Annotated in this window: 48 protein-coding genes (2 of these 48 only partly in view); 13 read left to right on the forward strand and 35 right to left on the reverse strand. The window is 70.3% G+C overall.

Annotated elements, in window-relative coordinates; translation table 11 throughout:
• From ACX114_RS13860 to aspD, 6 genes are all read right to left on the reverse strand, one after another.
• Positions 1-862: the beginning of a helicase HerA-like domain-containing protein gene (locus ACX114_RS13860; protein ID WP_459298318.1), read on the reverse strand. 1235 nt of this gene lie to the left of the window's left edge; only the first 862 of its 2097 coding nucleotides appear in the window; its start codon is at positions 860-862; the stop codon falls past the left edge of the window.
• Between the two features lie 19 nt (positions 863-881).
• On the reverse strand, positions 882-2069 hold the full coding sequence (locus tag ACX114_RS13865; RefSeq protein ID WP_459298320.1) for a hypothetical protein: 1188 nt from the start codon (positions 2067-2069) through the stop codon (positions 882-884).
• 2 nt (positions 2070-2071) lie between these two features.
• Positions 2072-2800 (reverse strand): ImmA/IrrE family metallo-endopeptidase, encoded by a 729-nt coding sequence (locus ACX114_RS13870; protein WP_459298322.1) that lies wholly within the window; start codon positions 2798-2800, stop codon positions 2072-2074.
• Positions 2797-3177 (reverse strand): hypothetical protein, encoded by a 381-nt coding sequence (locus tag ACX114_RS13875; protein ID WP_459298324.1) that lies wholly within the window; start codon positions 3175-3177, stop codon positions 2797-2799. The genes ACX114_RS13870 and ACX114_RS13875 overlap by 4 nt, the downstream gene beginning before the upstream one ends.
• Complete coding sequence (locus tag ACX114_RS13880; protein ID WP_459298326.1) at positions 3164-3691, reverse strand: RNA polymerase sigma factor; 528 nt, start codon at positions 3689-3691, stop codon at positions 3164-3166. The genes ACX114_RS13875 and ACX114_RS13880 overlap by 14 nt, the downstream gene beginning before the upstream one ends.
• Before the next feature lie 314 nt (positions 3692-4005).
• Positions 4006-5670: an aspartate 4-decarboxylase gene (gene aspD / locus ACX114_RS13885; protein ID WP_459298328.1), complete on the reverse strand. Its 1665-nt coding sequence runs from the start codon at positions 5668-5670 to the stop codon at positions 4006-4008.
• 207 nt (positions 5671-5877) lie between these two features.
• Here aspD and ACX114_RS13890 point away from each other — a divergent pair, with 207 nt between their 5' ends.
• The gene (locus ACX114_RS13890; protein WP_459298329.1) at positions 5878-6672 is read left to right on the forward strand and encodes a GNAT family N-acetyltransferase; all 795 of its coding nucleotides are present in this window, start codon (positions 5878-5880) and stop codon (positions 6670-6672) included.
• A gap of 87 nt (positions 6673-6759) precedes the next feature.
• Positions 6760-7449 carry an iron-containing redox enzyme family protein gene (locus ACX114_RS13895; RefSeq protein ID WP_459298331.1) on the forward strand — a complete coding sequence of 230 codons (690 nt, stop codon included), beginning with the start codon at positions 6760-6762 and terminating at the stop codon, positions 7447-7449.
• Between the two features lie 18 nt (positions 7450-7467).
• Here ACX114_RS13895 and ACX114_RS13900 read toward each other — a convergent pair whose 3' ends face one another.
• From ACX114_RS13900 to ACX114_RS13945, 10 genes are all read right to left on the reverse strand, one after another.
• Entirely contained in the window at positions 7468-8496 is a 1029-nt protein-coding gene (locus tag ACX114_RS13900; RefSeq protein WP_459298333.1) for a helix-turn-helix transcriptional regulator, read from the reverse strand.
• Between the two features lie 149 nt (positions 8497-8645).
• Positions 8646-9095: a hypothetical protein gene (locus tag ACX114_RS13905; RefSeq protein WP_459298335.1), complete on the reverse strand. Its 450-nt coding sequence runs from the start codon at positions 9093-9095 to the stop codon at positions 8646-8648.
• Between the two features lie 122 nt (positions 9096-9217).
• On the reverse strand, positions 9218-10057 hold the full coding sequence (locus tag ACX114_RS13910; RefSeq protein WP_459298337.1) for an alpha/beta fold hydrolase: 840 nt from the start codon (positions 10055-10057) through the stop codon (positions 9218-9220).
• On the reverse strand, positions 10057-10833 hold the full coding sequence (locus tag ACX114_RS13915; protein WP_459298339.1) for an alpha/beta fold hydrolase: 777 nt from the start codon (positions 10831-10833) through the stop codon (positions 10057-10059). The genes ACX114_RS13910 and ACX114_RS13915 overlap by 1 nt, the downstream gene beginning before the upstream one ends.
• Positions 10834-10860: 27 nt before the next feature.
• Complete coding sequence (locus tag ACX114_RS13920) at positions 10861-17316, reverse strand: amino acid adenylation domain-containing protein (RefSeq protein WP_459298341.1); 6456 nt, start codon at positions 17314-17316, stop codon at positions 10861-10863.
• Complete coding sequence (locus ACX114_RS13925; RefSeq protein ID WP_459298343.1) at positions 17313-24101, reverse strand: amino acid adenylation domain-containing protein; 6789 nt, start codon at positions 24099-24101, stop codon at positions 17313-17315. Before ACX114_RS13925 ends, ACX114_RS13920 begins: the two co-directional genes overlap by 4 nt.
• A 174-nt stretch (positions 24102-24275) precedes the next feature.
• The gene (locus ACX114_RS13930; protein WP_459298345.1) at positions 24276-25154 is read right to left on the reverse strand and encodes an alpha/beta hydrolase; all 879 of its coding nucleotides are present in this window, start codon (positions 25152-25154) and stop codon (positions 24276-24278) included.
• Positions 25151-26899, reverse strand: coding sequence for a DUF885 domain-containing protein (locus tag ACX114_RS13935; protein ID WP_459298347.1), 1749 nt, complete (start codon positions 26897-26899; stop codon positions 25151-25153). Before ACX114_RS13935 ends, ACX114_RS13930 begins: the two co-directional genes overlap by 4 nt.
• A gap of 27 nt (positions 26900-26926) precedes the next feature.
• Positions 26927-27514 carry an NYN domain-containing protein gene (locus ACX114_RS13940; RefSeq protein WP_459298349.1) on the reverse strand — a complete coding sequence of 196 codons (588 nt, stop codon included), beginning with the start codon at positions 27512-27514 and terminating at the stop codon, positions 26927-26929.
• A 39-nt stretch (positions 27515-27553) separates the two neighbouring features.
• Complete coding sequence (locus ACX114_RS13945; protein WP_459298351.1) at positions 27554-28441, reverse strand: LysR family transcriptional regulator; 888 nt, start codon at positions 28439-28441, stop codon at positions 27554-27556.
• 113 nt (positions 28442-28554) lie between these two features.
• Between ACX114_RS13945 and ACX114_RS13950 the strand changes: the two genes are divergently transcribed.
• The gene (locus ACX114_RS13950; protein ID WP_459298353.1) at positions 28555-29487 is read left to right on the forward strand and encodes an MBL fold metallo-hydrolase; all 933 of its coding nucleotides are present in this window, start codon (positions 28555-28557) and stop codon (positions 29485-29487) included.
• Here ACX114_RS13950 and ACX114_RS13955 read toward each other — a convergent pair.
• Complete coding sequence (locus tag ACX114_RS13955) at positions 29420-30433, reverse strand: GlxA family transcriptional regulator (RefSeq protein WP_459298355.1); 1014 nt, start codon at positions 30431-30433, stop codon at positions 29420-29422. The two genes, ACX114_RS13950 and ACX114_RS13955, sit on opposite strands and share 68 nt — an antisense overlap.
• Before the next feature lie 148 nt (positions 30434-30581).
• Between ACX114_RS13955 and ACX114_RS13960 the strand changes: the two genes are divergently transcribed.
• The gene (locus tag ACX114_RS13960; RefSeq protein WP_459298357.1) at positions 30582-30950 is read left to right on the forward strand and encodes a hypothetical protein; all 369 of its coding nucleotides are present in this window, start codon (positions 30582-30584) and stop codon (positions 30948-30950) included.
• The gene (locus ACX114_RS13965; RefSeq protein WP_459298359.1) at positions 30947-31285 is read left to right on the forward strand and encodes a DUF3817 domain-containing protein; all 339 of its coding nucleotides are present in this window, start codon (positions 30947-30949) and stop codon (positions 31283-31285) included. The genes ACX114_RS13960 and ACX114_RS13965 overlap by 4 nt, the downstream gene beginning before the upstream one ends.
• Here the strand turns inward: ACX114_RS13965 and ACX114_RS13970 are convergent.
• Complete coding sequence (locus ACX114_RS13970; protein WP_459298361.1) at positions 31254-32636, reverse strand: hypothetical protein; 1383 nt, start codon at positions 32634-32636, stop codon at positions 31254-31256. The genes ACX114_RS13965 and ACX114_RS13970 overlap by 32 nt on opposite strands.
• An 88-nt stretch (positions 32637-32724) precedes the next feature.
• Positions 32725-33132 (reverse strand): MarR family winged helix-turn-helix transcriptional regulator, encoded by a 408-nt coding sequence (locus tag ACX114_RS13975; RefSeq protein ID WP_459298363.1) that lies wholly within the window; start codon positions 33130-33132, stop codon positions 32725-32727.
• A gap of 94 nt (positions 33133-33226) precedes the next feature.
• Between ACX114_RS13975 and ACX114_RS13980 the strand changes: the two genes are divergently transcribed.
• Complete coding sequence (locus ACX114_RS13980) at positions 33227-34312, forward strand: aldo/keto reductase (RefSeq protein ID WP_459298365.1); 1086 nt, start codon at positions 33227-33229, stop codon at positions 34310-34312.
• A 6-nt stretch (positions 34313-34318) separates the two neighbouring features.
• Here the strand turns inward: ACX114_RS13980 and ACX114_RS13985 are convergent, their stop codons facing one another.
• On the reverse strand, positions 34319-35239 hold the full coding sequence (locus ACX114_RS13985) for a LysR family transcriptional regulator (RefSeq protein ID WP_459298367.1): 921 nt from the start codon (positions 35237-35239) through the stop codon (positions 34319-34321).
• Positions 35240-35332: 93 nt separating this feature from the next.
• Between ACX114_RS13985 and ACX114_RS13990 the strand changes: the two genes are divergently transcribed.
• Entirely contained in the window at positions 35333-36217 is an 885-nt protein-coding gene (locus ACX114_RS13990; RefSeq protein ID WP_459298369.1) for an NAD-dependent epimerase/dehydratase family protein, read from the forward strand.
• A 65-nt stretch (positions 36218-36282) separates the two neighbouring features.
• Here the strand turns inward: ACX114_RS13990 and ACX114_RS13995 are convergent, their stop codons facing one another.
• On the reverse strand, positions 36283-37818 hold the full coding sequence (locus ACX114_RS13995; protein ID WP_459298371.1) for a DUF1501 domain-containing protein: 1536 nt from the start codon (positions 37816-37818) through the stop codon (positions 36283-36285).
• A gap of 5 nt (positions 37819-37823) precedes the next feature.
• Positions 37824-39506 carry a DUF1800 domain-containing protein gene (locus ACX114_RS14000; protein WP_459298373.1) on the reverse strand — a complete coding sequence of 561 codons (1683 nt, stop codon included), beginning with the start codon at positions 39504-39506 and terminating at the stop codon, positions 37824-37826.
• 204 nt (positions 39507-39710) lie between these two features.
• On the opposite strand from ACX114_RS14000, the gene ACX114_RS14005 reads away from it, so the two are divergent.
• The gene (locus ACX114_RS14005; protein ID WP_459298375.1) at positions 39711-41108 is read left to right on the forward strand and encodes a hypothetical protein; all 1398 of its coding nucleotides are present in this window, start codon (positions 39711-39713) and stop codon (positions 41106-41108) included.
• A 37-nt stretch (positions 41109-41145) separates the two neighbouring features.
• The gene (locus tag ACX114_RS14010) at positions 41146-41766 is read left to right on the forward strand and encodes a hypothetical protein (protein ID WP_459298377.1); all 621 of its coding nucleotides are present in this window, start codon (positions 41146-41148) and stop codon (positions 41764-41766) included.
• Here ACX114_RS14010 and ACX114_RS14015 read toward each other — a convergent pair.
• Together ACX114_RS14015 and ACX114_RS14020 are read right to left on the reverse strand one after the other, a co-directional pair.
• On the reverse strand, positions 41747-42175 hold the full coding sequence (locus tag ACX114_RS14015; RefSeq protein WP_459298379.1) for a hypothetical protein: 429 nt from the start codon (positions 42173-42175) through the stop codon (positions 41747-41749). The genes ACX114_RS14010 and ACX114_RS14015 overlap by 20 nt on opposite strands.
• Entirely contained in the window at positions 42172-42396 is a 225-nt protein-coding gene (locus ACX114_RS14020) for a hypothetical protein (RefSeq protein WP_459298381.1), read from the reverse strand. Before ACX114_RS14020 ends, ACX114_RS14015 begins: the two co-directional genes overlap by 4 nt.
• Here ACX114_RS14020 and ACX114_RS14025 point away from each other — a divergent pair.
• Positions 42395-43129 (forward strand): hypothetical protein, encoded by a 735-nt coding sequence (locus ACX114_RS14025; protein ID WP_459298383.1) that lies wholly within the window; start codon positions 42395-42397, stop codon positions 43127-43129. The genes ACX114_RS14020 and ACX114_RS14025 overlap by 2 nt on opposite strands.
• A 16-nt stretch (positions 43130-43145) precedes the next feature.
• On the opposite strand, the gene ACX114_RS14030 is transcribed toward ACX114_RS14025, so the two are convergent.
• The 6 genes from ACX114_RS14030 to ACX114_RS14055 all read right to left on the reverse strand — a co-directional run bounded on the left by ACX114_RS14030 (position 43146) and on the right by ACX114_RS14055 (position 48576).
• Positions 43146-43346: a hypothetical protein gene (locus ACX114_RS14030; protein ID WP_121778017.1), complete on the reverse strand. Its 201-nt coding sequence runs from the start codon at positions 43344-43346 to the stop codon at positions 43146-43148.
• Entirely contained in the window at positions 43343-44200 is an 858-nt protein-coding gene (locus tag ACX114_RS14035; protein ID WP_459298385.1) for a hypothetical protein, read from the reverse strand. Before ACX114_RS14035 ends, ACX114_RS14030 begins: the two co-directional genes overlap by 4 nt.
• Positions 44197-45246, reverse strand: coding sequence for a pilus assembly protein (locus ACX114_RS14040; RefSeq protein WP_459298387.1), 1050 nt, complete (start codon positions 45244-45246; stop codon positions 44197-44199). Before ACX114_RS14040 ends, ACX114_RS14035 begins: the two co-directional genes overlap by 4 nt.
• Before the next feature lie 49 nt (positions 45247-45295).
• A complete protein-coding gene (locus ACX114_RS14045) occupies positions 45296-46921 on the reverse strand; it encodes a pilus assembly protein (RefSeq protein WP_459298389.1) in 1626 nt (541 codons plus the stop codon).
• A 36-nt stretch (positions 46922-46957) separates the two neighbouring features.
• Entirely contained in the window at positions 46958-47779 is an 822-nt protein-coding gene (locus ACX114_RS14050; RefSeq protein ID WP_459298391.1) for a TadE family protein, read from the reverse strand.
• Positions 47780-47952: 173 nt separating this feature from the next.
• Positions 47953-48576 carry a TetR/AcrR family transcriptional regulator gene (locus ACX114_RS14055; RefSeq protein WP_459298393.1) on the reverse strand — a complete coding sequence of 208 codons (624 nt, stop codon included), beginning with the start codon at positions 48574-48576 and terminating at the stop codon, positions 47953-47955.
• Between the two features lie 109 nt (positions 48577-48685).
• On the opposite strand from ACX114_RS14055, the gene ACX114_RS14060 reads away from it, so the two are divergent.
• On the forward strand, positions 48686-49672 hold the full coding sequence (locus ACX114_RS14060; RefSeq protein ID WP_459298395.1) for an NAD-dependent epimerase/dehydratase family protein: 987 nt from the start codon (positions 48686-48688) through the stop codon (positions 49670-49672).
• A 10-nt stretch (positions 49673-49682) separates the two neighbouring features.
• Here the strand turns inward: ACX114_RS14060 and ACX114_RS14065 are convergent, their stop codons facing one another.
• The 3 genes from ACX114_RS14065 to ACX114_RS14075 form a co-directional block, all read right to left on the reverse strand.
• Positions 49683-51572, reverse strand: coding sequence for a chloride channel protein (locus tag ACX114_RS14065; RefSeq protein ID WP_459298397.1), 1890 nt, complete (start codon positions 51570-51572; stop codon positions 49683-49685).
• Positions 51559-52110: a MarR family winged helix-turn-helix transcriptional regulator gene (locus ACX114_RS14070; protein ID WP_459298399.1), complete on the reverse strand. Its 552-nt coding sequence runs from the start codon at positions 52108-52110 to the stop codon at positions 51559-51561. The genes ACX114_RS14065 and ACX114_RS14070 overlap by 14 nt, the downstream gene beginning before the upstream one ends.
• 205 nt (positions 52111-52315) lie before the next feature.
• Positions 52316-53248, reverse strand: a complete 933-nt coding sequence (locus ACX114_RS14075; RefSeq protein ID WP_459298401.1) for a LysR substrate-binding domain-containing protein — start codon at positions 53246-53248, stop codon at positions 52316-52318.
• A gap of 123 nt (positions 53249-53371) precedes the next feature.
• Here ACX114_RS14075 and ACX114_RS14080 point away from each other — a divergent pair, with 123 nt between their 5' ends.
• Positions 53372-54286 carry a DMT family transporter gene (locus ACX114_RS14080; protein ID WP_459298403.1) on the forward strand — a complete coding sequence of 305 codons (915 nt, stop codon included), beginning with the start codon at positions 53372-53374 and terminating at the stop codon, positions 54284-54286.
• A 4-nt stretch (positions 54287-54290) separates the two neighbouring features.
• Here ACX114_RS14080 and ACX114_RS14085 read toward each other — a convergent pair whose 3' ends face one another.
• The gene (locus ACX114_RS14085) at positions 54291-55100 is read right to left on the reverse strand and encodes a class I SAM-dependent methyltransferase (protein ID WP_459298405.1); all 810 of its coding nucleotides are present in this window, start codon (positions 55098-55100) and stop codon (positions 54291-54293) included.
• Between the two features lie 68 nt (positions 55101-55168).
• On the opposite strand from ACX114_RS14085, the gene ACX114_RS14090 reads away from it, so the two are divergent.
• A complete protein-coding gene (locus ACX114_RS14090) occupies positions 55169-56551 on the forward strand; it encodes a HEAT repeat domain-containing protein (protein WP_459298407.1) in 1383 nt (460 codons plus the stop codon).
• 8 nt (positions 56552-56559) lie between these two features.
• Here ACX114_RS14090 and ACX114_RS14095 read toward each other — a convergent pair whose 3' ends face one another.
• Positions 56560-56837, reverse strand: the 3' portion of a protein-coding gene (locus tag ACX114_RS14095) for an ureidoglycolate lyase (RefSeq protein ID WP_459298408.1). The gene runs 250 nt beyond the window's last position; only the last 278 of its 528 coding nucleotides appear in the window; the start codon falls outside the window, past its right edge — the gene reads right to left on this strand; the stop codon is at positions 56560-56562.

A 56837-nucleotide genomic window follows, 5' to 3' on the forward strand; every position in this document is an offset into this window, starting at 1 on the left:
CGAAGACGATGGTCGCGATGCCGGAGAGCTGCGCCCGGTGGATGAGCGTCGCGACCGTCGTGGACTTGCCGCCACCCGTGGTGCCAATGATGCCCGTGTGGCGGGGGAGGATGGCCTTGTCCTGGGCATTCAGCCGCGCCTCCATGTTGTCATACCCCACGACCCGGCCCAGGCTCATCGCCCCGCCCACGCCCAGCACCTTCGCGCTCTCCTCCTCGCTCAGCACGAAGACCGGGCTCTGGGGCCGGGGCCGGAAGCGGGGCGGTTGCAGCACGCCGCCGACCTCCTGTCCCAGCAGCTCCACCTCGGCGCGGCCGTGGTACTCGAACGTGTACGTCAGCTTCTTGCCGTGCGTGATGACACCCACGGCCATGGTGGAGTTCGCGGGGACGGCGTTGGGCTCCGCGAACGGTCCCCGGACCACGACCCCCAGGTAGTCACGCTTGTCCTCGCGCGACTTCACCCGCACGAGCGTCTGGGAGGCCAGCCGGGGCAGGTCGTCGCGGGTCATCAACACCGTGAGCACGTTGTCGTCGCTGCTCGACGTGTCGAAGTGCGTGAAGCCCACCGCGTTCGCCAGCTCCGGGTCGGGTTGGTACAGCCCGGCCCGGTTGCTGATGTCGGCCAACTCGTTGAGCGTCCTGGGCGGCGTCTGACTGATGAGCGGCCTTTTCGGCCCCTGCTGCGGCGCGGGCCTGCCGTCCGCGGAGACAGGCGCGGCGGCGGGCTTCGCGGGGCCTTGCGCGGAGGGGGCCGCGGGATTGCCAGCCTGCCGGGGTGGAAGAGGCTGCTGTGCGGGGTTCGAAGCGCCGTTGAGCGACGCGGGACCTGCGGGATGCGGTGTCTTGCCGTTGTTCGACATGGTGTGTGTCTTTCCCCCGTTACCGACGTGATTCGCGCTCGAGCAGATACTGGAGGTGGGCTCCCGCCTGCGCGTAGGCGTCCTGCACCAGGCCCTCGAAACCGTCCTCGCCGAAGACGCTGCGGCACGTGAGCTCCGCGACGTCCAGGAGGAGGGGATAGCTCTTCTCCAGACGCAGGACGCTGTCCGCCATGGCCACGCGGGCGGCCATGTGGACGTGCTCTCGGTGCGCGTAGAACAGACGCGGAGCCGTGCGGCCCGAGACCCGGAAGACGCCCAGGAGCACGTCCTTGCCGTGGTTCTGCACGAACTTCTGGGCCAGCGGCAGTCGGGGGTCGGTGGCCTTCCACGCGTGAAGCAGTTGTTCGCTCTGCCGCTCCAGCGTCTCGAAGACGATGTACTCGCCCGCGTCGAGCGCCAGGCCCAGCGTCAGCAGCCCCCGCTCCATCTGCGCGTTGGAGACGAACACGAACTTCTGCTGGTCCCGGACGAGGCGCTCCAGCACGTCCAGCGAGGCCTTCAACAGGCTGAGGTGGCCCGAGCCGGTCAGCAGCTCATGCGCGAAGGGATTGCCCTGCCCGATGCGCCACTCCGCCGTCACCTTGTCCACCAGGATGGCCCGCTCGGCGTAGGTGCGGATGCCCCGCTGGGCCAGCCGGGAGAGGATCTCCCGGTGGCTGACGGTCTTCGAGTTGTGGCGGTTCGCGATGTAGTCGATGGCTTCCTTGAGCGGATTGGTGTCCTTCGCCGCCAGGTCCTTGCGGAACAGGCGCTGGGAGAAGGTCCCCGCGCTTCCCTGGTATCCCACCGCCGCGACACCAATCTGGGTGATGCCCAAAGGCAGACTCTCATGGGACACCGACGTGCCGAGCACGGCGACGACATTGCCGGGAAACAGCAGGCCTTCGTGGATGGTGGCCAGTTCCTTGCCGTAGGCCCGGAACACGCCCGACTCCGGAGGGGCGCGCTTGCGTCCCGCGAGCCGTGGCAGCAGCTCCGTGCGGATGACCTGCCGCATGCGGTCTTCCTTCTGGACCGACGTGGAGACCTCCCGCTGGAACCGGGTCATGATCTCCTTCGGATCCACGCCCGGGCTCCACGTGTCCAGGTTCAGCGTCTGCGCCAGATCCTCGCCAAAGGTGGACCGGAACTCCTGGTCACCCAGGAGGTTGGACTCGTCGTCATCGGGGAGAGTCTCGTCAGCCATTGTCACCTTTCGTCATCACCGAAGAAGTCGATCACGGAGAACTCCGGATGCCGGCGGCGCTTGCGCAGCATCCGGGCGTAGGTCCGCGCGGCGGCCGTCGGCAGACCGAACACGGTCTCCAGGCGCCGGGGGCCCTCAGTCGCGGATACTTCATTCAGCTGTGCGCGCGCTGCTGCCATGGGCGCGAGGAGCTCCAGGGCCAGGTGGTCCGCCCGTTGTTCCGCCAGCAGCACGGCCCCCGAGTCCACGTCTCCCCCTTCGCCGCGGTCCATCAGGTGCACCTGGAGGCCCAGGGGCACGTCGCTGAACCGCGAGCCCATGTACTCATCCACCCGGGGCGCCCGTTCGCCGTCGAGCACGGGGAGGATGTCCTCGCCGAAGAAGTCCAGGGCCCGGGCCCTGGGCAGGAGGTGGTCGAGCACGTAGTGCGCCACCTCGTGGGCCACGGTGAAGCGTTGCTCCGCCTCGGAGTCGTCGCTGTCGAAGAACAGCGTGGCGGCTCCCGCCCTGGCCACCATGCATCCGTAGAGTCGCCGGTCGGCGCCGCTCAGTTCGTCCGACAAGCCGTGTTGGGCGAACCATTGGCGCACGCCCTCCACCGTCAGTCCCGGCAGTCCCACCAGGTCGAGCGGATGCCGCCGTGGGGCCTCCGTCGCGATGTCGCGGGGAAACCCCGGTGGGAAGGAGAGCCGGCTCTGGGTGACGGCCTCCACCAGCCATTGCTCGGTCATGGATCGAGCTCGTCCTCGAGCGGGGCTTCATCGTCGCGGTCGCGGGCCGCCAGTTGGATGGGCCCCTGGGCCTTGCCTTGGGCGGGCTTGCGCAGGGTCCGCAGGACCTGGACGCGCCGGAGCACCAGCACGAGCTTCTGGAAGTCGACCTCGAAGCGGGCCGCGATGGCGCGAGTCTGTTCCTCGAAGGCCGGCCCCTCCGGCGTCATGCAGAGGGACAACCACTGGAACACTTCCGGCGTGCACCCCAGCCGCTGGACCAGCGAGTCCTCCGACAGCTTCTCCATCTCACGGTAGGCAGTGAAGACGTGGCCGAGCATTCCCGCCTCGCCGGTGCTGCGCTCCGCTGCCCGCTTCAACCAATCAGGATTCGTCATCGTGTCCCTCCTCGAAGAGGCGCTTCAGCGCCTTCATGAGGCGGTCCTGGTTTCGCTTCACCTCTCGCCGGCGTTCGAGCTGGGGCAGGTGCATCAACCCCAGCACCTCCGCCAGGCGGTCCGTGGACCGCTCTCCGGTGAGCATCAGTCGCAGACAGGCCTGGTCCCTTTCGGAAAAGCCTGCCTGGTCGAACTTCTTCAAAATCAGGTCCACCTCCGCGCGGGTCTCCATGTCCTTGTTCGGTTCCCTGGACCAAACTGCGACAGCACCCCCGAAATCCCTGTTTCGGAGTGTCCTGGCGCTGGAGGAGCGGAAGCGATCCTGGGCTCTACGCAGGGCAATGCGTCCCAGATAGGTGCTCAGGCTGCTCTTGTGTGGGTCGTACTTCAGGGGCTTCTGGAGGTACGCGTACACCGCGTCGATGGCCGAGTCGTTGGCATCGTCATCGTTACAGCCCGGGTTCCTTTTCAATGCCTGGATCAGTGGATCCATGAACGTCAGGAAGACGTCCACGGACGCCGTCCGGTCCCCGCTCAAGATCCGTTCGTGAAGATCTCGTCCATTCATCCCCCACACCTCACTGACATGCGCACGCCCGCTTTCAGGTTGGCTCCGGTCCGTACGGACTTTCGCTACAGGCCTGTAGAGTTCGACGACAGAGCGTCTCCATCCGAGCCGGCAGGTTGGCGAGGTCTAGGATCGGTGTCTGTACCTCGGAGGTGGTACTGCCTTTGGGAACAGGGTCTCGCGTGATCCCCCGGGATCGAAAAAGACCCTGGTCTCCGTGCAGGGAGACCAGGGTCCGTTTCATCCCGTTGCGCCGTGTTTCAATGCATCGCGCCAGAGGGCGTTCCGCCGGCCTTCTTCCATGCATCAATGGCGCGAAGCACTTCATCCCGGAGGTCCCGGCCAATCCGTGGATACGCGTCATCCTCCAGGTTCGCCAATGACACACGGGCCGACCAGGGAGGTCCGTCGAAGCCGCTTCCATTGAGCAGCACCACGCCGTAGCGCCGGGCCAGCGTGAAGACGATCTCCAGCGGGTCGTGGTGGTCCTCGATGAAGCGGACGAAGTCCTCGCCAATGTGCTCGCGGCACCAGGCCTCCAGATCGAGCGTCTGGTAGTAGGCCGTGCGCAGCGGGTCCTCATGCAGCGGAATGCCCATGCCTTCGAACAAATCCCGGAGCCGGTCCTGGCAGATGCGCTGGCAGTACTTCTTGTAGGCCCCGTCCTTGTCCAACAACGCGAACAGTGAGAACAACGTCATCTGGAGTTGCTGCGGCAACGACAGGCCCGCCGTGTGGTTCAACGCCACGGCCCGGCTGTCCGCCACCATCCGGTCAATGAACTTCAGCCGCCCCGGGTGCAGCGAGATGGCGCCATACCGAGCCTCCATCAGCGCACGCTCCGACGCGGGCTGCTTCGCCAGCGCCTCATCCAGGATGTTGTCCTCGTGGAGCGCCACCACGCCCAGCCGCCAGCCCGTGCAGCCGAAGTGCTTGGAGTACGAGTACACCAGCAGCGTGTTGCGCGGCAGGTCCGCGGCCAGTGAGCGGAAGCCGTTGACGAACGTGCCGTAGACATCATCGGTGATGATCAACAGGTCCGGCCGGCGCTTGCGCACCAGCTCCACCAGCTTGTGGACGGACTCCTTCCGCATCGCCACCGCGCCCGGGTTGGACGGGTTGACGACGAAGAACGCCTTGACGCGCGGGTCCTCCAGCTTGCGCAGCTCCGCGTCCGGGTACTGCCAGGTGTGACGGCCGTCTTTCGTGGTGGCGCTCTGCAGGATGTCCACCGTGCGCAGGCTGAACTCCTCCAGGCGCGGAATCTCCAGGTAGGGCGTGAAGATGGGGGCGCCCAGCGCGATGGTGTCTCCCTTGCGCAAGAGGCCGTTCACCATCAGCGAGTGGAAGAGGTAGGTCATCGCGGCGGTGCCGCCCTCCACCGCGAACAGGTCGAAGCGGCCGGAGGGTGGCCGTCCCGTGAACAGCTCCTGCGCCAGGTACTCCTGCACGATGCGCTCACCGTGGGCGAGCATCCGGTCGGGCACCGGGTAGTTGTCTCCAATGACGGCGTCCGTGAGCTCCCAGACGAACCGGTCCGGGTTGAAGCCCAGCGTGTGCACTCCGTACGTCAGCGCGCCGCGCAACAGCTCCACGGCGGGCTCGTCATCGCTCGCCTCCAGGAAGTCCTGCAGGCGCCGGGCGATGCCCGGGGACCGGGGCATGCCCGCGAGCCCCACCTCGGGGACGTCCCACGCCCGCCGGCTCTCCGCGAGCGCGAACTGCCCCAGGAGGAAGAAGGCCTCGCGTGGCGTGGTGGCAATCCAGTTGGGATTGCCCCGGCCCGCGTTGAGCATCACGGCCTCGCGGGTCTTCACGGCCTCGTCCGCGACCTGAAGGAGCTCGTCCTTCAGCTCGAAGGGGCTGAGCTTGTGGAGCTTGCGTTCGGAAGGGGCTCCCGGGGCCTCGGGCGTCTGCTCGGTCATGGTGTCCTCCTCCTGCGTCTGTCCAAGGTGAGCCACTCCCGGGAACCCAGGCCATGCGCCACGGGGTGGGGCGGGCGGAGGTGGCGGGCGGTTGGCCGGGTTCAGTGAAAAAAGACAACCCGCGAGCGCACTCGGCCGAGCAGCGACGAATGAAAGGTCGGGGCCGGACACACAAGTCCGGCAAGCACCGTGGAAACGAGACCCGCCATGTCTTCATTGAGTTGCCGTGTCGCCACTGCGCAGCGCGAACTGGATGACGCGCTCCGCGTCCGTTACCGGGTTTTTGGCGAGGAGATGCGGATGCTGGGGCCCAAGCGGCCCCGGGCTCCGCGCGAAGCGGACTGCTTCGACACGCTCCGCACCACCGCCCACGTCGTCGTCTACGCGGGCGAGGAGGCGGTGGCCACCGCGCGGCTGCTGACGCCCAACGCGGAGGTGGCGGCCTTCGCGGACACGGCCGTGGGCCTGGACATCGAGAAGAAGCTCGACCTGTCGGAGCTCGTCGCGCCGGGCCGCGTGTTCGCGGAGACCACGCGCTACTGCGTCACCCGGAGCTACCGGAACTCCGCCGTGCTGCGCCTCCAGGCCGGCCTGTATCGCGAGAGCCGCCGGCGCGGCGTCACCCACTGGATCGCCGCGGCCAACATGGAGACGGATTCACAGGAGGAGGCGGACCTCTATTACCTGGCCGCCGCGCGCCGGGGCTGGCTGAGCAACGGCTTCCGCGTGCGGACCCGGGAGTTTCCCCCGCCGCCCATGGAGCCCCTGGCCGCCCGGCTCACCCCGGAGGAGCGCGCCCAGGCCCGTGAGGGTGGGCTCGACGACCTGCGCATGCCGCCCGTGCTGTCGCTGTTCGCGGACAAGATGGGCGCGCGTTTCATCGCGCCGCCGCACTTCGATCCCGCCTTCAACCGCTTCACCGTGCCGCTCGTCGCCGCGCTGGATGCCATTCCGCGGCGGACGCTGAACCTCTTCGACTCACTGGACGCCGACGCCGCCTGACCCAAGGCCGGCGCGCTCCCCGCTTCCCCCTTCACCCTCAACGCAACACCCACCGGGTCTTCCAAGGGCCCCTGTCAGGAGACGTGTATGTGCAAGCAGCCCAAGCATGAGCAGACGGCGAAGACGGACTGGCTGGATTCCCTGCGGCACGAGGCGCGGATGCTCGTGCATGACCTGGACACGACGCCGGGCGTCCGGCGCCTCTTCGAAGGGCGCATCCGCCAGGACGACTACGTCCACTACCTCATCCAGTCGTACCAGTACGTGCGGTGGAGCGAGGGTTTCTTCACCGAGTCCGGCGAGCGCGTGCACCGCGAGGGCCGCAGCCCCGCGCTCGCGGAGCTGCTGTTCCAGAAGGCGCGCGAGGAGAAGGGCCATGAGCAGTGGTTGCTCAAGGACCTGAAGGCGCTGGGCTGGACGGAGGAGCGCGTGGAGCGCGCGCCCATCTGCCCCGCCGTGCGCGCCTACGTGGAGTGGAACCGCTTCACCACGCAGTCGGGCGTTCCCACCGCGTTCCTGGGCACGGCCTACGTGCTGGAGTACCTGTCCGTGAACAGGGCCCCGGGCTCCGTGGACCGGCTCATCGCGGAGAGCGGCATCCCCAACATCCACAAGGCCGTCCTCTTCCTGCGCGGCCACGGCGCCGCGGACGGGGACCACGTGGCGGACCTGGAGACGGAGCTGCGCAAGCTCACGTCCCCGGAGGAGCAGGCCGCGCTGCTCCTCTCCGCCCGCACCACGCGCACCCTGTTCCCGAAGTTCTTCCGGGACCCGTGAGCGCGCGCCCGGACCTCCTCACGCCGGCTTCCGCCGACAGGCGGCCTGGTAGAGGAGGTCCGTACGGCTCTCGATGCCCAGCTTGGGGAAGATGTTGCGCAGGTGCGTCTTCACCGTGTTGAGCGTCAGGCCCAGGTCCTCGGCGATGAGCTCGTTGCTCCAGTTGCTGAGGACCCCCTGGACCACTTCCACCTCCCGCCGGGAGAGCTTCTGTCGCCAGGGCTCCGGCAGCGGGATGGCCCGTGAGCACTCCTGCAGCACCAGCGCCCAGGGCTGGTGGCCGCGCTGCTCGGGCAGCTCCACGAACGTCACCTTCAGGTCGTGCTTCGCCCCGGAGCACGTCCACGTGTCCATGCCCGAGGGCCGCTTCGTTCCCAGGGCCTGGAGTCGCGTCAGGTGGTCGCGCAGCTCCCGGGGCAGCCGCGAGTCATCCGCCTTCAGCTCCTCCGGGTACCAGCGCCGCAGGAGCTCCGTCGCCCCCGGGGTCCTCAGCTTCTCGTGCTCCGGGGGCTCCATCACGACACACTCGGCGCCCTGCTGGCGGAAGAGCGCGTCCAGCAGATCTCCCCGCGTCGCCTCGTGCCCGAACAGCCGGCAGTTGCGCACCGTGTTCGCCAGATAGGGGGCCAGGTCCTCCAGCAGGGCCTGCTCCCGTTCGGAGAAGGGCAGGGCGTGCTCCCGGTACAGCGTGAAGCCGCCGTGCCAGCCCTCGCTCAACTCCAGGAGCACCGCCAGCACGTGCTCCAGGGGCAGTCCCATCTCCCGGCAGCGCAGGTACAGGAGGTTGCGCTTCAATTCCTTGCGCGACACCAGGTCCGTGGCCAGCTCCGGGTAGTGCGCGAAGAGGATGCCCGGGGCTCCCAACCCCATCCACTCGTAGTCCCCGGGCCGCTCCGGCCTGGAGACACACAGCGCCGCGTAGTCACAGGGCAGGAGTCGGGTGAGGACTCCCTGCGCGCGCGCCAGGACCTCCGTCAAATCCAATGAGCTGGAGAGTGCCTGGGTCAGCTCGAGCACGAGCCCCTGTTCGTGCGCGGTAAGGTTCATCCCACGGGCCTCCTTCCAACCGGTCCATGCAAGGACTTAGCGGTCGGAAGGCCCGCGGGTCTGTCCCCCACAAGGGGTATGGACGGGCTTCGCTTGCACGAAGCCCGTCCACGTCTGTCATTGCGGTGTCTGTCGAAGCGGGGCGGACGCTAGTTGCCCGCGCTGCCTTCCACCGGCGGGGTGCCCGTGGTGGGGCTGGCGGAGCTGCCCATCTTCTTGTTCTGGTCCCAGGCCGGCGGCGTCACTTCCATCTGCGCCCCCTTGTTGCCCGGGGTGCCCGAGTTCGGGGCGCCCGGCTTCGCGGCGGCCGAGTGGTCGCTGGTGCTGTTGCTCCCCTGCTCGGTGGAGCCGGAGCCGCCCACGCCCTCATCGACGCGGTCCGCGTCCACGGCGTTGTCATCGACCTCGTCCGCCGACTGGAGGTCCTCGGAGGCGGCGCCCGAGCCGCCCGTGGCCTTGTCCCAGCGCTGGGCGCTGTCCTGGGGCGCGTCCGTGGACGGCTCCTGCATGGGCGGGGTCTCGTGGTCGGTGTGGCTCTGCGCGAACGCCTGACCGGAGAAGGCGAGTGTTGCCAGTGCTGCCATCAGGGGGAGCTTCATGGGTGGCTCTCCTTCGAAGAACGTGTGTGCTTCGAAGGTGGCGACCGTTGGGTGGGAAACAAGCGCTTGACGCACACCCGGCCCACTGCCGTGTCCCCGCCTGCCGTGCGGGCAGGCGGCCGTCAGCCCGCCAGCGCGCGCGGAGGCACCGTGCCCACGGCCCAGGCGGTGAGCTTGCGCATCAGCTCCGCGCGGTCCTCCGGCACGGAGAAGAGGTGGTCCGCGCGCGGGTAGAAGGCGTAGGTGACGCGGCCCTCCAGCTTCAGCGGCGAGAGCATCTCGTAGAACTGGCCCTCGTGGTTGAAGGACAGCCCCATGCCTCCGGAGAACACGAAGCACAGGCTGACACCCCGCTCCAGCAGGTGCTTGTAGTCCTGCACCAGCTGCGAGCGCTCCGGGTACTCGCGCGTGTAGACCTCGTCGGCCTCGCCGGCCTCGCGAAGCTGGGCGGGCAGCTTGCGCTTGCGCAGGAAGCGCGTCCACCGGCGGGGGCTCAGGTAGCGCAGCTGGAAGCGCAGGTGGTAGCCCAGCGTGCGGTACGTGTACCCGTCGATGAAGGCCGCGCCCACCACGCGCGGATCCGCCACCGTCACCGCGTGCGCGCTGTCCACGCCGGAGCACAGGCCCATCAGCACGAAGCGCTTCTGGCCCTTCTTCTGCTCCAGGTAGTCGAGCGCCGCGCGCGTCTCCTCGCGGGCGCGCTGGAACTCGTCGGCGCCACCCTCACGGCGGGGGCGGCTGTCGCCCAGGCCGGACAAGTCGAAGCGCAGCGTGCTGAAGCCGCGCCCCGCCAGCTGGCGCGCCAGCTCCACCCACAGCCGGTACGGTCCCACGTGGTGGTTGAGGCCCACGTTGGACAGCACCACCGTGGGCGCCTCCGGCAGGACCTTCGCCGGATCCGGCTCCGTGAGGATGCCCACGAGGCTCTGCTCGGGGCCGAAGGTACAGATGCGCTCGCGCATCACGCGGCCTCCTTCAGGAGCGTGGTGATGGTCTGCAGGATGCGGTTGGACAGGAGCGCGGACTCCTGGCCACCCGCGCCCTCCTCGGGCACCAGGTGGTGCTGGAAGGGCAGGCCCGTCTTCTCCAGGCGCTCCTGGAGCCGCTGGTACTCGGGCTTCTGCGCGCTGGCCACCAGGTGTGTGCGCGTGGACGGCCACGCGGGCAGCGCGGCCAGGTCCAGCGCGAGGATGTCGTCGCGCAGGGCGCGCGGGAACGGGAAGCCGAGCAGCTCCTCGCGCACCTCCAGCGGGCTCTCGGGCCGGGGGAAGAGGGTGCGGGTGTCCCGCCGTGCCTGGAGCAGCTCCAGCTCCTGGAGCCAGGCCTCGCCCTCCACCAGGGGCTCCCAGAGCACGAGCGCGGCGGTGGACAGCCCTTCCGCCGCGGCGCGCACCGCGAGCGCCGCGCCCAGCCGCAGGCCCACGAGCGCCACGCGCTGCACGCCCGTCAGGTCCTGCAATTCATTGACGGCGTTGCGGATGTCCTGGACCCACGTGGCCACGCGGCCCTCGTGGACCTCGCCGGCCGAGTCGCCGGTGCCGTAGTAGTCGAAGCGGAAGACGTGGAAGCCCTCGCGCGCGAGCATCCCGGCCAGCTTCCGGAAGGCCCAGTGCGTCAACATGTACTCCTGCGCGGCGGGATAGCAGAGCACCACCCCGGTGGAGCGCTCGGCGCCCTGCGCGGGGTGGTGCATGCCAAAGAGCTGTCGTTCGGAGGTGCCGAAGAAGCAGGGCGTCACGGTCTGACCATTCTCCTCAAGGGCCGCTCAGTCCGAGCGCCCCGGCAGTTTCCCCTTCAGCTTATTGAACAAGCGTTGCGCCAGGGGAACAGAAGTCTCCGGGGTGGCAGTCTTTGTCTGCGTGACGGGCTGCGTCCTGACGGGGGGCGTGGGAGCCGCCGCCACGGGCCCGAGCTGCGAGGCCACCTGCTCCAGCGTGTTGAGCAGGAGCGTGCGCGGGTGCAGCTCCTGGTTCAGCTCCTTCTTGACGCGCATCACGACCTGGAACGACAGGAGCGAGTGCCCGCCGATGTTGAAGAAGTTGTCGTGCACGCCCACCTGCGCGATGCCGAGCACCTCCCGCCAGATGCGCGCCAGGTGCTGCTCCGTCGGCGTGCGCGGCGCGACGAAGGCGTCCTCGGTGGGACGCGCGGTGCCCGCCGGAGGCGGCAGGGCCTTGCGGTCCACCTTGCCGTTCGGCGTGAGCGGCAGCGACTCCAGCTCCACGAAGTGCTGCGGCACCATGTACTGCGGCAACTGGGAACGCAGGTGCTTGCGCAGCTCCGTGTCCGTGTAGGCCTGTCCCGGCTTCGTCACCAGGTACGCGACGAGGCGGCGGTCACCGGGGCGATCCTCGCGGACGAGGGCCACGGCCTGGGCCAGGGACGGATGCGAAGCGAGCGCCGCCTCGACTTCACCCAGCTCGATGCGGAAGCCGCGCAGCTTCACCTGCGAGTCATTGCGGCCCAGGTACTCGACGGTGCCGTCGGCCAGCCAGCGGGCCAGGTCCCCCGTGCGGTACATGCGCTCGCCCGCGCGGAAGGGGTTGGGCAGGAAGCGCTCCTGCGTCAACTCCGGGCGGTGGAGGTAGCCCAGCGTCACGCCGTCGCCGCCGATGTACAGCTCGCCCGCGACGCCCACCGGCACGGGGGCCAGGTGCGCATCGAGGAGATAGAGCTGGGTGTTGGCGATGGGGCGGCCGATGCGGATGGAGGAGAGGGGCGGCTGCACGCGCCAGGTGGTGGACCAGACGGTGGTCTCCGTGGGGCCGTACATGTTCCACAGGCTGCCGACGCGGGCGAGCAGCGCCTCGGCCAGCTCACGCGGAAGGGCTTCGCCACCGACGAGGGCCTTGAAGCCAGGGCGCGACTGCCAGCCGGCCTCCAGCAGCAGGCGCCAGGTGGAAGGCGTGGCCTGCATGACGGTGATGGCGTTGGACTCCAGCGCGGCCTTGAGCAGCGCACCATCGGAAGCGGTGTCACGCGAGGCGAGCACCACCTGCGCACCAGTGGTGAGCGGCAGCAGCAGCTCCAGCACCGCGATGTCGAAGGAGAGCGTGGTGACGGCCAGCAGCACGTCCTGGGCGGAGAGGCTGGGGGCCTCCTGCATGGTGCCCAGGAAGTTCACCACCGCGCGGTGCGGGACGCGCACGCCCTTGGGCTTGCCCGTCGAACCCGAGGTGTAGATGACGTACGCCACGGCCTCGGGCGTGACGCCAGGAACCTCGGGGGCCGTGTCCGCCTGCGACGTGGTGTCCTCGACGAGGAGGGCCTTCGCCGTGGTGGAGGGCAGGGTGCTCTGGATCGCGCGCTGGGTGAGCACGAGCGAGAGCTTCGCGTCCTCGACCATGAAGGCCAGACGCTCGGGCGGGAAGCCGGGGTCGAGCGGGACGTAGCCAGCGCCCGCTTCGAGGATGCCCAGGAGGCCCACCACCATGTCCGGACCGCGCTCGGTGAAGAGGCCGACGAGGCTCCCGGCGGTGACGCCTTCCTGCTTCAGCGCGTTCGCCACCTGGTGGGCGCGCTGGATCAGCTGCTGGTACGTGAGCGTCACCGCGCCGGAGCGCAGCGCCACCGCGTCGGGCGTGGCCTGGGCCTGCGCGGCCACGAGCGTGTGGACGAAGGCGCCGCGGTCGAACGGCTTCTCGGTGGCGTTCCAGTCCACCAGCACGCGCTGCTTCTCCGTTTCGGGAAGCAGCGGCATGCGGGACACCGGCACCTCCGCGTCGGACACCGCGGCGCGCAGCAGCGTGCGGATCTGCTCGAGCATGCGGACGACGGTGTCCCGCTCGAACAGGTCGGTGTTGTAGTCCATGCCGCCGACGATGCCGTTCGCCGTCTCCTTCACCCAGAAGCTCAGGTCCAGCGGCGTCGCGTGCGCGTGCACGTGCACCTGGCCATAGGTGAGATCCCCCAGGCTGGAGCCGCGGTTGCGCACGTCCTGGAAGGTGAAGAACGTCTGGAACAGCGGCGTGCGGCTCAGGTCGCGCTGCACGCCCAGTTGCTGCATCAGCAGCTCGATGGGCATGTCCTGGTGGCCGAAGGCCTCCATGCACGTGGTGCGCACGCGCTCCAGCAACTGGCGGAACGTCTGCTCCGGCGCCAGCTGCGTGCGCAGCACGAGCGTGTTGACGAAGAAGCCCAGCAGGTCCTCGACCTCCGGATGCGAGCGGCCCCGGATGGGCGTGCCCACGACCAGGTCCTCCTGGCCGCTGTAGCGGTGCAGCAGCGTCTTGAACGCCGTGAGCAGCACCATGTACAGCGTCGCGTTGGACTCCCGGCCCAGCTTCGTGAGGGCGTCCACCTCCGCGCCGGTGAGGACGAAGGGCTCCGTGCCGCCCTTGAGGCTCATCTGCGCGGGGCGCGGCTTGTCCGTGGGCAGCTCCAGCGCAGGCAGGTTCCCGGAGAGCTTCCCCTTCCAGTAGCGCGCCTGCCGCTCCAGCTCCTCGCCCTGGAGCCAGTTGCGGTGCCACTCGGTGAAGTCCGCGTACTGGATGGGCAGGGTGGGGAGCTTGGGCTCCTGACCCTTGGTGAGCGCGGAGTAGATGATGTCCAACTCGCGCAGGAACACGTCGAACGACCACCCATCCCAGATGAGGTGATGGGGCATGAAGAAGAGGACGTGCTCGTTGGCGCCCAGCCGGAACAGCGTCAGCCGGAACAGCGGCGCGGCGGTGATGGGGATGGACTCGTCCGCCAGCGCCTGGAGGCGGCGCAGCAGGTCCTCTTCGCGCGTGTTCGCGGGGACGGACTCCAGGTCCACCGGTTCCAGCTCCACCGTCAGGGACGGGGCCACGTGCTGCACCGGCGTGCCCTCGTCCCACCGCACGAAGGTGCGCAGGGACGACTGGCGCTCCAGCAGCTTGTTGAAGCTGAATCGCAGCGCACCCACGTCCAGCGCGCCGTGGAGGCGGAACGCGGAGGGCAGGTTGTAGACAGCCGTGCCCGGGTTGAGCTGCTCCAGGAACCACAGCCGCTGCTGCATGAGGGACAGCGGCGCGGGCGCGGTGCCAGCGCGGGCGGAAATGCGCTGCGCGGGGCTCGCCGCCCCGTCGTCGCCGCGCACCAGCCGGGCCAGCTTCTCCACGGTGGGCGCCTCGAACATGCGGCGCAGCGTGAGGCTGACGTCCAGGTCCCGGCTCGCGCGCGTGAGGGCCTGCGATGCCAGCAGTGAGTGGCCGCCCAGACGGAAGAAGTCCGCCGTGACGCTCACCCGGCGCAGCCCCAGAACGTCCGCGAAGATGGCCGCGAGCTTCTGCTCCGTCTCGTCGCGAGGAGCGACGTAGGCGTCCTCCTGCGACTCCACTTGCGGCGAAGGCAGGGCCTTGCGGTCCACCTTGCCGTTCGGCGTGAGCGGCAGCGCGGGCAGGGCCACGAAGTGCTGCGGAACCATGTACTCCGGCAGCCCCTGCTTGAGGTGCGCGCGCAGGGCTTCATCCGCCGGAATCGCCTGACCGGGCCGCGCGATGAGATACGCGACAAGGCGGCGGTCACCGGGGCGGTCCTCGCGGACGAGGGCCACGGCCTGGGCGAGGGACGGATGCGAGGCCAGCGCCGCCTCGACTTCACCCAGCTCGATGCGGAAGCCGCGCAGCTTCACTTGCGAGTCATTGCGGCCCAGGTACTCGACGGTGCCGTCGGCCAGCCAGCGGGCCAGGTCCCCCGTGCGGTACATGCGCTCGCCGGCACGGAAGGGGTTGGGCAGGAAGCGCTCCTGCGTCAACTCCGGGCGGTGGAGGTAGCCCAGCGTCACGCCGTCGCCGCCGATGTACAGCTCGCCCGCGACGCCCACCGGCACGGGGGCCAGGTGCGCATCGAGGAGATAGAGCTGGGTGTTGGCGATGGGGCGGCCGATGCGGATGGAGGAGAGGGGCGGCTGCACGCGCCACGTAGTGGACCAGACGGTGGTCTCCGTGGGTCCGTACATGTTCCACAGGCTGCCGACGCGGGCGAGGAGCGCTTCGGCCAGCTCGCGAGGAAGGGCCTCGCCACCAACAAGGGCCTTGAAGCCGGGGCGCGGCTGCCAGCCGGCCTCCAGCAGCAGGCGCCAGGTGGAAGGCGTGGCCTGCATGACGGTGACGGCGTTGGAGTCCAGCGCGGCCTTGAGCAGCGCACCGTCGGAGGCGGTGTCGCGCGAGGCGAGCACCACCTGGGCACCGGTGGTGAGGGGCAGCAGCAGCTCCAGCACGGCGATGTCGAAGGAGAGCGTGGTGACGGCCAGCAGCACGTCCTGGGCACAGAGGCTGGGGGCCTCCTGCATGGTGCCCAGGAAGTTCACCACCGCGCGGTGCGGGACGCGCACGCCCTTGGGCTTGCCCGTCGAACCCGACGTGTAGATGACGTACGCCACGGCTTCGGGCGTGACGTCCTGCGCAGGGAGCGCGGACTCGGGCTGCGAAGCCGTGTCCTCGATGAGCAGGGGCTTCACGCTCGTGGACGGCAGGGACGCCACCAGCGACTGCTGCGTGAGGATGGTGGAGAGCTTCGCGTCCTCGACCATGAAGGCCAGACGCTCGGGCGGGAAGCCGGGGTCGAGCGGGACGTAGCCAGCACCCGCTTCGAGGATGCCCAGCAGGCCCACCACCATGTCCGCGCCGCGATTCGTGAAGAGGCCGACGAGGCTTCCCGCCGCGACGCCCTCCTGCTTCAGCGCGTTCGCCACCTGGTGGGCGCGCTGGATGAGTTGCTGGTACGTGAGCGTCACGTCCCCCGCGCGCAAAGCCACCGCGTCGGGCGTGGCCTGTGCTTGAGCGGCCACGAGCGTGTGGACGAAGGCGCCGCGGTCGAACGGCTTCTCCGTGGCGTTCCAGTCCACCAGCACGCGCTGCTTCTCAGCTGCGGGCAAGAGCGGCAGGCGCGACACGGGCGCTTCCGCGTCGGCGACCACGCCCCGCAGCAATTCTTCGTAACATGACATCCAGCGGCGAACCGTGGAGCCATCGAAGAGGTCGGTGTTGTACTGGCACTCCAGCACCACGCGGCCATGGGCCTCGGCCGCGTTGATGAAGAGGTCGAAGTTCTCGTAGTGGCGCGGGTTGCTCCCCAGGGTGCAGGTGAGGCCCTGGAACTCCAACTGCTCGCCCGTGACGGCCTGGTCCACGTTGAACAGCACGTTGACCAGCGGCAGGCGGCTCGGGTCACGAGGCAGCGCCAGCTGCTTGAGCAGCGTGCCGAACGTGTACTCCTGGTGCTCGTAGGCATCGAGCATCGTGGTGCGCAGCTGCTTGAGCACCTGCGTGAAGGGCGCCTCCGCGGCGACGTTGCTGCGCAGGGGCAGCGAGTTCACGCAGTGGCCCACCAGGTCCTTCAGCCCGGCCACGGACTGGCCCGCGGCGGGGATGGCCACCACCACGTCCTCCAGCCCCGTCAGCCGGTGCAGCAGCGCCTTGAAGCCCGCCAGCAGCGTGGTGAAGAAGCTGCCGCCGTGCTTCGCGCCCACGCGCTTGAGCTGCTCCACGAGCGCGGGCTCCAGGACGTAGTCCTCACGCCGGGAGCTGTACGTCTTGGACGGCGGACGGCGCCGGTCCAGCGGCAGCTCCAGCACCGGCAGCGAGCCGGAGAACTGCTTCAGCCAGTAGCGCTCGTGCTCGGCGTACTCCGGCGTCGTGGCCAGCTGGGCCTGCGCGCGGGCGTAGTCGCTGAACGTGGGCGCGGGCGACAGCGTGTGCGGGGTGCGCCGCACGTGCGCCGAATAGAACGTCGCCAGGTCCCGCAGCATCACCGCCATGGACCAGCCGTCACACACGATGTGGTGCGCGGTCAGCGTCAGCAGGTGCTCCTCCGCGGACAGCCGCGCCAGGCGCGGACGCAAGAGCGGCCCGGCCTCCAGGGGCAGCGGCGTCTCCACCTCCTGGGCCACGAGCTCGCGGACGCGGGCGTCGCGCTCGGAGGGCGGCAGCGCGTCCAGCGCGAGGACCTCCAGCGGGAAGGGCGTGGAGGCGGCCACGCACAGCGTGAGGCCATCCGCGCTGAACGTGGTGCGCAGCGCTTCGTGCCGCTCGCTCAGGTCCTGGAGCGCGGCGCGCAGGCACTCGACGTTGAGCGGGCCGTGCAGCCGCACGGACATGGACTCGTTGAAGGCGCACGACGCGTCCGGGCCCATCTGCACGCCGGTCCACACCTCGCGCTGGGGCTCGGTGGACGGCGCGGTGAGCAGCAGCGCGGGCCCGGCGAACGGATCGAAGTCGTCGGGCAGGTCCTGAATCGGGGTCGCGGGGGTCTTCATCGGGTCTCGCTCAGCTTGACGAACTTGCCGGGCACCGTGGGGTGCGGGACGAACCAGGCGGGGTTGCCCTGCGGATCACGCCCCAGGCGGGCGCCGGGGACGGGCGGCTGGTTGGAATCAAAGGCGGCGGGGGCCTGCGGCTGGGGACGGGCCGTGCCGGGCAGGAAGCCCGCGTCCTGCAGCTCCGTGACGCTGTCCTGGAACGCGGTGATGAGGCGCTGCACGTCCGCGTCCGAGTGCGCCGTGGTGAAGAAGCAGGGGAAGCCATCCCAGATGTGGATGCCCTTGTCGCGCAGCAGGCAGAACAGCAGGTCCGCGTTGGCGACGTCCGACGTGACGAACGTCTTCCACAGCGACCCGAAGTGCTTGATGCGCAGCGGGGCGCCCACCTCGTCGAAGAACGCGTTGAGCGTGCTGGCGAGCTTGTCCGCCTTGGCGCTCACGCTGCGCTGGAGCTCCGGGCCCGCGGCCTTCATGTGCTCCAGCGCGGCCTTCGCGGCGACGAGCGCCAGCGGGTGGCGCACGAAGGTGCCCGCGAAGTACGTCACGCCCACCGTGGGCACGGAGTCGTCGCCGAACTGCCAGTGGCCGCCGTCCAGCGCGTCCATGAACGGGCGCTTGCCCGCGATGACGCCAATGGGCATGCCGCCGCCCACGACCTTGCCGTAGGTGGCCACGTCCGCCTGCACGCCGAAGATGGCCTGGGCGCCGCCCGGGTGCATGCGGAAGCCGGTGATGACCTCGTCGAAGATGTAGACGGAGCCGGACTTCTGGGTGAGGTCGCGCAGCTGGTGCAGGAACTCGCGCGGCTGGAAGTCCGGGCGGCGGCTCTGCACGGGCTCCACCATGATGGCGGCCAGCGAGTCCGCGCGGGCGCGCAGGATTTCGAGCGACTCCGGCGTGCCGTAGTCCAGCACCAGCACGTCCTGCACCGCGCCCGCCATGATGCCCGGGGCGGCCGGCACGGTGCGCAGGCTCTTGGTGCCGCGCACCAGCACCTCGTCGAAGATGCCGTGGTAGCTGCCGGTGAAGATGGCGATGGTGCTGCGGCCGGTGACGGTGCGGGCGATGCGCATCGCGCCCATCACCGCCTCGGAGCCGGTGTTGCAGAGCGCCGCGCGGTCCGCGCCGGTGAACTCACAGACGAGCTTCGCGACCTCGCCGGCCAGCGGGTGCATGGGCCCCAGCTCGTAGCCGTCGTTCACCTGCTGGTGCACGGCCTGGGTGATGAAGTCCGGCGCGTGGCCGAACATCACGGAGCCGAAGCCGTTGAGCGCGTCCAGGTACTCGTTGCCGTCCACGTCCCAGAGCTTGGAGCCCTTGGAGCGGTTCACGGTCAGCGGGTAGATGAGCTCCTTGAGCAGCGGGCGGAAGCCCGTCACCACGCGCGGATCCGACAGCTGGGCGCGGTTCTCCTGGGCGTAGCGCTTGGAGCCCTGCGTCTTCGTGTTGTAGCGGCGGGTGAAGTCCTCCAGGAACGTCTGCTGGCGGAGCGTGAGCGTGTCCTTCGGAGCCAGGCTGATGCGCGCGATGGCGCCGAAGGCCTTCTTCACGTCGTACTTCACCGGGCCCTTGAGGTCGGCCTCCTCCGGCGCGGCGGCCGGAGCAGGAGCGGCGGCCTGCGGCTGCGCGGCGGGAGCCTGCTCCGCCTGGGCCTGCACGGGCTGCGGCTGCGCGGTGGGCGCCGGGGCGAAGGCCTGCGGGGCCACGGCCTGCGCGGGCTGGCCGGACAACAGCGCGAGCTGCTGGGTCATCAGCCACAGCTGCTGCGCGACGACCGCCTGGAGGCTGCCGGCGGGTGCGGCCATCGCCTGGGCCTGGAACGCGGCACCGGCGGCGGCGAACTGCGCAGGCGCGCCCTGGGCGGGGAAGGCACCGACGGCAGGCGCGGCCTGCGCGGGGAACGCGGCGCCCGCGGACGGGGCGACCTGCGGCTGTCCGAGGATGTTCGCGGTGAGCTGCGCGGCCGGCGCGGCGGCCACCGGGGCAGGCGCGGCCTCCGCCGGCATGCGGCCGTCGAGGAACGCGGCGAGCTGTCCCAGCGACGGGACCTCTTCCAGGAGCTGCCGGAACGTCACCTTCACGCCGAACTGCTTCTGCACCGCGAGCGCCGCCTGCGTGAGCACCAGCGAGTCGAGCCCCAGCTCCAGGAAGCTCGCGCCCGGATCCGCGTCGGCCAGCTCCAGGCCGCTCAGCTCCTCGAAGAGGTTGCGCAGGGTGGGGACGAGACGCTCGGCACGGGGAACGGGGGCGGGACTCACGGAGGCTCCGGTGAAGAGGGTGGGGGCGGGCACGGGCGCCCGCTCAAGGTCGATCCAGTGGCGCTGCCGCTGGAAGGGATACGTGGGAAGGGTGACGCGCTGGCGCTGTTCGTCGGCGTGGAAGGCCCGCCAGTCCAGGGCCACGCCCCGGCGCCAGAGCTGGCCCGCGGCGGTCAAGAGGGCGGTCCAGTCCGCGGCATCCCCGGTGGACTCGCCCAGGGAGGCGAACACCCGCGAGCGCTGGTCGGCCGTGGCCTGCTGCCGCGCCAGCGTGGCGAGCGTCACGCGCGGCCCCACCTCCAACAGCAGGTGGTCGCCCTTGTCCCAGAGCGTGCGCAGCGCGGGAGAGAAGCGGACCGTGTCGCGCAGGTGCCGCGCCCAGTACTCAGGGGACGTCGCCTCGGAGGCCTTCAGCCACGTGCCCGTCGCGGTGGAGACGATGGGGATGCGCGGCTCGGACAGGCGCACGCCCTTCAGCGTCTCCAGGAAGGGCGCCACCGCGGCGTCCATCATCGGCGAGTGGAACGCGTGCGACGTCTGGAGCATCCGGCACGCGGTGCCCTCCGCCTCCAGCGCGGCCTGGAGCCGCTGCACGGCCTCCGTGGGCCCGGACACCACGCACAGGCGCGGTCCGTTGTCCGAAGCGATGGCCAGCCCGTCCGTCAGCCGGGGCGTCACCGCCTCCGCGGACAGGCGCACCGACAGCATGCTGCCCGGCGCCTGGGCCTGCATCAGTTGGCCGCGCTTCGCCACCAGGTGCAGCGCGTCCTCCAGAGTGAAGACACCCGCGAGGCACGCGGCGACGAACTCGCCCACGCTGTGGCCCACGAGCGCGCCCGGCCGCACACCCCAGCTCCACCAGAGCTGCGCGAGCGCGTACTCCACCGTGAACAGCGCCGCCTGCGCGAACGACGTCTGGCGCAGCGCCTCCGCGGCCTCGGGAGACTCCGGGTCCTTGGGGAAGAGCACCTCGCGCAGGTCGCGCCCGAGCAGCGGCTTGAGCACCTCCGCGCACGCATCCACCGTGGCGCGGAAGGCCGGCGCGTGGCGGTACAGCCCGTGCGCCATGTCCGGGTGCTGCGAGCCCTGTCCCGGGAAGAGGAACGCGACCGGCGGCGTGGACTCCAGCCCGGAGGCCTCCGGCTCGGCGGCCGTCAGCGCCCGAATCGCTTCCTCATGCGTGCCCGCCACCACGGCGCGGCGGAACGGGAACGCCTTGCGCCCCGTGGCCAGCGTGTGCGCCACGTCCGCGAGTGAATCCTCCGGATGCGCCTGGAGGTGCGCGGCCAGCCGCAGCGCCGCCTGCGTCACGGCCGCGGGCGTCTTCGCCGACAGCGTGAGGAGCTGTCGCGGCTTCGACGGACCGGAGGCCGGACGCTCCGGAGCCTCCTCCACCACGACGTGCGCGTTGGTGCCGCCCACGCCGAACGAGCTCACCCCCGCGCGCAGGGGGCCCGTGCCCTCCGGCCACGCGGAGCGCTTCGCCTGCACGAAGAAGGGGCTGCGCGGGAAGTCGATCTTGGGGTTGGGCGTCTGGAAGTGCAGCGTCGGCGGCAGCTCGCGGTGCTTCAGCGAGAGCACCGTCTTCAACAGGCCCGCCACGCCCGCCGCGGCGGTGAGGTGGCCGAAGTTGCTCTTCACCGAGCCGATGGCGCAGAAGCCCGTGTCGGACGTGTGCGCGCGGAACGCCTGCGACAGCGCCTCGACCTCGATGGGGTCGCCCAGCGGCGTCGCCGTGCCGTGCGCCTCCACGTAGCGGATGGTGCGAGGGTCGATGCCCGCGTTCGCGTGCGCCGTCGCGATGGCGGTGGCCTGGCCCTCCACGCCCGGCGCCGCGAAGCTCACCTTGGCCGCGCCGTCGTTGTTGATGCCCACGCCGCGCAGGACGGCGTGGATGACGTCACCGTCCGCCTGCGCGTCCGACAGGCGCTTGAGCACCACCGCGCCCAGGCCGTCGCTGAAGAGGGTGCCGGTGGCCTGCGCGTCGAAGGGGCGGCAGTGCCCGTCCTGGGAGAGCATGCCGCCCTCCTGGTACAGGTGGCCGGACTTCTGCGGCACCGTCACGGACGCGCCGCCCGCGAGCGCCACGTCGCACTGGTGCGTCTGGAGCGCCCAGAAGGCCTGCGCCACCGCGACCAGCGACGTGGAGCACGCGGTGTTGAGCGACAGCGCGGGGCCGCGCAGGTCCAGCTTGTGCGCGACGCGGGTGGCCACGTAGTCCTTCTCGTTGGCCACCATCGCCTGGAAGGCGCCCACCCGGCCCACGATGTCCTGCCGGGGCAGCACGTGCAGCGGCTGGTAGCTGTTGTTGTGCGTGCCCGCGAAGACACCGATGAGGCCGGGGTAGGTCTCCGGCACGCAGCCGGCGGACTCCAGCGCCTCCCACGCCGTCTCCAGGAACAGGCGCTGCTGCGGATCCATCACCTGCGCCTCCTTCGGCGTGATGCCGAAGAAGGCCGCGTCGAACAGCTCCACGCCGTCCAGGATGCCGCGCGCCCGCACGTACTCGGGGGCGTCGCGCTCGACGGCGGGCACGGACGGGTCCACCTCCTCGCGCGTGAAGGTGGCGACGGACTCCACGCCGCCCACCAGGTTCTTCCAGAACGTCTCGAGGTCGGGCGCGCCCGGGAAGCGGCCCGCCATGCCGATGATGGCCACCGGCTCCGCGCCGCCCCCCGCCTGCCGCCGCTTCGACTGCCGCGACTCCACCTGCTGACGCAGCGACGGCTTCGACGCATCCCCCGTCAGCACGGCTGCCAGTTGCGCCACCGTGGGGGACTGGAACAGCTGGACGATGGGGATCTCCAGCCCGTGCGCCTGCCGCAGCCGCGCCACGCACTGGAGCGCGAGCAGCGAGTTGCCACCCAGCTCGAAGAAGCTGTCGTGCACGCCCACCCGGTCGATGCGCAACAGCTGCGCCCACGCGTCCGCGAGCGTGCGCTCCAGCGGCGAGCGCGGCGCGACGAACGCCTGCTGCAGCTCCGGCCGCGTGGGCAGCGGGGCGGGCAGGCCGCGGCGGTCAATCTTCCCGCTGGGCGTGCGCGGCAGCGCGTCCATCACCACGAACGCGGAGGGCACCATGTAGTCCGGCACCCGCGTGGACAGGTGGCGCCGCAGCGCTCCGGCCGCGTGCTCCAGCGTTCCGTCCGGGACGATGTATGCGACCAGCCGCTTGTCGCCGGGCACGTCCTCGCGCGCCACCACCGCCACCTGCTTCACCGCCGGGTGGCTGCCCAGCGCGACCTCAATCTCGCCCAGCTCGATGCGGTAGCCGCGCACCTTCACCTGGCCGTCGATGCGGCCCAGGAACTCCACGTTGCCGTCCGGCAGCACGCGCGCCAGGTCGCCCGTCTTGTACGCGCGCTCGCTGGTGCCGGGCTTGAGCGGGTGCGGCACGAAGCGCTCCGCCGTCAGCGCCTCGCGGTGCAGGTAGCCCTTCGCCAGGCACACGCCCGCGAGGAACAGCTCGCCGGACTCGCCCTGCGGCACGGGCTTCTTCTGCTCGTCCAGCACCAGCAGCTCGCAGCCGTCCACCGCCTTGCCAATGGGCGGCAGCGCGGGCCACGTGTCGGGCGAGCCCCGGAGCACGTAGCTGGAGACGACGTGTGTCTCCGACGGGCCGTAGTGGTTGTGCAGCGCGCAGCCCGGCAGCGCGGAGAAGAACGCGCGCAGGTGGTGCGTCACCTGGAGCTGCTCGCCCGCGGTGACGACCTCGCGCAGGGCGGGCGGCACCTTCTGGTGCGAGGTGGCGATCTCCGCCAGGTTCTGCAGCGCGATGAAGGGCAGGAACAGCCGCTCCACGCGCTCGTCCGCCAGCAACTGCAACAGCAGCACGGCGTCCAGCCGCAGCGCGTTCCGCACCAGCACCAGCGTCCCGCCGGAGCACCAGGTGCCGAACAGCTCCTGGAACGACACGTCGAAGGACAGCGGGGAGAACTGCAGCGTGCGCGTGCCCGGCCCCGCGATGGACTGCCCCAGCTGCCACGCGATGAGGTTGGCGAGCGGCCGGTGTCCCATGGCCACGCCCTTGGGCGTGCCCGTGGAGCCGGACGTGTAGATGGCGTAGGCCAGCCCCTCCAGGCTGGAGGCGTCCACCGGGGAGGCCAGAGCCTCCGGAGCGAAGAGGGCAGGGGACTCGTCCAGGCACAGCACCGGGCCCGCGAAGGCAGGCAGGCCGGCGCGCAGCTTCGCCTGGGTGAGCAGCACCGGCGCCTTCGCGTCCTCCAGCATGAAAGCCAGACGTGGCGCGGGATAGGCCGGGTCCAATGGCAGATACGCGCCGCCAGCCTTGAGCACGGCCAGCACCGCCACCACCATCTCCACCGAGCGCTCCAGGCACACGCCCACGAGCACATCCGTGGTGACGCCCAGGCCGCGCAGATGGTGGGCCAGCTGGTTGGAGCGGCGGTCCAGCGCCGCGTACGTCAGCCCCACTCCCTCGAACCGGACCGCCTCGGTGTCAGGCGTCCGGGACGCTTGCGCGGTGAAACGCGCCACCACTGTCTGCATGAGCGCTGCGTCCACGGACTTTTCCCCCCGGGCCATCCGACCGTCAGGTTCCGAGCGTTTGATATTGATGAGGATGGGAAAGACGGGCCAACCCGGCCGCGCAGCATGCCATGCCTGGAATGGAATGATCGCGTCTGGGCAGATTCCTTACATCCAGCCGGCCCCTCGGCTGCTTCCCAACCTCCACATTCAGAGAAAGCGCGAGAAGAACGCCACCACCCTGCGTGGATATTCTTCGGGGGAGGCCTGCACGTAGCTTTCGTGCCCCGCGCCCGGCACACGCCACTTCTCCCAGGGGCCCTGACCCTGGCGAAGCAGGTTTTCCAGGGCTGCGTCCGGCACCCATGGATCCGACTCGCCTGCCACCAGCAGCACGGGGCGGCCCGCGAGCGCGGCCATGTCCCGCGCGGGTTGCACGGCGTTCACGTCCACGCCCGCGCGCTTCATCACCCCCAGCGCCGGCCACAGGCCCAGGGGACCCCAATGCCCCAGCTCGTCCTGGAGCGCCTGCGCGGGGGCCACCGCCGCGGCCTCCACCACCACGGCCTTGAGGCGCGGATCCTCCGCCGCGGCCTTCAGCACGGAGTAGCCCCCCAGGGAGAACCCGAGCGCGCCGATGCGCTTCGCATCCACCTCCGGCTGGAGCGCGGCGAAGTCCACCGCCGCCCGCACCTGGGCCGCCTCGCGGTCGCCGTACGTGGACACCGTGCCGCCGCTCTCGCCGTGCGCGCCCAGGTCGAAGAGCACCAGCCCGTACCCGGCCTTCGCCAGGAACCGCGCCTCGGGCAGGAGCTGCGTGCGGTTGCCCGACAGGCCATGGACCAGGACGACGAGCGCCCCGTCGCGTGGCGGCAGGTACCAGCCCTTGAGCTGGAGGCCGTCACGGTCCTGGAACGCCACGTCGCGCAGGCCCGCGAACTCCGCGTCCTTGGGAGGACTGCCCACCGGTTGCCGGGGCGGGTGCACCTCCTGGGAGATGTAGCGCGCGCTGCGCACCGCGACCCAGGCCGCCATCGCCAGCAGGGCCACGCCTCCCAGCAGGAGCCCGGCGACGAGCGGACGCTTCACGCGGACTCCCGAGCCACCCACGCGTCGACCTTCGCCTCCAGCACGTCCAGCGGAAGGGAGCCCGTCAGGAGCACCACGTCGTGGAAGGCCTTCACGTCGAAGCGCGTCCCCAGCGCGGCCTCCGCCTTGTCCCGCAGCGCGCGGATCCGCAGCTGGCCGACCTTGTACGCCAGCGCCTGGCCGGGCCACGCGATGTAGCGGTCCACCTCGTTGGTGACGTCCAGCTCCTGGCGGGGCGCGTTCTCCATGAAGAAGTCCAGCGCCTGCTTCCGCGTCCACCGCTTCGCGTGCAGGCCGGTGTCCACCACCAGCCGCACCGCGCGCCACATCTCGTAGGCGAGCTGGCCGAACTTGTCGTGCGGGTCGTCGTACAGGCCCAGCTCGTCGCCCAGGGACTCGCTGTACAGCGCCCAGCCTTCATCGAAGGCCACGTAGGATGTGAAGCGGCGGAAGTCCGGCACGTCCGTCTGCTCGTTGGCCAGGCACACCTGGAAGTGGTGGCCGGGCACGGCCTCGTGCAGCGTCAGGGGGACCATCTCCCAGACGGGCCGCGTCTCCGGGCGGTAGAGGTTCACCTGGAAGGTGCCCGGGCGCGAGCCGTCCGCGGCGGCCGGGAAGTAGAAGCCCGTCGTCACGTCCGGGGCCATGGCCTCCGCGATGGGTTCGACCACGTAGGGGGTCTTCGGCATCGTCCGGAACAGCCGCGGCAGCAGCGGATCGATGCGGCGGGCCAGCGCCCGGTAGCGCGCGAGCAGCGACTCGCCCGTGGGCTCGTAGAAGCGCGTCTCCGTGCGCAGCTTCTCGAAGAAGCCCTGGAGCGTGCCGGTGTAGCCCGTGCGCGCCATCACCGCGTCCATCTCCGCGCGCAGCCGCTGGACCTCCGCGAGCCCCATCGCGTGGATCTCCTCGGGCGTCAGGCGCGTCGTCGTGTGCCGGCGCGCGAGCACCGTGTACATCGCCTCGCCGTCCGGGAACTGCCACACGCCCACGTCTTCCGGCGCGGCGGGCAGGTACTCCGTGGTGACGAAGTCCAGGGCGCGCTTGAGCGCGGGCACCACGGTGTTCGCGATGGCGTCGCGCCCCGCCTGCGAGAGCCTCCGCGCGTCCTCCGGAGAGAACTCCTTCGGCATGCGGGTGAAGGGACCGTAGAAGCCGCTCTGGGTCGGATCCTTCACCACCTGCCGCTCCAACTGCGGCGGGATGCGCTGGAGCACGATGCGCGGGTGGATGCGGTGCTGGCGCATGCCCTCGCGCATCAGCGCCACCACCTGATCCGCGTAGGCGCCGAAGCCCTCCAGCCGCTTCACCCAGTCCTCGTAGTCCCGCACCGTCTCGAAGCGCAGGGTGTCCGCCAACTGGTACGCCGTCTGGAGGCCCGGCGGCATCTTGAGCCCCTCCGGCAGGCACCCCATCTGGTTCAAGGGCAGGAGGTGACTCTTCACCCCGTACTCTTCAATCCAGGTCTCGTGCATCCGGCGGAAGAGGTCCAGGTGCAGCCGGTCCGCGTCGCTGTCCAGCGCGGCGCGGTCCACGTCCTGGAGCCGGCGCAGCACGGCGTGGCTGTGCTGGTGATCCGCCTCCAGCGCCGTGAGGCTCAGGTCATCCCATCGGTCATTCCAGCGCCGGTCCCCCAGGAGCGACGCGTAGGTGGGGTACTGCTGGAGCGAGTACTGCCACTCCGCTTCCAGCAGGGCGTGCAGCGAAGCGGACGCGGCGCCGCGCTGGGGGACGGACTCGGATGACATGGACGGACTCCGGAAGGGAAACCGCGGCTAGACGAACAGCGAAGGATCGAACTCGTCCACGTTGACCGGCAGCAGCCGGGGAAGGGGGCGCTGGAACACGCGGGCGTTGAGCTCCAGGTCCACGACCTTCAGGCCCATGGGGGTGAGCTCGCGGAATTTCTGGCTCACGTACTCGCGCAGGCCGAGCACGGCGACCTGGCGCTTCTCCTCCAGCAGGGGCTTGAGCGCCTCCGCGAAGTCCGCGCCGTCATGGCTGGCCAGGCCCACCGCCGCTCCCGGGCGCTGGGTGCGGATGTTCTCCAGGAGCTTGAGGATGCCCAGGTCCACGACCTTCTGATCCGTCCGGCCGTGCAGCAGCGCCACCTCACAGCCCGCGGACTTCAGCGCGCGCACGAAGCCAATCATCGCGTCCGGCAGCTGCTCGCCACGCGCGTTGAGCACCACCACGCAGCGCACGGGCTTGGGAAAGTACGTGTCGCAGAAGGCGACCAGCCGGTCGAACTGCACCCGGTCCTGGGGCTCGGGCTTGCGCCCGACGATGTTGGAGACGGCCCAATCGACGTTCTCGGCATCGATGAGGACGTAGGATGCTGCGGCGGGTCGAGCGGATTGCATGGCGGGCACAATACGCGGGCTGCCGGCCGTTGGGGGTTTTCATCGACCCAGGCGAATTCGTTGGAACTCCTCCATCAGCAGCTCCGACACGCGCCGCACCCGGGGAATATCGAGCGCGGACTTCGCGCACACCAGGTGGGTCTGGCTCCGGGAGAAGGGCCCCAGGTCCAGCTCCAGCGGCACCAGCTGCGTGGGGCGGGTGAAGCGGTGCGCCATGCGCGCCATCACCATCGCGCCCAGGCCGGCCTCCGCCGCCGAGAGCATCACCAGGTAGTTGTCCGCCGTGAAGGACGGGGCGAAGCCGGGGATCATCGACTCCAGTTGAGGGTTGGGCGGGACGGCTTCGAAGGGGGGCGCCCAGGCCACCCAGGGCAGCTGCTGGAGCGACACGTTCCTTGGCAGCCGGGCCTTGAGGGCCTTGGACACGAAGATGGCGTTGGGGACCTCCAGCGTGTCCACGAGCTTCAGGTCCGCGCTCGTGGGAGGCCGTCCGCGCAGCGCGAGGTCCGCCTCACCGCGCCCCAGGTCCAGGTATTGAATCTGGGATTGCACCTCCAGGCGCAGGCCCGGGTGCTTCTGGGAGACGAAGGCGGCGAAGGGGGCCACGAAGTCGAAGCTCATGAAGGGCGTGGCCGTCACGCGCACGATGCCCCGGGGTGAGCTGTCCGCGGACTCCGCCGCGCGGTGCAGCTCTCCGGCCCACTCCGCCATCTTCTTCGCGGGCACGAGCAGCCGCTCACCCGCCGCCGTGAGCGCCGCGCCATCCACGCTGCGGCGGAACAGCGCCGAGCCCACCGCGTACTCCAGCGCGGCCAGCCGGCGGCTCACCGTGGGCTGTCCGATGCGCAGCCGCCGCGCGGCCCCGCTGAAGCTGCCCGTCTCCGCGATGGCGAGGAACAGCCGGGCGTCGTCCCAGGAGATATCCATGAATGGATGGCATCATGCCGTTTTCGCGGATTTCCATCCACGGGTGCATCGCGCATCTTGCCGCCTGTCCCGAACGCCCGGTGCCTCGCGCCGGAAGGAAGAAGGAGTCCGCCATGAAGTCGACCCTGCTCGCGCTCTGCCTCGGTCTCGCCGGGTTCACCACCGGCTGCGCCACGTCCTCGCACGCCGTCCAGAAGTCCGCGCTCGGCGTGACGCGGCCGGCGGACGCGCTGCTCGCGGAGCTGGACGTGCCGGGCCCGGTGGAACTGGAGACCGTCACCTCGTGCGACTGGGCCGTGGACCGGAGTGGGCTCATCAACCTGGACCACCCGGCGGCGAAGGCGGCGCACCTGGAGGACGGGGACGAGCCCGTGCAGGTCTTCTTCCACGCGCTGCGCCACCCGACGCAGGGGATGTACATCGTGGACACCGGCGTGGAGACGGCGCTGCGGGACGCGCCGGACCGTTCGGCGCTGGGCGGCATCATCACGAGCGCGATGCACATGGAGAAGATGAAGGTGCTGGCGCCCCTGGGCGAGTGGCTGGCGAAGCAGCCCCAGCCGCTCTCCGGCGTCTTCCTCACGCACCTGCACCCGGACCACATCAGCGGCATGGCGGACGCGCCGGCGGGGACGCCCGTGTACACCGGCCCGGGCGAGGCGGGCCTGCGCGCCTTCCGGAACCTGGTGGTGCAAGGCGCCACGGACCGCGCGCTGGAGGGCAAGCCGGCGCTGTCGGAGTGGAACTACACGGCGGACGAGAAGGGCCTCTTCGACGGAGCGGTGGACATCTTCGGGGATGCTTCCGTGTGGGCGCTCTGGGTGCCGGGGCACACGCCGGGCAGCACCGCGTACCTCGTGCGTTCCACGAAGGGGCCGGTGCTGCTGCTGGGCGACGCCAGCCACACGCGCTGGGGCTGGGAGCACGACGTGGAGCCGGGCACCTTCACGGAGGACGGGCCGCGTGGCGTGGAGAGCTTCAAGAAGCTGCGCGCCTTCGTCGCGGCGCACCCGGAGGTGGAGGTGCGCTTCGGCCACCAGCACTGAGGCGGGCTCCTCCCCGGAACGCACGGCGGTAGGCGAGAGGGCTGGTGGTGACGAAGCGATGGAAGTGTTCGCGGAAGGTGGTGGGCGAGTGAAAGCCCACCTCTTGAGCGACGGCCTCCACGGACCGGCCGGTGGTCTCCAGCAGGTGCTGGGCGCGGCGCACGCGGGCGCGCAGGAGCCACTGGAGCGGCGTGGTGCCGGTCTGTTCCCGGAAGCGGCGGCTCAGGGTGCGCTCGCTCATCGCCGCCTTCCGAGCGAGGGCCGGGAGCGTGAGCGGGCGGTGCAGGTGGTCCTCCATCCAGCGCAGGAGTGGCTCCAGCGACGCGCCTTCCGGTGAGGGCGGAGCGTGGGTGATGAACTGGGACTGGCCGCCGTCGCGCTCCAGCGGCATCACGGCCAGCCGCGCCGCGTCCGCCGCCACGGCGGAGCCATGGTCGCGCCGCACCAGGTGCAGGCACAGGTCCAGGCCCGCCGCCGCGCCCGCGGAGGTGAGCAGTTGGCCGTTGTCGACGTAGAGGACGTTCGGATCCACCTGGACGCGGGGATGACGCCGGGCCAGCTCCTCCGTGCCCATCCAGTGGGTGGTGGCGCGCAGTCCGTCGAGCAGCCCGGTCGCGGCCAGGATGAACGCCCCTGAGCAGATGGACGCGATTCGCGCGCCTCTATGCGCCGCCGCGCGGAGCGCCTTCAGGAGCTGGGGTGGAACGGGCGCGGAGACATCCGAGATGCCCGGAAGAACGATGGTGTCCGCGCGAGCCAGCGCGCCCAGACCGTGGCGGGTCTTCAGTTGGAACGCGCCCGCATGGACCTCTGGCGTCACGCTACAGACGCGGACCTGGTAGCCCGCGCGGCCGTCCGGCAGCCGCACGCGGCCGAAGACCTCGGTGGGAATCGAGAGGTCGAAGGGCACCACTCCATCCAGCGCGACGATGGCCACGGTGTGCATGGCGGGAAGATGACAGGGTGGGGGTGTTCCCGCCAGCCACCGAGTCGTGGCGGGAAGTCGTCGAAAGATGGCGTTTCCGCCACTCACGCTGGGGGCGGAACCCGTGTCATACGGACGGGGACTGACGGGCTCACGGTGAGGGTTCCGGGTGTTGCTCTATCGCTTGCTGCTCCTGCTGAAGTTCGTGGGTGTGGTGCTTTACGGCGGCGGGCTCGTGGGGGCGCTGGCCGCGACGGAGTCCGGGGACCGCAAGCGCGCGGTGCACGCCATCGCGTCACCGGGGTTGGTGGTGACGTGGACGGCGGGCTACCTGCTCACGCTCCAGTTCAACATCGCGCTGACGGAGGCGTGGATATTGGGCGGGTTGACGCTGTCGCTGGTGTCGCAGCTGGCACTGGTGGCCATGGCGTCCACCGGGCGGCGCACGCTGGCGGTGTCGCTGCTGGCGGCCGTGCCGTTCTTCTGCGTGCTGGTGCTGATGGTCTTCCGGCCGCGCTGGCCCTGGGTGGACACATGAATGCGCTGAGACAACTACGATGGGTGGCCTTCCTGGAGGGGATGTCCTTCCTGGGGCTGCTCTTCATCGCGATGCCGGTGAAGTACCTGTTGGATCAGCCCCTGGCGGTGCGGATTACCGGCAGCGTCCACGGGCTGTTGTTCCTGCTCTTCGTGTCGTCCCTGTTCCGCGCGGCCTCCGAACACGGCTGGACGGCGCGCCGTTCGCTCGCGGCATTCGGCGCGTCGCTGGTGCCATTCGGGACCTTCGTGCTGGACCGCTCGCTGCGGCGGGAGGAGCAGCGAGCGGAGGACGGCGCCACACCTACCGCAGGCGGAACGAGCCCTCGGAGATGATCAGCAGCTCCACGCCGGTGGTGGCCTTGGGGCCGAAGGCCGTCAGGGTGGCGGTGGCGCCGCCGCGCACCGCGGCGTCATAGGTGGCGTAGGCGTTGACCACCGCGTCCGCGAGCGTCGTGGCGGGCGCCTTGCCGGACTGTTCCAGCACCGTGCCCAACGCGGCTTCGAGCGTCGCACCCGCCTGCGCTCCCGCGTGCACCGCCGAATCGAAGGCGAGCTGGTTGCTGCTCGTCACCCCCAGCTGCGCGCCCATCACGGTCGCGCTGCCGCCGGTGGCGAGCTGGGTGTTGTAGGTCGTCCAGGCCGTCGCGGCGGCGCTGGCCGACGTGGCGGAGGAGAGGTTCGCGCGCAGCGACGTGGCGGCGGTGTTCGCCTGCTGCAACGTCAGGTCGGCGGCGCTCGCGCCCTGGAGCAGGGCCTTCACGGCGGCCTCGGTGGCCCGGGCCTCCAGCGCGGCTGCGGCCCGCACCGACGTGTCCGCGACCGCGATCCCCGCTCCCGAGGACAGCCGCGCGTCCACCGCGATGCGGTAGGACACGCTGGCCTCTCGCTCCGCCTGCTGGTCCTGAGCGTCGTTCGCCTGGGGCGTGGCCGCGCGCACCGCCGCGAAGAACGTGTCGTAGGCGCCCGCCGCGGACGGTCCTCCCGCATCCAGCGCCGCGTCCAACTGCGCGGACGCGTCCAGCGACGCGCTGAAGAGCTGCTCCTGCGTGACGACCACTCCCGCCCGGGCATACGCCTTGATCCGCGTCGCCTGCGCAGCCCTCACCGCCGCGCCGAGCGCCTCCACCGACTCCGCCGCCGTCGCCTTGAGCTGGCCGCGCACCGCCGCCGCCTGCTCCGCGTTCAGCCGCGCGCGCAGGTCCACCGTGTCCACGCCCTCCGGCGAGTCCCCGTCCCGCACCATCTGGACGAAGACCTCCGCCTCCAGCGAGGACTCACTCGTGATGGGCGGCGCCGTGCGCACGTCCTGACCGGACTGCGGCGCCGTGGAGTCCAGCACCGCGGAGCCCACCGTGACCTGGGACGCGTTCACCGCCTCGATGATCAGCCGCTGACCCGGGTCCTCCAGCTCCAGCGTGTAGCTGCCATCCGCCGCGACGTCGGCCTCCGCCAGCGTCGTCAGGTCGCCGGACGCCACCACGCGGCTGATCCGCACCGTGGCCGCCGCCGCGACCGTTCCGTCCCCGGCCAGCGCGGGCGCGCCGTCGGTGAGCCCCTGCGACTGCTGGCCCCCTCCATTGGTGACGTGGCCCCGGACCTTCACCTTGTCGCCGCCGCCGCAGGCAGCGAGCATCCAGCACACCAGTGCACCCAGAATCACTTCACCCGCGCGACGCGTCTGCATGTGTGGGGAACTCCCGGCCGGACGGAAACCGTCTCGGCGTCATGGACGGAATCAAGCACCAGGGGATCGGCTGGATTCAAGCCGCCGGTCAGCTCATCTTCTCGAGCAGGCTCCGCAGCTCGGCCTGCTCCGCCGCACTCAAGCGGCCGAGCCTCGCGCCGAACGCCTCCGACAGCAGCGTGAGCCCCTTCGCCGTCACCTTGCGTCCGGCAGGGGTGACCTGGAGCCGGTGCCGCCGCAGGTCTTCGGCATCAATCTCCCGGCGCAGGAAGCCCGCCGCCTCCAGCCGCTTCACGTACACCGTGATGGTTGGCTTCGGCATGCTCAGGGTCGCCGCCAACTCGGCCGGGTAGGGGTGCTCCTCCACCTGCGACAGCACGAACAGCTCCTTCGTGTCCAAACCCAACCCGGAGATGTCGGGGGAGACCCCCGCGATGACCGACATCAACAGGTTGTAGTTCAGCGACCAGATCTTCGCCGGGTCGATCTTCGACATGGGCCCTTGCGCGGAAATTGGTACAAAATTAAATCAATTCAAGGCTGAACCAATTCGGCCTCCCTGAAACGGTAACACATCCCCTGGAGACCCCATGCCTCTCGACCACTACGTGACGCTCGGCCGCTCCGGCCTGCGCGTGAGCCCGCTGTGCCTTGGTGCGATGACGTTCGGTGAAGACCTTGGCTGGGGCACCAGCGTGGAGGAGTCCCAGCACATCATCGACCGCTTCATCGAACTGGGCGGCAACTTCATCGACACGGCGAACTTCTACACGAAGAGCCATTCCGAGAAGATCATCGGTGACCATGTGGGCAGGCACGCCGCCCGGCGCGACCGCCTGGTCATCGCCACGAAGTTCAGCGGCAACCTCTACCCCGGCGACCCGAACGGGGGCGGCTCCGGCCGCAAGTCCATCATCTCTGCGTGCGAGAACTCGCTCCGCCGCCTGCAGACCGACTACATCGACCTCTACTGGCTGCACAACTGGGACAAGCACACGCCCATCGACGAGACGATGGCCGCGCTCGAGGACCTAGTCCGGGCCGGCAAGGTCCGCTACCTGGGCGTCTCCGACACGCCTGCCTGGAAGGTCGTCGAGGCCAACGTCACCGCGCGCTTCCGGGGCTGGTCGGCCTTCATCGGGTTGCAGATCGAATACTCGCTGCTCGAGCGCAGCGTGGAGCAGGAGCTGGTCCCCATGGCTTTGGAGCACGGGCTGGGCATCACCCCGTGGTCCCCGCTCAAGAGCGGCGCGCTCAGCGGCAAGTACACCCGCAAGAACGCGGGCCAGCTGAAGGGCGACCGCGGCGCCTTCATCGAGCCCTTCCTGAACGAGAAGACCTACACGGTCGTCGACGCGTTGGAGGCCATCGCCCGGGCGCATGAGAGCACCCCGGCGCGCGTGGCGCTGGCATGGGTCATGGCGAAGCCGGGCGTGGGCTCGACCATCATCGGCGCGCGGCGGATCGCGCAGCTGGAGGACAACGTGAAGGCCGCCGACGTGAAGCTCACGGCCGAGGAGATGGCCCGGCTGGATGAGCTCACGAAGCCCACGTTCGGGTTCCCGCAGAGCATGGAGCCCATGTTCCCCGCCATCCACAACGGCGGGACGACGGTGAACGGCGTCCAGCTGCCGGCCTCTGGCTTCGGCGTGCAGAAGGGCGACAAGGTCTACTGACCCTGCTCACCGGCGGGGCCGGGGCTTCGTGCCCGGCCTCGCCTCCTCGCGCGCGAACGCGTCCGCCACGAAGTCCACGAACACGCGGACGCGGGGCGACAGGTGCCGACGCTCCGGATAGACGACGAACACGTCGGACCCGGGCGAGTGCACCTCGCCGAGCACGGCCCGCAGCCGTCCGGAGGCCAGCGCCTGCGTGGCGACGAACTCCGGGATGCGCGCGATGCCCACGCCCTCCTGCGCCAGCGTCAGCAGCGCTTCGTTGTTGTCGGACGCGAAGGGGCCGGGCACCTCCACCTCCTTGCCATCCAGCCGCCACGGGACGCGCTGGCCGCCGCGCAGGTAGGCCAGACACGCATGGCGCTGGAGGTCCGCCACCTTCCGGGGCGTGCCGTGCCGGCGCAGGTACGCGGGCGAGGCGCAGATGACGGCGCGAGACTCCCCCAGCCGCCGCCGCACGAGCCGCGTGTCCGCGCTCTCTCCCATGCGCAGCCCCACGTCCACGCGCTCCTCCACCAGGTCGATGAAGCGGTCCGTGAGCCCCAGCGCGCACTGAATCTGAGGGTACGCTGCGAGGAACGCCGGCAGCCGTGGCACCAGCCAGTGACGGCCCAGGTCCATGGGCGCGGTGACGTGCAGCGGGCCCCGGGGACCCTTCGATTCACGCAGCTCGTCCTGGGCCGCGTCCAGCTCCGCCACGATGCGCTGGCCCCGCTCGAAGAGGGACAGGCCCTCCGGTGTCGGCTGGAGCCTCCGGGTGCCGCGCTGGAGGAGCAGCACGCCCAACCGGCCCTCCAGGCGGGCCACCGTCTTGCTGACGGCGGAAGGCGACACGCCCAGCGCCCGGGCCGCCGCGCTGAAGCTGCCCGTTTCGAGCGTGCGCACGAAGGCACCCAGCCCGGCGAGCGGCTCCTGGATGAGGGTCATTCAAGAACTCTAGGAACAGGACATGTGCCCGGCACGCCACTACCCGTCCATGAGGGAACAATGCAGGTTTCCTCCCATTCACGGGAGCGGATCATGAAAGTCTTCGTGTTGGGCGCGACGGGGTACATCGGCGGGTCGGTGGCGGCGCGGTTGATGGCGGCGGGGCACCAGGTGGTGGGCACCGCCCGGACGCAGGACAAGGCGCGGGAGCTGGAGGCGCGCGGCATCCAGGCGACGGTCGCTTCATTCGACGACCTGGACACGCTCGCGCGGCTGGCGAAGGAATCCGACGCGGTCATCAACGCGGCGTCCGCGGACGAGCGCAAGGTGGTGGAGGCGCTGATCGCCGCGCTGAAGGGCTCCGGCAAGCACTTCATCCACACCAGCGGCTCCAGCATCGTCGCCACCGACGCGGGCGGCGAGCTGACGCAAGGCGTGCACGACGAGGACACACCCATCGAGCCCGTGCCGGAGAAGGTGGCGCGCATCTCGTTGGACAAGACGGTGCTGGACGCCGCGAAGGACGGCATCCACACGAACGTCATCTGCCCGTGCCTCATCTACGGCAAGGGCCTGGGGCTGAATCCGGACAGCGTGCAGTTGCCGCCGCTCATCCGGTACGCGCGCGAGACGGGCACGGCGCGCTACATCGGCAAGGGGGAGAACGTCTGGTCCAACGTGCACATCGAGGACCTGGCGGACCTGTACCTCCTGGTGCTGGAGCGCGCGCCGGCCGGGACGTTCTATTTCGCGGAGAACGGCGAGGCGAACTTCCGCGACGTGGTGACGGCCATCGGCAAGAGCCTCCACCTGCCCGTGGGCAGCATGCCGCTTCAGGAAGGGGAGAAGCGCTGGGGCGTGGAGCTGGGGCGGCTGGCGCTCGCGTCCAACAGCCGCATCCGCGCGAAGCGGGACCGGGCGCTGGGCTGGAAGCCGCACCGGCCCTCCGTGTTCGACGTGCTCGCGGAGCTGAAGTAGCCGCGCCCTCGAAGCAGGCCGCGAGCCCGGCAGAGGCTCGCGGCCTGCGCACGTTCACGACAGCGTCATTCCAGCATGAAGCCCACCTTGGCCCTGCGCGCCTGCGCCGGGAAGTTGCGCGCCACCGCGTCCGCCAGATAGCCGGTGAGGTTGGGGAACACGTAGTCGCGCTCGGTGCTGGTCAGCCCCAACCACGACGCCAGCGTCCAGCCGTACTGCTCCACCGAGAGCGTGGGGATCCACCGGCCCCGCTCGTCCGTGGAGCCATCCAGTGAGCCCGTCAGGTCCAGGTTCGGGAAGGTGCCGTAGAACGCCCCGCCCGCCACGCGGCTGCCCAGGACGATGGCGTGACCGCCCCAGGCGTGGTCCGTGCCGCTGTCGCCGTTCTCCTGCAGCGTCCGGTTGAAGTCGCTCATGGTGAAGAGCGTGGCCTGCGGCGCGTTGGCGCCGAACGCGGGCTGCGTCTCCAGCAGCGCCATCGCCTTCTGGAAGGCGTCGAGCGCGAAGTCCAACTGCTCGAAGAGCTTCGGCTGGTCCACGTCCTCGTCGTGGTGTGTGTCGAAGGAGCCGAAGCCCACGGAGAACACCTGGCGCTTGAGGCCCAGGCCGCCCGCGCTCACCGGCATGGCGCCCGCCACCAGGTCGCGCACCACCTGGTAGAGCTGCGTGTGCAGCGTCCACTTCGGGGTGTCCTCCGTGGGCGTGGGCTCGAAGTAGTGATCAATGGTCAGGCGGGTGACCTCGGGCAGCTGCAACCATGCCGCCTCGCGCGCGGCGGCGCGGGCGGAGGAGAAGCCCTGCGCCGTGGTGAACACGCCCGCGTAGGCCGTCTCCAGCGCGTTGCCGTCCTGCACCGTCATCACGTCCGCCAGCGCCGACTGCTGGAGCAGGTCGAAGTCCGACGGCGGCGTGGTGACGGTGCGGAACGCGAGCGTGCCATCCGGAGCCACCATCATGGGCTTGCGCTCCGCGCCCACGCAGAAGCGCGGCTTTCCACCGAACGACGTCACCTCCGGGTAGTCCGGCGGCGTGCTGGTGTTGAGCATGTGCAGCTTGTCCGCCGTGCGGCCGCCCCAGCCCGTGACCTTGATGTCGGAGGTGACGGTGCTGGAGCCGGGGTTGGCCAGCGCGCTCGCCCACGCGTCCTGCTGGTCGCTGTGGGAGAAGAGGTTCTCCGGCACGGCGGTGCCGCCGGCCAGGTAATCCGCCTTGGTCAGCGGGAGCACCATCGGGCCCACGTTGCACACGAACGCGGCGCGGCCCGCCTGGAAGTGCGCGCGCAGCTTCGAGAGCGTCCGGGGCATGCCGAAGGTGGAGGTCAGGTTCGAGGGGCTGATGAGGTCCAGCTCGGTGCTCTTCAGCCCAACGGTAGGCCGTGCATCCAGGTACGCCGCGTAGGCGTTGGCCTCCACCGGGACGATGAGGTTGTTGCTGTCGTTGCCTCCCAACAGGAAGACGCAGACGGCCACGCGGCTGCCGGCGTAGCCGTTGAGGGTGGCCGCCTGGGCGTTGCCCACCCAGCGGGGAAGAGCGGCCGCGGCGGCCAGGAAGCCCAGGCCCTGCGTGGCGCGCCGGAGGAACTGGCGACGGGTCGTGGTCATGGGGGTCACCGCTGGATCTGGAAGGAGGGGGAGAGGAACGTCAGGTAGAGCGCCAGCTTCTTCTTGCGGATGAGCGTGTTCGCCCGGCTGTCGCCCATGGCCGTCAGCAGCTTCTGCTCCAATTCCGGCGCCATCGTGCCGTGCAGCCAGTAGCGGCCCAGGTACGCGACCAGGTCCGTGTGGGTGGACGGCAACAGGTCGTAGTCCACGGTGAGGCCCGCGTTGGTGGCGGCGCTGGTGTAGAGGAACTCGTGCAGGAAGTTGGCGCGGGCCGTGATGGTGGCCGTGTCCAGGATGGCGAACTCCGGCCCCACCAGGCCGTCCGCGCCCGGCAGCGGCGCGTTGGGCGGGTAGAAGCTGAACACGGAGGGCGGGCGCGGCACCCACTGGCCCATCGACCTGCTCCAGGTGCTGAGCTTCAGCCCCGGGTCCTTGGTGGCCGTGTCCAGCGTGGGGTCCAACCAGCGGACCACGTTGGTGACGAACAGCGCGGGCGAGCGCAGATGTCCGTAGCCGGGCCGCAGCGCCAGGGGCGGCTGGGCGCCGCGCGCCTCGGTGTCCTCCAGGATGGCGCGCACCACCGCCTGGAGGTTGCCGCGCGTGCCGGTGCCGTCGTTCTTGAAGACGGTGGCCACGCGCCGGACGTAGTTGGGCGTCGGGTTGCTCGTGACCAGGTGCTGGATGAGCTGCTTGCTGATGAACGGCGGGACGTTGGCGTCGTTGAAGACGTTGTTCAGCGCCTGGTTCAGGTGCGTGGTGATGTCCCCGTTCGCCGCGGTGGTGACACCCCGCAGGAGCACCTGTTGGCTCTTGTCGTGGTTGTTGTCACAGGGCATCAGCGGGTTCTTGTAGTCGGGCGTGTTGCCGGCGGCGCCCTTGGCCGGGCACGCCGTGGCGTTCCAGGTCCAGCCGGACAGGGCGTGCGCGAAGGCCTTCACCTGATCCTCGGTGTACGCGCGCTGCCGGTTGCCGTTCGCGTCCAGCAGCGGGGTGCCGTCGTTGTTCAGCTTGTCCGTGCCCAGCGTGAAGAGCTGGAGCATCTCCCGCGCGTAGTTCTCGTTCGGGTCAATGGGGTTGCCGTTCTTGTCGAACGCGCGGTTGTTCGCCATGTCCAGGTAGCGGCCCATGGCGGGGTTCTTCGTCACCTCCTCCAGCAGCGTGCGGAAGTTGCCGAAGGCGTGCTGCGACAGCAGGTTCATGTACCCAGCGAGCGCCACCTTGGCGTCCGGGTACGGCGTCCTCGTGGACTCCGGGATGCCGTTCTGGGAGACGACGAAGATCTGGCTGAGCGCGAACGCCACGCGCTGGCGGAGCTGATCCTCGCCCGTCACCGCGCGCTGGAAGAACTGCGAGCCCAGGTCCTGGGCGCTCTCCCCGTCGTACGGCGTGGCGGGCTGGAGCGCGAACTGCTCCGTGAGCGACTGGGTGATGCCCACGGACATCACGCGCTCCACGGTGCCCACCGGCGCGGGGGCCACGCCTCGCGCCAGCTTGGGCCCGAAGGAGGACTGCTCCAGGAAGCGGATGCTGTTCGCCTCTCCAGGCGTCTCCAGGGACTCCACGGCCTGTTCGGCCCGGCCCAGGACTTCCTGTTGTTCGGGGGGAGGGGACTCTGTTGCGGAAGGCCCGTCGGCCTGTGTGCAGGACGTGGCACACAAGGCGAGGGCCAGGGCGGTGCGACGAAGCATCCGGTACCTCCTGGTGACTGCGGGGGTGATCGACCCCGGCACGCCGGGGCCGCGACGTCGCAAAAGATTCTAAGTGATAGGTAAATTCATTTAAAGCGGCTTTTTCTGGTTGTGCCGGAACCATGGGATGCCAGAGGTTTCTTCGCGCCCGGGCGCGGGGCTCGGTCCGTATCTCTGGCGACACCGTCTTCCCGCGAGCCCGTGATGCCACCCGTCCTGCCCTGGTCCTGGTTCTCCGCGCTGCTGCTGGGGGCGCTCTGCGCCTGCGTCGCGCCAGTCCCTTCCGAGGGCACGCCGCCCCTGGGTGAGCAGATGGATCCCGCCCTGGCCGCGAGGCTCCAGACCGCGCGCGAGGCCGTGCGGGCGGACACGTGCTTCCGGGAGCACCCGGAGGGTGATGGGTGTGAGTGGGGCGACTTCGCCTTCGACCCTGGCGCGTTCGCGATGCGCCACGACAGCGGCGAGGCCATCCTCGTCATCGACGACTTCCCCTCGTTGCCGCTCCGGGCGGTGCGCTACCAGAACCGCCTCCGGGGGTATCTCCGGGTGGACGGGCAGGGGCGCCTGGTACCGGTCTCCTTCTCCTGGCGGCTCCCCGTCACGCTCTACCGGGTGCTCCAGTCATTCGCGTCGCCGGACTTCATCCCCGCGGAGCAACTGCGCTCGCTGGAGCCGCTGCTCTCGGAGACGTACCCCGCCCAGGCCAACGGCAGCGCGGGCCATGGCAGCTTCGTGTTCTCGCTGCTGGTGGAGAACAACCCGCACCAGTCCCTGGTCCTGCTGGACACGTTGCGCTTCCAGACCTTCGCGGCCGAGGAGTTCTGCGACGCCTCCGGGACGCCCGCATCCTTCGAGCGACTCCGGGCGAAGGCCTCGGTCGTCGCGGACGGGCTGCGCGCCCTGATGGCGGAGCACGGCGTGCGCTACGTCAACCTGAGCTCGGGCGTGACGCTGGCCTCCGTGCGCGAGGACTGGTTGGCGTCCTGCCAGGGGACCCTTCCCGACGACGCCGTGCTGCGCGGGAAGCTGGAGGCCTATACGCCCATCTACGCCGCGCTCTTCCACACGCCGGGCGTCTTCACGGCCCAGGCCGCCATCGACGCCGTCAGCCCCGAGGACAATCCCTTCGACTTCGCGTCGGAGGCATTTCCCAACCGGCTGCGGGTGGGGTTCTTCACGGTCCTCGAGTCCGGACTGGACGCGGAGGGCCGGGGCTCGCATGCGTCCCTCGGCGGTTGGCCGGGGCGGGCCAACGTGGACCTGTATGTGAATACGGGCGTGCTGCCCCAGCGGCCCTTCGAGCACAACCGGACGCCGCTGCTCCAGGTGGATGCCTTTGGCGTGGACCTCCTGCCCATCACCCGGGCCACCACGTCCTGGGTCGCGCCCCTGGCCCTCTCCCGGTTCATCCACGCGCGGTCCGCGCACTTCGCGGGGCAGGCGCTGTCGGACGCGCTGATCCATCAGGTGATGGAGCGGATGGTGCCGCCGCGCTGCGCGGACCTGCCCGGGGGCTCCTGCCTCTACCAGGACCCGCTGCTGCACGGGCAGACGGAGGCGGTCCGGCTCAACTACCGCCCGCGGGAGTACACCGCGCCCTGAGTGCTCCCGGCGGGGCGCGATGGTGTAGGAAGGTCTCGTGACGTCTCGAAGCCTTCCCACGCGCCCCATCTCCACGGCCGCCTTCCATGGCGTGACGCTGGCCTTCTTCGCGGGCTGCTCCGCGTGGCTCGTGCGCGAGTCGCGGGAGCTGGGAGGCCGTCCCGGGATGATGGCGCTGGGCGTGGCGGTGGCCTCGGCGGGACTGGCGCTCGTGGCGCTGGGCGCGCTCGTGGGGTTGCTGCGCGGTGGAAGACTCCTGGCGCTGCGCTCGCGCGCGGAGATGGGCACCTATGCGCTGGTGCTCGCGACCATGGCCGTGCTGGCGCTGGTGGGCCTGCGGCTCTTCTCCTCGGAGGGACGGCCCGCGCTGGCCACGTTCTGCCTGGGCGTCGCCGGGTGGCTCGCGGGCGTGGGGCTGCATGGCGTGCCCGCGCTGTTCCTGGGGCCCACGGGCTTCATCGATTCGCTGGGACGGCGCACGCCGTTCTCCCGGCTGGAGTGGTTCACGTTCCAGCGGGAGCAGGGGGACCTGCCCCGCGTGCGCCTCCAGGCGGGGCGCGGGACGCAGCTGCTCCTGGCCGCGCGGCTCGCGAGCTCGGACGAGGACGCGGTGCGGACCGCGCTCGTCGGAGCGGGCCTTACTTCCCGGCGGAGGTAGCGTCCCTCCACGGGTCTCCGCCCACGCCGAAGGCCTCCAACCGGAAGGACTGCGTGCCGGAGACGCTCACCAGGCCCAGCACCGGGACGCCGGGGGACCACTGGGCGATGGTGCCTCCGGCGTACGAGTACTCCGACACCGCCAGCTTCTTGCCGGCGACGGTCTCCGTCGTCTCGCGCAGCGGGTGGGGCCGCCGGTCGGCGCCCTGCTTGTTGAACGGCGCCGGCGTGTCGTTCGGCGGTCGGCCGGGAACGCGCACGCGCATGAGCAGCACGCTCTTCGCGCTGAAGCGCTCGCCCTCCACCAGGAAGTCGAAGCCCACGCGTCCGGCGGCGGGCACGTCGAGCTCGATGAGGACCCACCGGCCGCGCTTGCCTTCATGCCGTCCCGGACCGCCCAGCTTGATCACGAACTGCGGATGCCGTCCGGCGACGTGTTCACGTAGCGCGCCCAGCCGCCTTCCCGCACGACCAGCGGCAGGCCGAACAATGCATCCGGCGCGCTGTCCTGCGCCCGGGCGGGCAGGGCCCCCAGGCCCACGAGCAGCAACGCGAGCAGCGTCAGGAGCCGTCCCATGTGTCCCCCGGACTTGTCCGGCGTGGAGCCCCGGACCGATAGTGCTGTTCCCATGCGCCGCCTCCTGTGTCCCGTGTGCACCGCCGTGCTGCTCTCCGCCACGCCGGCCATGTCCGCCGCGCCCGACGCGGGCCTCGCTCCCACCACGACGGCGGCCTCTTCCGACGCGGGAGCGCCCACCCCCGCGGATCCGCCCATCGCCCCCGAGCGCCTCTCTGAGGCGCGCGCCCTGATGCCGCCCCTGCTGCTCTACGGCCAGTTCCAGCCGGTCGTGGGCACGTGGGTGGAATACACCGTCCGTTCGAAGCAGGTCACCTTCCCCGTGCGCGCCGCCATCGTGGGCGAGACTCCGCGCGAACGCGACACGCTCTACCAGGTGGAGCTGGACTACCAGACATCGCCGCGCGCCCTCATCATCGCCTGGGTGGCTCGCGCCGGGACGGGCCGCGCCATGGTGGAGCGGCTGGCCATCACCGTGCCGCCCAACACCCCCGTCGCCATTCCGGTGGACCTCGTCGCGGACCACGCCGCGCTCCGGGGCGCGCTCATCCGCCAGCGCGACACCGACGTGCGCGAAGGCCCCTTCGCCGGCAAGGGCCGTGAGCAGACCTTCCGCCTGGAGTCCGGTCAGCAGATGACCGTGGTGACGGCGGCCCGGGTGCCCGTGTTCGGCGTGGAGTCCCTGCGCGACGCGGACGTCACCTGGACGGCGGGGAAGAGCGGCACCGGGGCGAAGCCCACGCTGGACGCCGTGCCGCTGATGCTGCCCCGGATGCCGGTGCCCTGACCCCGGTGCATCCGGTTCAGCCGAACGGGTAGCCCAGCACGCAGTAGAAGCCGCGGATGTAGATGGTGAGCGCCGCGAACATCTCCGGCGCGAACGTGGTGATGGCGCCCACGCCGAACATGAAGGCCATCAGCAGCACCGTGAACTCCGCCATGGCCTGCCCCCGCGAGCGGGGACGCCGCATCCACCGGTAGCCACGCGACAACCAGCCATTCATCGATTCGACTCCTGGGGAAGGGGAGCACGCTCGAGCACGAACGTGATGAGGGATTCGGGGGGACCGTCCTTGTCGAGCGGCGCCAGCGTCAGCGACAGCCGCTCACCGGGGCGCTCGAAGTCGAGCACCTCCACGCCGCGCGCGAACCGCCGGTCCGAGAGCGTGTAGCCCCGGGAGGGCAGCTGCGCCCGGTAGAACTCCGCGAGCATCTGGGGCGTGCCGTGCGCCACCTGCGTGAGCGTGGTGCTGCCCGCGCCCAGGCCTTCGTTGCCTTCGTCCACGCGCAGCACCGTCACCGCGCCCGGCGGCTGCGGCAGCGACGCGGGCGCCGTGCCCTGCAGGTGGATGCCCTCGCGCGCCTCCACCAGCGAGGGGAACACGAGCGTGCGCGTCGTGGCGCCGCCCACGCGGATGGTGGTGACGGCCACCAGCGCGCCGAGCCGCTCGTCGTAATAGTTCACGGAGCCGCCGCCCGCGCCGTCGTCCTGCGTGACGATGTGGCGGCCTCGCAGCCGGAACTCCCGCGCGTAGAACTCCAGCACCTCGCCCGGCGGGTGGTCCGTTTCGAAATAGAGCATCTCCATGGGGCTGCCGTTGGTCACCAGCCGGCCCATGGGCACCATCACCGCGCCGGGGAAGGGCGGGATGACCCGCGTCACCCGGCCCACGCCCGCATCCGGAAACGGCGGTGCCGGTGGCAGGGCGACCTCCGGCGTGGAGGGCGGCCTCGCCGGAGCCTCCGTCGCCGGGGCCGGCGGGTCCTTCAAGAGCGCGGCGGTGGCCACGAGCGCGAGCAACCCGCCCAGTCCCAGCCAGCGCGTGAGCGCGCCCGTGCGGTCCGTCAGCCCGCTCATGGGATGCAGGCGTCGCTGTTGTAGTGGAAGTACGCCGCCGCGGCCGTCGTGGACTGCGTGTAGACGGACTCCGGCTGGTTGGAGATGGTCGCGCCCTGGAAGAAGTTCCCCCGGCACCGGTAGGCGCGCATGGGCCAGTTGTCGCCCCGGCCTCCGGAGTTGGAGAGGCCGCGCTTGGTGCGGATGTCGTTGGGCTCGCAGTTGCCGTAGCAGTAGCTGGTGTCGTTGCGCCAGTAGGCGGCCTGGAGCACGTCGCCGGGCACCGTGCGCGTGGGCCGGACCGCGTTGAAGCGGCCCGCGTCCGGCACCGCGCGGATGAGCACGGACTGGCGGATGTATTCGTCGGAGAAGGGGAAGTCGAGCCCCAGCACGGACAGCACCGCCGAGATGGAGTTCATCGCTCCGCCGCTGACGCCCGCGTAGACAATCTGACTGGAGCGGTCATGCGTGAGCTGCTCCACGCGCGGATACGTCTGCGACGGAGCGTCGCCCGGCCCCCACGCCTTCCACGTGTCGTGGAAGAGGTAGAAGTGCTCCTGGAAGTTCAGGTCCAGCTGGTTGCCGTCGAAGCCCGTCGTGTAGAGGGCGACCTCGCGGGGGATGATGTGGTTGACCATCCGGACCTGCACGTCCGCCTGGACCGCTCCCTGGCTGGGGTCGAACCCCATGTCCTCGACCAGCTGCTCCGGCGAGCCGCCCAGCGCGCCAATGGCCGCGCCCGCGATGCCTCCCACGCCGGCCTGCCCGCCCATCTTGGACATCTCCACGCTCTCGAGCGGCGCGTCCGCGTTCTGGGCCTGCACCTGGATGGTGAGGCCGTTGCGGTAGGCCGTGCCCAGGGTGCCCGTCTTGGTGGAGCCCTCCAGGTCCTGGTAGCGCTGCCGCGCCTCCGCCGCGATGGTGGAGACGTCCTGGCGCATGGTGCGCTCGAAGGCGACGAAGCGCGCCATCTCCGCCATCTTGATGCGCGCGCGCTGTACCTCCCAGAAGTAGTTCGCCCAGAGGACGAGCACGACGAGCAGCGGCGCCAGGAGCGCCAGCTCCACCGTCGCGACCCCCGCGATGCGCGCCGGGCGTGAAGGGAACGAGGGCGCATCAGTAGTTGATGCCTTGAATGAGCCATTCGCTGTCCTCCCAGGCGGGCACCAGCCACTTGAGGTGATCCGCGTCCCAGTGCGTCTGCACGGGCGCCAGGCGCGCGGTCCAGAGCGGGTTGAAGAAGTTGGGCTCCTCCTTCCACGCGTTGGGGCGATGGTAGACGGCGCGGCCCACCGCCATGGCCATCATGCCGCCCGTGCGCTGGCGGAAGTCCGCCGCGTAGCCGTCCTGCTTGCCGCCCACGTACTCCCAGGTCATGTCCAGGTACGACTCGCGGATGCCCTCGTCGTTGTTCTCCGCGGTGTTGTACTTGCCGTCGCCGTTGCCCTCCATGAACGCGTTGTCCTTCAGGTTCTCCAGCTCGTAGACGGGCTTCTTGCCGGACTTCTCCGCGCCCATGTCCTTGCCCAGGACGATGAGGTTGCACGGGTAGCCGAAGTGGTTCTGCCGGGGGCTGACGAAGCTGGTGTCGGACGTGATGAACGGCGTGATGCCCAGCCACGGGTGGTGGTCATCCGTCTTGTTGGAGCCGTATTCCTGGTGGAAGCCGCCCCGGTTGTCCGCCGCCGCCCGGAAGCGCAGCCGGAAGACGTCGCTCCAGCCGAACATGAAGCAGGTGGGGCGCACCTCGATGCGGATGTCGTCCGACGCGAAGAGCTGATCCTTGCGGTTGTTCTCGAAGTTCTCGTCGAAGCTCTTGATCTGGCTGTCCGCCGTCTTGCGGATGCGCAGTTGGCCAATGACGACGCACAGGTTGAACTCCCATCTGCGGCCAATGAGGATGGGCCCCTGGCCCTCGGCCGTCCACGGCCGGCGCACGCCGTTGGCCAGGTTGCCCATCAGCAGGCGGTACTTGGCCATGTTCGGATCCGACAGCTTGTTGGCCGTCACCAGCTTCCCCCGCGTGAGCATGCCGGTGGGGTCCACGCCCATGGTGGGGCTGCTGCTGAAGGGGCCGTCGTCCAGCACGTGCAGGAAGTTCTTGGCGTTGGAGTAGTTGATGTCGCTCGGGTTGCCGAACAGCGAGGACACGGACGCGTTGTTGAAGGACTGCCCGGAGTCCATGTCCTCGGTGACCTCCGCCCGGGGGTCGGTCTTCGAGATGACGTCCCCGTGCCCCTTCGTGGTGTAGAGGTCGAAGAGGGTCCCCGTGAGCATGGCCTCCTGGGCCAGCCAGAGCGCGATGTTGAGCGCTGTGATGACGGGGATGAGCAGTCGTGAGACGGTCTCCACCGTGACCTTCCAGGCTTTTATCGCCGTGGAGACCGCCGTGAAGATGGCGCCGATGCCGGGGATGTATTGCAGGTACTTGGCCGCGACGCCGATGGTGCGGTCCAGGTACACCGCGTGGCTCACGTAGGACATCAACGTGAGCATCGCGGAGTAGTGCACGATCATCGCGCGGTTGGTGTACGCGAGGAAGTTGTAGGCCCGCGCCTCCTTCACCGCCAGCGAGTACGCCTGCGCGTCCGCGGCGTCCTGCAGCTTGATCTTCTCGTAGACGCCCTGGCCAATGCCCACCGACGTCATGATGGTGACGGCCAGCACCAGCATGACCACCACCCCAAGCACCATGGCCTGCCCGCGCTCGTCGCGCCGCAGTCTTCGCAGAATCCGAAACATCCGAGGGGGTCCTTCTGGCCGGCGCCGGGGGAGACGCTAGCCGTCGACGGCGCACGAGGTGGGGCCATGCGCGCCGTTGAGGAAGTTGGACTGCATGCGCATCGAATACGTGGACACGACGGGGATGGCGAAGACGTTGCTCTCCGCGAGCGTGCGGATCTTCTTGTGGTCGTTGCTCTGGCCCGCGCCCTGGTCCTCCAGGTGGGCCGTGAGGCTGCCGCCGTTCACCTTCTGGGTGGTGAAGTTGACGCCCCGCATGGCCAGGCCGTTGAGCGCCTCGCGGCCCATGTAGAAGGCGTGCAGCTGCCAGTTCGCGAACGGGATGCGCATCTCGTAGAAGTACGTGACGCGCACCGTGAGGAGGTTGGCCTCGATGACCTGCGCGTTGCGGATGTCGTCGAAGTCCACCTCCAGGTCCGACAGGTGCGAGCCATAGGAGGAGAAGAGGGTGGGCAGCTGGCTGCGGCGGGGGTTGAGCACCTCCACCCGCACGCGCTCCAGGTTCACCTCCTGGTAGCGCTGGTTCTGGTCCGCGAGCTTTTCATCCGTGTACGCGTCATGGACCAGCGCCACGTTGATGAGCGTGTCCACGCGGCCCTTGCCGCCGGACTTGGGCGGCCCCAGGGTGGGCAGCAGCGCCACGTAGGCGGCCTTCTTCATGATCTCGCAGTCGCCGCTGTTGACGATGCCCGCGCGCGTCGCCCGGTACGCGGCGTACTCCGTCATCAGCCGCGCATGGTGGAGCGTCCCCAGTTGGAGGATGCCCAGGATGAGGAACACCATCACCGGGATGACCAGGGCGGACTCCACGAGCGCCTGACCCGACTCACCGGGATGGGTTGAAGGGGACCTTTTCATGGGACGTCCAATATTCACACAGCGTGTCACGGGGATGCCAGTCGGCGGCCGCCCGGCCGCCCGTCAGCCTTTCCCATGAAACAGGCCGTATCCAACCCGTGATGCAAAAAGACGGTATCGGGCACGTGGACGCGCGTGACCCGAAGTGGCCACCCGTTGGGTGGAGGTGAAGGCTACCGGGTGCGTTTTCCGGGTTTCGAGCCCTGCACCAGCGTGGTGACAAGCGTTTGCGCCAGCACCTCTGCCGGGGATCCCTGGAATCCGGTGCAGGTGAGCTTGAGGCTGATGATGCCGTGCAGCCCCGCCCAGAAGACCTCCGCCAGCTGCTCCGCGGGTGTGGCTTCCGGGACCCGGCCCGCCGCCTTCAGGTCCTCGCAAGCGCTGACCAGCAGCGCGAAGGACCGGGGGCCTTCTCCGTGCTGCTTGTCCTGGAAGAGCTCCGCGGACAGCTTGGGGTCCTCCATGAAGATGAGGCGGTAGGTCTCCGGATGCTCCAGGCCGAAGCTCAGGTAGGCCTGGGCCAGGCGTGACAGCCGCTCCACCGGCTCCTTCACGGCGGCCGCCGGCTCCAGCACCGCGAGCAGCTCCTGGAACCCGCGCACGCACAGCTCACGCGCGATGGCGTCGCGGTTCTCGAAGTGCAGGTAGAGCGTCGCGGGCGCGTACTCCACCGCGTCCGCCAGCTTGCGCATGGAGAGGGCCCCGAACCCCTCCTTCATCACCATGTCCCGCGCCACCCGGAGGATGTGCTCCCGCAGCTCCGCCCGCTGTCGCTCCTTGCGCTCCGTGATGCCCATGTCACGAGGATAGGGCTTGACGAAATGAACATCCAGCAATAGATGAACGGTGTTCACCGAACGGTGTTCATGAAAAGTTCGGACGTTCAATTCTTCCCAGGAGAGCGACATGGAAACGGTGGCGTTGTTCGGCGCCTCGGGCGTCATCGGTCAGTCCGTGGCGCGGGCGCTCCAGGCACAGGGCCGGGGTTACCGCGTGGTGGGGCGCTCGGAAGGCAGCCTGCGCAGGGAGTTTGGCGCGGACCCCCGGGCGGAGGTGGTGACGTGGAATCCGGAGGACCCGGCCTCCATCCGCGCCGCGGCTCGGGGCGTGCGGACCCTCATCTACATGGTGGGGGTGAACTACTGGCAGTTCCACCTGCACCCGGAGCTGATGCGCCGCACGCTGGACGCGGCCATCGCGGAGGGCGTGGAGCGGGTGGTGCTCATCGGCACGGTGTATCCGTACGGCCTGCCGCGCGGCGCGACGGTGACGGAGTCCCATCCGCGCGAGCCGAACTCCTACAAGGGCCGCATGCGCAAGGCCCAGGAGGACCTGCTGCTGGAGGCGGACGCCGCGGGGAAGATCAAGGGCACCATCCTCCGGCTGCCGGACTTCTACGGGCCGGGCGTGGAGCGCAGCTTCCTGTACCGGGCCTTCGTCGCGGCGAACCAGGGCAAGCGCGCGCCGCTCATCGGGCCGCTGGACACGCCGCATGAGTTCGTCTTCGTGGACGACGTGGGCCCCATCGTCACCGCGCTGATGGACGAGCCGCGCGCGTACGGCCGCTTCTGGAACCTGGCGGGCGCGGGCGCCACCACCCAGCGCGAGATGGTGAAGGAGATGTACGCGCAGGCGGGCCACGCGCCGAAGACGATGGCGATGGGGAAGGGGATGGTGCGGCTCGCGGGCCTCTTCGATCCCTTCATGCGCGAGCTGGTGGAGATGTACTACCTGCTCACGAACCCCGTGCTGCTGGACGACTCCGCGCTGCGCGGGCTGCTGGGCACGGTGCACAAGACGCCGTACGCGGAAGGCATCCGCCAGACGCTCGCGGCGCTGCGCCGCGAGCAGGAGGCGAAGGCAGCTCCGGCCCGGGCCGCCGCGACGACCTGAGCCGGAACCCTCACGCGGGCCGGGGCGCCGCGGGACGCGCGGGACCCAGGCCTCGCTCCCGCGTGCGGGCGTTCGCCAGCCGCTGCCGGTGGCCCGCGAGCAGATCGCTTCGGGTGAGGATGCCCACGACGTGCTGGGGCCGCGCGCGGGTGACGACGGGCAGCCGGCCCACGCCCTCGTCCATCATCAGGTCCGCCGCCTCGCGCAGGGAGCTGTCCTCGAAGACGACCGCGGGCGGCCGCTTCACCACGTCGCGCAGCCGCCGGCCTTCGCTCGCGTGGCCATCCAGCAGGTCCCTGCGCGTGACGACGCCCATGAGCTCGCCTTCCCGGGACACGACAGGGAAGCCCTGGTGGTGGGCGCCCGAGGCGTCGGATGAAAGCCACGCGCGCACCTCCTCCAGGAGCATGTCCGCCTGCAGCGTCACCACGACCTTGAGGCCGTGGTCGCGCACGAGCGCCGTCCCCAGCGCGTCCGCGCCCAGCTCCGTGGGGATGCGGGCGCCCCGGCGGGCCAGCTTCTCCGTCATGATGGAGTGCCGCATGAGCAGCGCGGACACCAGGTAGGACGCCGCGCAGCCGGCGAGCAGCGGCAAGAGGCCCAGCGGCTGCCGCGTCGTTTCGAAGGCGAACACCACCGACGCGAGCAGCGCGCGGGACGCCCCCGCGAAGAGCGCGGCCATGCCCACCAGCGCCGCGACGCGCACGTCCACGCCCAGGTGGGGGAACAGCTGCGTGGCCAGGAGCCCCAGGCCGGAGCCCAGGCCGCCGCCCAGGGTGAAGAGGGGCGCCAGCGTGCCGCCGGACGTCCCGCTCCCCAGCGCGACGGACCAGGAGATGAACTTGAGCGCGCAGAAGAGGATCATCGCCGTCCCCACGAAGCGGCCGGACAGGATGTCCTCGATGTTGGTGTAGCCCACGCCCAACGTGCGCGGGGAGAAGTAGCCCACCACGCCCACGACGATGGCGCCCAGCGCGGGCCACCACATCCAGTGGATGGGCAGCTTCTCGAACATGTCCTCCAGCCAGTACACCGCGCGCGTGCACGCCACGGAGGCGGCGCCGATGATGAGCCCCAGCACGCCGTAGAACGCGAGCGCGCTGCCCGACGGCGTCGTCAGGTCCGGGATGGCGAACGCGGGCGCGCCGCCCATGAAGGCGATTCTCACGCCGGTGGCGGTGGCGGTGGCCAGGGCCACGGGGATGACGGAGCGGGGCTTGAACTCGAAGAGCAGCAGCTCCACGGCCAGGAGCACGGCGGACACCGGCGCGCCGAACGTGGCGGCCATGCCCGCGGCGGCGCCCGCGGCGAGCAGCGCCTTGCGCTCATCCGCCGTGACGTGCAGCCCCTGTCCCAGGAGCGACCCCAGCGCGCCACCCGTGGCGATGATGGGCCCCTCCGCGCCGAACGGGCCGCCGGTGCCGATGGCGATCGCCGCCGACAGCGGCTTGAGTAGCGTCATGCGGGGCGGGATGCGGCTCTGGTTGAACAGCACCTGCTCCATGGCCTCCGGGATGCCGTGGCCCCGGATGGCCCGCGAGCCGTAGCGCGCCATCAACCCCACGATGAGGGCACCCGCCACGGGCACCAGCACGACCCAGCCGCCCAGCGTGTGGTCCCCGGGGGACACCGGCTGCACGGACAGCCGTCCGAAGAAGGCCAGGTTGGTGACGAAGTGGATGAGGGCGCCCAGCCCCTGGGCCACCAGCCCCGCGACGAGCGCGAGCGCCACCGCCATGCCGCTGATGAGCACGGTGCGCGAGTCCACCGACGCGAAGACAGGAGGGGTGCGCAGGCTGGCGAGCGCGGGGCCCATCGACGGGGCCACGGGGAGGCTGGACCGCGCCTCCGAGCCCTCGCCCAGGCCCTCTTCGATGCGTTCCACATCAGGTTTCTTCATCGGTGTGCTCCTGTGTCTTGCGGCGCCGCGAAGGGCGCGAGCTTTCGTCTTCGAAGAAGAGCGGGGCCACGTCCCCGTCGAGCCCCAGGGCGCGCACCCAGGCGTCCAGACCCTGGACCAGCCCCGCGCGCACGTCGGGCGGCAATCCGCGCAGCCCGGAGATGAGCCGCGCCTGGGCCATGGGCGGCGCCTTGCGCACCAGCGCGCGGCCCTTGGGCTCCAGCGCCACCTCCGCGCGGCGGCCGTCCTCGTCGGAGCGGCGGCGGCTCACCAGCCCCTGCTCAATCAGCTTGGTGACGACGACGGACACGCTGCTCTGGTGCGTGAGCGTGCGCTCCGCGAGCGTGTTGATGGAGCACGGCCCGCTCTCCGCCAATTCCTGGAGGATGAAGAGCTGGGCGCCGCTGATGCCCACCAGCCGTTCGGAAGCGCGAGCGGAGACCCGCAGCAGGCGCACCAGCCGGCGCACGCCGTCCATGGCCGCGCGCACCTCGACGGAGACGTCCGAGGGCGGCGGCTGATTTGTATGGGAGCCCATATAACTGCCCGCAACCTACGGAGCAGGGGAGGCGGACACAAGCGAAAGTGGGGGGGAGGCCTGGCTGCCTGGGGGAGAGCGGAGGGCTCACCGCCGGAGCGCACGGCCGGTGCGTCTCATGGCGGGAGCGACCGCGAGGCCCGGTCATGCGGCCCGGACCTCGCGAGGAAGCGGACCTGACGGGCCTGGGCTTCGGTCATGCATGTCATTGAGGGCGTGCAACGCCTTGCATCGCGGGTGGCGGTGGTACGGAGGCGCTGTCGCGCTGCGCCAGCAGCCAGTCCACGAAGAGGCGCGCGGCGGGGCGCAGCCGCCGGTGCGTGGGGTACACCACGAAGTAGCTGGCGCGGGTGGGCACGATGGGGCCGGGCAGCCGCAGGAGGCGGCCGTCCGCGAAGTAGGGCGTGGCGATCTTCTCGCGCGCCAGCGCCGCGCCCAGGCCCTGCACCGCGGCCATCAGCGCGCCGGTGGTGTCGCTGAAGCTGTAGCGCTCCTCGAACCGGGCCCCGCGCACGCCCGCCGAGCGGAACCAGTCCTGCCAGCCCTGACGGCTCAGGTCCGCGATGAGCGGGAGCTTCGCCACGTCCGCCGCGTCGCGCACGTGCTCGATGCCCGCGAGCCGCGCGGAGGCCACGGGGAACAGCGCGTCGTCCATGAGGGGCTGCGCGCTCAAGCCCGGCCAGGGGCCCTGTCCATAACGGATGCCCAGGTCCGGTCCCCCTTCGTCGAAGCGGGTGAGCGCCATCTCCGTGTCCACGTGGATCCGGATGCGCGGATGCCGCCGGGTGAACTCCGGCATGCGCGGCAACAGCCACGCGTACGTCAGCGAGTGCACCGTGGTGACGCGCACCACGGCGTCCTCGTCCCGCGAATGCTTGAGGCCCCCGAGCACGTGGTCCATGTCCGACAGCGCGTTGCTGGCGGCGTCCGCGAGCTGTCTGCCCTCCGCCGTCAGCGCCACGCCCCGGGCATGCCGTTGGAAGAGCGCGACACCCAGGCGGTCCTCCAGCTTGCGGACGTGGTGGCTGACGGCGCTGGCGGTCAGGTGCAGCTCCTCCGCCGCGCGGGCGAAGTTCTGGTGTCGGGCGGCGGACTCGAAGGCCGCCAGGGCGGGGAGCAGGTCGGTGTGGAGGGGCATGGGGACGAGCCTCAAATCTGGCTCATGTCTGACACGGAAAGGATGCGCTTGTGAAGAAAGGGGCTCGGCGTGAAGAGAGGGCCAGACAGAAGTCTGATTCCTTCCTCGCACGAGGGGGCCGCCATGAGCGCTTCCGGTCTCACCCATCCCCAGGCCGTGACTCCTACCTTCAACCGGGCGTGGCTCACGCCCCTGGAACTGGGAGGGCTGGCCGCCATCTGGGGCGCGTCCTTCCTGTTCCTGCGCATCGCGGCGCCGGCCTTCGGCCCCATTCCCCTGGTGGCGCTGCGCCTGGTGCTGGGCGCGGCGGTGCTGATGCCCTTCCTGTGGCGCGCGCGCACGGCCATCCGTCGCGAGCTCTGGCCCCGGCTGGCCCTGGTGGGCGTCATCAACGCGGCGGTGCCCTTCTCGCTGTTCGCCTGGGCCGCGCGGCAGGCCCCCGCGGGCGTCGGGGCCATCACCAACAGCATGGCGGTGCTCTTCACCGCCCTGGTGGCGTTCCTCTTCTATGGCGAGCGCATCGGGCCCCGGCGCGCGGTGGCGCTGTTCGCGGGCTTCGCCGGCGTGGTGGTGCTGGCCAGCGGCAAGGCGGCGGGAGCGAGCGTCGCCGGGGCCGTGGCGGCGGGGACCACGGGCGCGTTCCTCTACGGCATTGGCTCCAACCTGGTGCGCCGACACTTCACCGGGCTGCCGGCCTCCGCGGTCGCGGCCGCAACGCTCGCCTGCGGCGCGGTGCTGATGCTGCCCTTCGCGGTGGTCATGTGGCCCACGGAGTCCATCGGCCCGCGGCCCTGGCTGGCGGCGACGGCCCTGGGCGTCGTCTGCACCGGGTTCGGGTACGCGGTGTTCTACCGCCTCATCCAGCGCATCGGCGCGCCGCGCGCCTCCGTCGTCACCTACCTGGTTCCGCTGTTCGCGCTGACCTGGGCCTGGCTGCTCCTGGGCGAGCCGCTGACGCCCACCATGCTGGTGGCGGGCACCCTCATCCTGGGGAGCGTGGCGCTGGGGCAGTCCTCCTCGGCGCCCAAGGCGAAGTGAGGCGTCAGCTCCGCTCGAACTTCCAGATGCGGTAGCCGTCGCGAACCGGCTGCATGAACCGCCGGACGATGAACGCCGGGACGCGCTTCCCGGCCAGCTCCAGGGCGCGCAGGGGGACGGAGGTGGCGGACGCGGCCTGGTAGCCCGCCTCCAGGAAGAGGGACTCCGGCGTGTCCGTCATGTCCTGGAAGGACGCGCCCATGCTGGCGAGCACCGCGTGCAGGTCGCGGCTGTACTCGCGCTGGAAGCTTGCGCGCATCAGGTCGCAGTACACGGCGTGGTGGGGGAACACCTGCTGGAGCACCGTGAGCATGTCCCGGCGCTGCGCGGTGGACAGGTACATCAGCACGCCCTCGATGATGACGTGCGTGCGCCGCGAGTCTTTGTAGGGCTCCAGCTTCCGGGCGAGTGACTCCGTCGCGAAGTCGATGGGGAGCCGCTCGAGCGGATTCTTCGCCTCCGTCACCGGCAGCTTCGCGTCCTTGAGCGTGAGGATGGCGGGCTCGTCCACCTCCAGCCACCGGCCTCCACGCAGACGGTAGGCCCGCGTGTCGAAGCCCGCGCCCAGCACCACCACCCGCGCGTCCTGCGCGCGGTCCAGCTCCTCCTGCACCAGCGCGTCGATGATCTGATGCCGCGCGGCGTTGCTCGCGTTGGGCCGGTCGAAGTACTGGAACCGGGACCAGAGCTGCCGCGCCTCGTCATCCATGAAGCGGGCGGCGAAGGTGTCATTGCACAGCGGCCGTGGCTTGCGCGCGTCCTCCGCCCGGCAGGCCAGGGTGTAGTACGCGGTCTTCGAGATGGCATTGGCCATGGTTTGAGCTCCTTGAAACCTGCTCGCAGCTTGCATGAGATACGCGCTTTCTCGAAAGGTTGGTCCAGATGCGATTCGTGATGGCGTTGGGCCTGGTCGCGTTGGGTGCGGGCTGTGCGCATGCTCCGAAGCCGGCGGACGACCCGGCCGCGCGGGCCCGGCAGCTCTCGGAGGAGGCGGATCAGGCCTACAAGGCGCTGGAGTTCGAGCGGTGCGCCGAGCGGTTCCAGGCCGCCGGTGACGCGAACGCGGAGGGGCCGGACCGCGCGGAGTCCCTCTACCGGGCGGCGGGGTGTGCCTCGCTCGCGGGCCACGCGGACGCGGCCGTGGACGTGCTGAAGCGCGCGGTCCAGGGCGGCTACTACGACGCGGATCACCTCGAATACAACCCGGAGCTGGCGGCGCTGCACGCGCTGCCCGCGTGGAGCGGCATCGTGGCGGAGGCCCGCGCCAACCTGTCGAAGGCCCCCGAGCCGCCGTTCCCGGTGCCGACGCTCAAGGGGGTGGATGCCTTTGGCTCGCGGCGGGTGGACCGGGAGACGGTCCTCCAGGTGCTGGGGTTGGAGGTGGGCAAGCCCATCGTCTACAGCGGCGCGATCTTCCGGCAGAAGGAGCGGCTGCTGCGCAACCAGTACAACCTCGTCTTCGCCCGGACGGCGATGACCCTCTTCTTCGCCGAAGAGCTCAAGGGCAGCGCCTTCGTGGTGGTGGACATGGTGGATGCGGAAGATGCCGCGGTCCGGGCCCAATTCCTCGCCCCACCCAAGGGCCATCCCGCGGATCCGGAGGGATTGATTGCCCGGTGGATTGCGTATGACGAGCGCGTGGAACAGCTCCAGATGCAGGGCAAGCTCGCGGAAGACTCCTCCTGCAAGATCGCGCATTGCGTTGGCGGGTTTGGCCATCCGGACCTGGCGGCCTTCGAGCCCGAGTTCATCGCGAAGGTGCCAAAGCACATGGCCGCGCTGATCACGGTCCTGCGCGAGGACGCGGACGCGGAGAAGCGCGCCGCCGCCGCATTCCTGCTGGCCTATGCCTCCACGCCCCTGGAGACCGTCGAAGCCCTGCGGCCGTTCATCCGCGATCCGGACGATGGGGCGCGCAACAACGTGCTGCGCGTGCTGACGGCCACGCAGGAGGCCGCGAAGCAGCCCATGCTTCCCGTGTCCGTGGTGGCGGACGCGGTGCTCCTGCCCACGTCGATGGACCGCAACAAGGCGACCTACCTGCTCACCTACCTGCTGGACGACCTGCCGCCGGAGGAGCTGAAGGCGCAGCGGGCCGGGCTCATCCAGAAGCTGGGACAGGCGCTGGTGGAGATGTCCGCGCTCCAACTGCCCATCAACAGGGATCCCGCGGTCCTGGTGCTGAAGCAGCTCTCCGGTGAGAAGTACGAAACGGCGGAGGAGTGGCGCGCGTGGCTCGCGCGTCAGCCGAGGTCCGAAGGGTAGGGGACCGCTCAGCCCCCGACGACGACGGAGACAGGCGTGGAGAACTGCCGCACGACGCAGTCCTCCGCGCCGCCGTCCTCCCACGCCAGCATCGCGAACTCGGCCGGTTCATCGAGCGCGATGATGGGGTGGTGCCACACGCCCCGGTGGTAGTTCACGCCCTGGCCGGGGCCGCAGACGAACGCCACGAGCCCGTCCAGGTCGGGCCCGCTCTCAGGCACGGCCGGCGCGACGCAGACGAGGAAGCGCGAGCAGCGCATGGGCAGGAACGCCTGGCTGGACTGGG

The organism is Corallococcus sp. M7 (assembly GCF_054512695.1).

Excerpts from the sequence above, each read along its gene's own strand:
- ACX114_RS13865 (WP_459298320.1), bottom strand. The coding sequence starts at position 2,069 with ATGGCTGACGAGACTCTCCCCGATGACGACGAGTCCAACCTCCTGGGT.
- ACX114_RS13870 (WP_459298322.1), bottom strand. The coding sequence starts at position 2,800 with ATGACCGAGCAATGGCTGGTGGAGGCCGTCACCCAGAGCCGGCTCTCC.
- ACX114_RS13875 (WP_459298324.1), bottom strand. The coding sequence starts at position 3,177 with ATGACGAATCCTGATTGGTTGAAGCGGGCAGCGGAGCGCAGCACCGGC.
- aspD (WP_459298328.1), bottom strand. The coding sequence starts at position 5,670 with ATGACCGAGCAGACGCCCGAGGCCCCGGGAGCCCCTTCCGAACGCAAG.
- ACX114_RS13890 (WP_459298329.1), top strand. The coding sequence starts at position 5,878 with ATGTCTTCATTGAGTTGCCGTGTCGCCACTGCGCAGCGCGAACTGGAT.
- ACX114_RS13895 (WP_459298331.1), top strand. The coding sequence starts at position 6,760 with ATGTGCAAGCAGCCCAAGCATGAGCAGACGGCGAAGACGGACTGGCTG.
- ACX114_RS13900 (WP_459298333.1), bottom strand. The coding sequence starts at position 8,496 with ATGAACCTTACCGCGCACGAACAGGGGCTCGTGCTCGAGCTGACCCAG.
- ACX114_RS13905 (WP_459298335.1), bottom strand. The coding sequence starts at position 9,095 with ATGAAGCTCCCCCTGATGGCAGCACTGGCAACACTCGCCTTCTCCGGT.
- ACX114_RS13910 (WP_459298337.1), bottom strand. The coding sequence starts at position 10,057 with ATGCGCGAGCGCATCTGTACCTTCGGCCCCGAGCAGAGCCTCGTGGGC.
- ACX114_RS13920 (WP_459298341.1), bottom strand. The coding sequence starts at position 17,316 with ATGAAGACCCCCGCGACCCCGATTCAGGACCTGCCCGACGACTTCGAT.
- ACX114_RS13935 (WP_459298347.1), bottom strand. The coding sequence starts at position 26,899 with ATGTCATCCGAGTCCGTCCCCCAGCGCGGCGCCGCGTCCGCTTCGCTG.
- ACX114_RS13940 (WP_459298349.1), bottom strand. The coding sequence starts at position 27,514 with ATGCAATCCGCTCGACCCGCCGCAGCATCCTACGTCCTCATCGATGCC.
- ACX114_RS13945 (WP_459298351.1), bottom strand. The coding sequence starts at position 28,441 with ATGGATATCTCCTGGGACGACGCCCGGCTGTTCCTCGCCATCGCGGAG.
- ACX114_RS13950 (WP_459298353.1), top strand. The coding sequence starts at position 28,555 with ATGAAGTCGACCCTGCTCGCGCTCTGCCTCGGTCTCGCCGGGTTCACC.
- ACX114_RS13955 (WP_459298355.1), bottom strand. The coding sequence starts at position 30,433 with ATGCACACCGTGGCCATCGTCGCGCTGGATGGAGTGGTGCCCTTCGAC.
- ACX114_RS13965 (WP_459298359.1), top strand. The coding sequence starts at position 30,947 with ATGAATGCGCTGAGACAACTACGATGGGTGGCCTTCCTGGAGGGGATG.
- ACX114_RS13970 (WP_459298361.1), bottom strand. The coding sequence starts at position 32,636 with ATGCAGACGCGTCGCGCGGGTGAAGTGATTCTGGGTGCACTGGTGTGC.
- ACX114_RS13975 (WP_459298363.1), bottom strand. The coding sequence starts at position 33,132 with ATGTCGAAGATCGACCCGGCGAAGATCTGGTCGCTGAACTACAACCTG.
- ACX114_RS13980 (WP_459298365.1), top strand. The coding sequence starts at position 33,227 with ATGCCTCTCGACCACTACGTGACGCTCGGCCGCTCCGGCCTGCGCGTG.
- ACX114_RS13985 (WP_459298367.1), bottom strand. The coding sequence starts at position 35,239 with ATGACCCTCATCCAGGAGCCGCTCGCCGGGCTGGGTGCCTTCGTGCGC.
- ACX114_RS13990 (WP_459298369.1), top strand. The coding sequence starts at position 35,333 with ATGAAAGTCTTCGTGTTGGGCGCGACGGGGTACATCGGCGGGTCGGTG.
- ACX114_RS13995 (WP_459298371.1), bottom strand. The coding sequence starts at position 37,818 with ATGACCACGACCCGTCGCCAGTTCCTCCGGCGCGCCACGCAGGGCCTG.
- ACX114_RS14000 (WP_459298373.1), bottom strand. The coding sequence starts at position 39,506 with ATGCTTCGTCGCACCGCCCTGGCCCTCGCCTTGTGTGCCACGTCCTGC.
- ACX114_RS14005 (WP_459298375.1), top strand. The coding sequence starts at position 39,711 with ATGCCACCCGTCCTGCCCTGGTCCTGGTTCTCCGCGCTGCTGCTGGGG.
- ACX114_RS14025 (WP_459298383.1), top strand. The coding sequence starts at position 42,395 with ATGCGCCGCCTCCTGTGTCCCGTGTGCACCGCCGTGCTGCTCTCCGCC.
- ACX114_RS14020 (WP_459298381.1), bottom strand. The coding sequence starts at position 42,396 with ATGGGAACAGCACTATCGGTCCGGGGCTCCACGCCGGACAAGTCCGGG.
- ACX114_RS14030 (WP_121778017.1), bottom strand. The coding sequence starts at position 43,346 with ATGAATGGCTGGTTGTCGCGTGGCTACCGGTGGATGCGGCGTCCCCGC.
- ACX114_RS14035 (WP_459298385.1), bottom strand. The coding sequence starts at position 44,200 with ATGAGCGGGCTGACGGACCGCACGGGCGCGCTCACGCGCTGGCTGGGA.
- ACX114_RS14045 (WP_459298389.1), bottom strand. The coding sequence starts at position 46,921 with ATGTTTCGGATTCTGCGAAGACTGCGGCGCGACGAGCGCGGGCAGGCC.
- ACX114_RS14050 (WP_459298391.1), bottom strand. The coding sequence starts at position 47,779 with ATGAAAAGGTCCCCTTCAACCCATCCCGGTGAGTCGGGTCAGGCGCTC.
- ACX114_RS14055 (WP_459298393.1), bottom strand. The coding sequence starts at position 48,576 with ATGGGCATCACGGAGCGCAAGGAGCGACAGCGGGCGGAGCTGCGGGAG.
- ACX114_RS14060 (WP_459298395.1), top strand. The coding sequence starts at position 48,686 with ATGGAAACGGTGGCGTTGTTCGGCGCCTCGGGCGTCATCGGTCAGTCC.
- ACX114_RS14065 (WP_459298397.1), bottom strand. The coding sequence starts at position 51,572 with ATGAAGAAACCTGATGTGGAACGCATCGAAGAGGGCCTGGGCGAGGGC.
- ACX114_RS14070 (WP_459298399.1), bottom strand. The coding sequence starts at position 52,110 with ATGGGCTCCCATACAAATCAGCCGCCGCCCTCGGACGTCTCCGTCGAG.
- ACX114_RS14075 (WP_459298401.1), bottom strand. The coding sequence starts at position 53,248 with ATGCCCCTCCACACCGACCTGCTCCCCGCCCTGGCGGCCTTCGAGTCC.
- ACX114_RS14080 (WP_459298403.1), top strand. The coding sequence starts at position 53,372 with ATGAGCGCTTCCGGTCTCACCCATCCCCAGGCCGTGACTCCTACCTTC.
- ACX114_RS14085 (WP_459298405.1), bottom strand. The coding sequence starts at position 55,100 with ATGGCCAATGCCATCTCGAAGACCGCGTACTACACCCTGGCCTGCCGG.
- ACX114_RS14090 (WP_459298407.1), top strand. The coding sequence starts at position 55,169 with ATGCGATTCGTGATGGCGTTGGGCCTGGTCGCGTTGGGTGCGGGCTGT.